Here is a 57,671-nt window from a genome sequence, read left to right as displayed (position 1 = left end):
GTTAGTTTCTGTAAGCAGCCAACACCTTGTAGTTGGCCTTATGATACTGAATTAATAGTTTCATGATTTATTGAATTAAACCAACTGACTAATGAATCCCAAATATCTCATCAAGCTTGCAATGGTACTTTTTGTGACTTTGACTGCTTCAATATCACTCAAGGCGCAAGTAGGACAGGCGTTTCCTAATATTAGTGTAACTGACCTGAACGATAAAAACCTTACACTGCCATCTGCGGCAAGGGGAAAGGTTACATTGATTGGAGTGGCTTATTCTAAGCAGTCCGATGATAAGCTCAACACATGGGTACAGCCATTTTACAATACATTTTTGTCAGCGCCCAGTTCAGGAACCATGTTTGTTCCAGAGCAGACTTATGATGTAAACCTTTACTTCTTGGGAATGATTAATGGTGTGGCACGTACAGCAGGGGAGAATGTTAGAAGCCGAATGAAGAAGAACATCATGAAAGACCTGCATGATAACACGGTGACATACAAAGGGAATATCAAGACTTACAAAGAAAAACTGAGCTTAGGTAAGAAAGACGATCCTTATTTGTATGTGTTGGATAGTAGAGGAAAAGTGGTCTATATGACTTATGGCGCATATTCTTCTTCAAAGATGAGAGAGATCGAAAATGCGGTTGAAAAGCATTCAAAGTAATTATACATATAGGAACAATGCTTGAGGCAGGTGATATACTACGATGTATCACCTGTTTTTTTATGTCCTTATACGGTATATTTCTTAGAGTGTAGTGTTGAAATGGTGTGTTGTATAAGGTGTTATATCATGTTTTGAATGAAAAAATTGTAACCAACTAATTTTATTGGTGTTTGGTTTTAAAAAAGGAGAATTTTTTTTGAATAAATTAATTGTAAAAATTACATTGAACCTGAAATGTAGCTAGCTGATTTCATCTGAAGTAGTTATGCTGTATCTAATGGACTGTGATTTATTTTTACTCATCAACTTTACCTCATTCTTGTTTAGTGCTTATATGTTTTTTATTCCGTAGCCATATTATATAAATACACAAATAATCAAGAATGATTATCTATATGACCTACCAATTCTGATAGTGTTGTATACATTTCAGTATCAAATAGAATAAATTATATATATATCAGAGTAATACGGAAAGTTAAACCTTATTATGATCGTATAACATTGTAAAAAATACTTTATTTGTATATTTGAGTCACAATAGTTTAAAGCAATATCAATACCTAAGCTATTGATTTTTCCAGAATATGAATTAACTGTAACTGTCTATATATAATCACTTTAGTTATTGCATTAGTAGCTAAATGATTTACACAAATATCACTACAATCTGTATTTAAGACTAAAAATAAGTATATGATGAACTTATACTTCCCATCCTGAAAATCCTTCATCCCTAAATCCTAGTAGCTAAAAGCATATGCTTCGGTAGTCGAATGCCTGTTTATTAAGGCTTTTGACTAATTGAATGGTAATGCTTGTGCCAGATCATGAAAGTCGTAAATCATATAATCTGGCGTCATGGGATTCCTATGTCAATTTTAAATTGAAAATCAACAACTAAGGATCTTTAAGACTTTATTAAAAGATCGAATATAACAAAGTGTAGTGTGTTTTAGTGAGGTTTGATTTTAGTTGAAAAGCTTCTTGGTAGTTGTTAGATCTTATAGTCTTTTTATAAAAAACTTCTCTTTTCACAGAACCCTGTGAAAACTTTGAATAACGACATGTTCCTTTCAACATAAAAGCAATGGCTTTTGGAAGATTTTACATCAAAAAGAATGTACTGTCACCAAATGTCAATTTCCAATCTGTAATCCTAACCTAAAAATCATCAAATGATGAAACGTTTAAATTTTCTACTATTCTTTTTCTCATTGCTGCTCTGTGCGCAGTGGGAAACGGCCAAGGCAAATAGCCCTGGAGATGAAAGTATCGACCCTTCGGCCTGTATCGGTGAAGTATTAGCTTCGGCTCCTAATTTCAGGCCTGGAATTGAGTCAATTTGGTTAACATTTACGCAAGAGTACAAAGTTAATGCTCCAAATGGATATCACTGGTACCTAAATGGTAAGTATGTGGATAAAACGGAATATCCTAAGTTGGAGATTTGGGAACCAGGTGCTTACACGGTAAAAATACCTTCAGATTACTGTGGTGATGGAGATGTAGGTGGTGTTGAAGTGGGAGTGGATGAGATCTTAGTAAAAATCGATAATGCGATCAATAGTCCATTTGTACTGACTTGTGAGAATCCAGTAGTTGATATCGATTGTATAGTAAAAATTAATGGAGAGGTTGCAGACCAAACTGGACTTCATACCATTGTTTGGCAAAGAGCCAATAATGAAAATGGTAACTATCAGGATATCACTAACTATTACGATCCTACACTTCCTGCAAAAGAAGAAGGTTGGTACAGATGCTGTTATTATGAAACACTTGACTCTGAGCCAATTTATTCAGACCCTGTACAAGTTGAAGATGGAAAGGTATTCCCAGGAGAGTTTAAGCTAAAGGCTTATCCTTATACAAAAGATATCTACTGTCGCTATAACAAAGTATATCTAAAGTATTTTGAGTACCATATTCCTCTTCTAGATGAAATCTCAGACGTTGCTTTCAATGGTTTCAAAGGGTATTCGCATGACTTCTCGGGTCTTTCGTTCCAGTGGTACAAAGATGACAAGAAAATCAAAGGTGCGATTTATCCTGAATATGCAGCAGAAGAAGAAGGTCTGTTCAAGCTAATTGTTACTTATGATGAATCAGGCTGTACTGAAGAGTATACTTGCTATGTAGCTGATAAGCGCTACCTGAAAGAAGTAGGAATTACACCAAATGGTGACAATGCGACTTTGACTTGTGCAGATACGAAGAAAGAGTTCTGCTTGACTTTGGATGGTTACTTGTTTAGTAAATATGACCGCAAAGAAGATATCAAGAAAATAGTTTGGCTGATTGATGGCGTTGAAGTAGATGAGCACCACTACAAGAGATACTATGAAAAATGGGGTAAGTGGCCAGATGACTGCATCAAGATTGATGAAGATATGTTTGCTGAAGGTAAAAGCTCAGCTGAGTTGACAGTACAGGTAACTTATGGCGATAGATACAGCTACAAAGATGGTTATTCTTACGATGACAAAAACGGATGTAAGGATATGTATACCATGACTATCTACAGAGATGTAAATAAGCCAGCTGTTAAGATTACTTCTGAGTTAGGGGAGACATTGACTTGTAAGTACCCTGAATTGGAGCTTTGTGCTAATATCCATGATTATGCAGAAGATCCTCATTACTACTATAAGTGGTTCAAACTGATCAAGTACAAATACAATGGTGGTGATAGCCGTTGGAAAGAAGATAATGAGGACCACGAATGGGCAAAAGACTGGAGAAACAGCGGTCATTACCTGTATCAGTTGAATGGTGAAGTAGAAGAGTGTCTGACTGTCAGTGATGAAGGTGTTTACCTGCTTTATGTATACAATAAGATGACTGGTTGCTATGGCATTGACTACATCAAGATCGATGACGAACAGGAAGAGCCTAAGTTCTACTTGCACAAGGATTACGATGAACTGACTTGTGAGAATGAAGGTAAAGTAACATTGGAATTGAAGCTGAAAGATGGTTATCACGCTGACTTGTCAGATTATGTAGTGAAGTGGTTCTTGAATGGTACTGAAATAGCTGACCGTAAGAATATGCCAGTTCTGTATGCTACTGAAGAAGGTACTTATAAGGTTACCGTGAAGAACAAAGAAACTGGTTGCCAGAATGTACACACGTTCTATATCTATGATAAGCAGACAGAGGACTTGGGTATCACATTGACTCCTAATGATGATTATGATAACCAAGTGATCTGTGATGACTACAAGATCAAGATCACAGCACTGAAAAACGGTCTTCCTTTCATGGATGATAAAGGCAGAGAAAACTGGTCGAAAGAGCAATGGGGTGGCGATTGGAAGAAAAGAAGAAACAACTACAAGTTCTACTGGTACTTCAAGGATGCCAACAATGGCTTTGAGTTGCTGACAGAATATCATGATGATGATTACAAAGAGTCTTATATCTATGCGTACAAGCCTGGTACTTACAGAATTCAGGTTGTAAACAAAGAGACTAAGTGTTATGATATTGCTGAGGTGACTATCTCAGAAGACAAGAACAAGCCTGCGGTAATGATTGTACTTGGTGATCAAGGTAAAGTACTTTCTTGCAAAACGCCTAAACTGAAACTTTACACTTCAGTAATGGATTACAGTGAGAACCCTCATTACTACTACCAGTGGTATAAGGTTGTGAAGAAAAGATATGTATATGAAGTTTCTACTGGTAAAGGTTACGGTAAGGATGAAATCGAAATCCTGAGAGGTGAGAATGGTTATTACGACAGAGACAATAAAGATTACGGATGGGCTAAAGGCTACTATGACAAAGGCTACTACTTGTACAAACTGAATGGTAAAGTAAATGAATGTCTTGAAGGTGTAGATATGGAAGGTATCTATGTAGTGAAAGTAACTAACAAGAACACAGGTTGTGAAGGTTATGACTACGTAGAAATCGAAGAAAACTACAAAGAGCCTTATGCAGTGCTTAACCCTACTCACTACAAGTTGAGCTGTGAGCACCCTCACGTAAAACTGATCGCAGAAGCATCAGGATATGCAAGCAGTACTGATTACGACTATGTTTGGTACAAAGGTACTACACAGTTGGATGAAGACACTAGAATCTTGAAAGTAACTGAAGCTGGTCTTTACAAAGTGAAAGTGATCAACAGAGAAAGTGGTTGTTATAAGGAGCTGGAGTCATACATTGATGACGAAAGAAAAGATTTCAACCTGTCGATCTGGCCAATGCATTTTGAGCTGTGTGATGGTGATGTATTGCTAAGTGTAAAAGTAAATGAGCAAATCAAGACAGACGGTTACTCTTACCGTTGGTACAAGAATGATGAGCTGATCGAAGGTGTTGATACACCAACTTACACAGCTACAATGGTAGGTAAGTATACTGTACTCGTAACAAACGATCACACAGGATGTACAGGAACGGTATACTCTCATGTGAAAGAGTGTGACGAAGGAGAAGAGCCAGGTGAAGAAGAACCATGCGAACGTCTAAGTGCGAAACCGGTTTATGCTAACAATGGCGCTCTTAAGGTTGAGATCATGAATGGTGTAGCTCCTTACACATATGAAGTGAAAGAATCTGATGGTTCATCATTCGGAGGAACAACAGAGACTAAGTACATTGAGGAGTCTGGCCTGAGAGAAGGTAGAACAGTTGTGATCGTGTATGACAAGAAGGGTTGCCGTGGATACTTCACATACAACATTGATGGCAGAACTACTGAAGAGCCTAGAGAGGAAACTCCAAGAGAGGAAGAGCCAAGAGAAGAAACTCCAAGAGAGGAAACTCCTACTACAGATTGTGCATACCTGACTGCAAAAGTGCTGGCTTCAGGAGATGGCAGACTGAAAGTGGAAATCACAAATGGAGAAGCTGGCTACTCTTATACTCTGAAAAAGCCTGATGGCTCAACTGTAGAAGGTAGCACTGACACTAGTATCATCGATATCAATGGTACAGGAGATGGCAAGCATGTACTGATTGTACATGATGTAAATGGATGCCGAGGATACTTCACTTACTACTTGGGCGACAACAATGCACGTCTAGGTGGAGTTACATCGGTAATCGATGCAGGAAACGTAGAATTCTATCCTAACCCAACTACTGGTTTGATTAACGTGATAATCCCTGATGCGACTTACGGAACGAAGGTAGGTATCTTCGATGCAAGTGGTAAAGTGGTATTGGAAGCGGTAATTGAAGCAGGAATACAGGAGAAACAGATTGATTTGAGTGGTAATGCACCTGGTCTATACCTGATGAGAACTATCTCTAATGGTCAGACTGCTACTCAAAGGATTATCCTGAAGTAACGTACAGACAGAGCGGACCAATAATAGGTTCAGGCGGCCGGAGTTCTCTCCGGTCGCTTTTTTTAAACCAAAAAAAAGCATGGCAGGGTAAGGTACCCATGCCATGCTTCGGTTTATAGGAGAAAACGCAAATTTTAATTATTTATCCCACCATACCCTTGAGGTATAACTGTCTCCACCATTAATTCTGCTGGCAGCAGCTTCGACATTGGTAGAGTTTGAGGCATATTCACTTGAGCCATATGCTCTTCTTCTTGGAATGGAAGAAATAACAGCATTAGGACTAGGTGAGAGGTTAGGGTAGTCTAACCTTCTCCATTCAGACCAAGCTTCAGTACCTTGCATAAATAAGGCAACCCATTTTTGTTCACCAATTTGTTGCCTCCACATATTTTGGTCAAACTGAACTTCAGGTTGAGCTAGGTAATCGTCAATCATTTCTGAATCTACGCCAACCTGTTCCATTGAGAGTCTGATCGCATTGTTGTAAGCTTCAGAAGCTGTAGCAGTACCTCCAGATATATATCCTCTGGCAGCTGCCTCAGCTCTAATGAACTCAACCTCTGCAGCAGTCATAATAACTGATGGCGCTTCTTGTGCAAGGAAGTAAGACCCAATTTGTGAGTAAGAAGAAGCTGAATAAGAATCTACTTCGCTTTCTGATAATCCATACGGAAATCCGAAGTATCCTCCGTCATCTGTTTTAGAAGCAGTAGTGTCTGCGTATACCAATAGTCTCGGGTCGTTGGTACTTTTCAGTAAATCCACCATGCCTTCAGAAATCATAAACTCATCACCACCATTTGCCGTGATGTTGGTGTAGTATAATGGGTTTGATTCTGCCTCTGATTCCAAATGGAAAAGTTGTACGATATCATCGGATGAAGACAATACATCTGCGAATGAATTGTCGTTGATCAATTCATTGGCTTTACTGTCGTTCACTTCTGATAACCTTAATGCGATCCTTAGTTTCAGTGAGTTGGCAAACTTTTTCCACATAGAAATATCCCCATTAAAGAACATGTCTCCTTGTAACCTTGGTTGAGCGCTAGCATCTAATGCATTGGACGCTTCATCAAGTTCTTTAAGCAGATCATTGTAAATAACTTCCTGTGTGTCATAAGAAGGAAGGAATAACCCATTTTCACCTTGCAATGCTTGTGAGTAGGGAACATCTCCCCAAATATCTGTGATATTTTGGTAAGCCCAAGCTTTCATGATTCTGGCAACGGCCAATTGATTCTGAACGTTTCCGTATTTAGCCAGACTCTCGGTCATCTCAGCATCAGAGCAGAGTTTGATCATCTCATCCAAGTTGATAAGGGGACCAGCATAAAGCCCACCAAAACTTGAAGCTCCAGATTCATCATAATTAGAGAATCCAGGGTATTCTACTTGCGAAATTTGTTGGGTGTATTGTGAGCCTACAAAACCAAAACCACCAGTGGCGAAAGATCCTGCAATACTAGCTTGCGCTGAAGACAGTAAACCAGGAGTGGCAACTTCAGATGGTAAGTTTGGACTTACGTTCATTTCCTCAAAATGATCACAAGAGGAGAGCGAAAGGAAAGCTACAATGGTTGCAGCATTGATATATCTGAACATTTTCATGTTGATTTCTTATTAAAGTTTGATGTTTAATTTGAATCCAATTGAGCGAGTAGAAGGGAACTGACCAGATTCATATCCAATAGCATTGGATGTTGTAGTGTTGATTTCAGGGTCAAAGCCATCTGTATTGGAGTGTAGTAAAGCAAGGTTTCTACCTGTTAGGGAAATTGATGCAGTAGGAATACCAATTTGAGAAGTCCATTTTTTAGGAAGTATATAGGATATACTCAATTCTCTAAATTTGACATAACTTGCGTCATATACGAATGCTTCGGGCAATTCTGTTAAGTCACGGAAGAATGTAAACGCAGATGCGTAAGTTTCGTTCGTTTCATATTGACCTGTTGTCTCGTTGATTACAACACCAGCAGCTTTGTATCCACCGCCTTCTTCAATAGGGTCACGGTAGTTCATACCATTGTCATTGGTACCAACAGTCATTGCAGATGTACCAGCTCTAGCACCCCACAGGTTGATATTGGAGTAAATCATGCCACCTCTTACAAAGTCCAGCTGAGCACTTAGAGAGACACTTTTATACCTGAATGAAGTCAATACGCCACCGTTAAAATCTGGCAATACCGAACCAACATTGACAGGTTCATCAGATTTAGCATAAAGACCATTGCTTTGAACTATTCTATTGCCATTGTCATCATATTTATAGCCATTTCTGACATATAAGTCTCCCCATGAGCTACCTACTTCTGCTTTTACCCATGCTCTTGACGCTCCTTGAGAAATGGTATACTCATCCATGCCTTCAAACAGTTCGATAATTTTGCTGTTGTATTTGGCAATATTGAATGATAGGTTCCAGTCAAAATCTTTTGTTTCGATTGGTTTTACATTGAATAGCAATTCAACACCACTGTTTTGTATTTCACCAGCATTGACAATTGTACTCGTAAATCCTGATACGGCAGGGATATTTACATCTAGGATTTGATTCTTTGATCGTTTGTCAAAGTATGTAGCGCTTAAGCCGACTCTACCATTAAAGAATTGTGTTTCCAAGCCAAACTCTATTTCTGAAGAAAGCTCATTAACCAAGTCTGAATTCGGTAACTGGTTTGGAAGGTTGAATGTGTAGTAATCTCCGTAATTTCCAGTAGTGTAAGTCTTATAGAGTTGGTAAGCGTCTGTATCTTTACCTGCCTGACCATAACCAGCTCTAAGTTTACCGAATGATAGGATATCTTGATTACTTAATAACTCTGAGAATACGAAGCTACCACTTACAGCCGAGTACCCGTACCTGTTGTTTTCAACTGGCAGGGTAGAAGACCAGTCTATACGGTGGCTGGCATCTAAAAAGAGCATGTCTTTATAACCAACAGATCCGCTTGCAAAGATTGAGTTGATTTGGCTTTCGTAAATAGAAGAAGCAAAACCAAGCTCTTTGTTGGCTGCGTTTCTGACATTGAAAAAGTTGTCAAGGATAATACCATCACTACCTGTATTTACACCTGTAATACGGGCATTGACCTGTCGGATATTACCTCCAAGAATAGCATTGACAGATATGTTGTCATTAAACCTTTTATTGTAATTGACGATAGCTTCGTAGTTATTTTCTGTTGATGTTCTGATGTACTCGCTATAGTAAGCATCTTCTGTTCCTAATACGCCTCCAACACCTACCTGCTCATTTACTTCCATTGAGTAGTGGTCTGTCCTTGCAGTTGTAGTAATTGAAAGCGCATCATTCAGTTTGAACTTTAAACCTGCATTACCATAAATACGGTTTTTCTTGTCTTTAGCAAAGATGTTTTCCATTGACCAGAAAGGGTTATTGGACCACCTTGTGTACAATCTACCATCTCCAATGTCACGCATATTCCAACCAACTTCTTGAACCAAACTTGGGGAGTAGGTGTATTTGCGGAGCATGTCAGGATCCAGTTGTCTTTGTGACCAAGTACGTAAAGAAGAGGTATTAGAGCCACTCTCTGTGTAACCTGTTAAAGGTCTTCGTGTCTTTTGGTTAACATAGTTGACTGCTGCAAAGGCATTGATAAACCTATTGACATCAGAAGATGCCTTCAAGGACAAGGTTGTTTTATCTAACTTAGTAAATGGAACAATACCTTTCTGGTTGATGTTTGTAATTCCCATTCGGAATTGTGAAGTCTCATTACCTCCTGTAAAGGCAATGCTATTGGTTGTCGTGATACCCGTATCAAACATCTTTTTGTAGTTGTCTGATTGTGGGTTAAGTGGTACCAATTGGTTGTATGTTTCACTTTCAGGAACAAAGGAATGCCACATTAATACGGGTGTACCATCCATTTTTGGTCCCCAACTCTCATCACGTCCTGTTTCAATAGCAGGAGCGCCATCAAACTTCTCCCATTCTGGCCCATGAACACTCGGGTTATATTCGAATGTATCCATTGATCTACCACCAGCGTATTCGTTTTGTAGGTTTGGTGTGATATATATATTGTCAAATGTTATACCTGTGTTGATTTCAATACCTAAACCCTTTCTGGATTTACCACTTTTTGTAGTGATGATAACGACACCGTTGGCTGCTCTACTACCATATAATGCGGTTGCAGCGGCTCCTTTCAATACTGATACACTTGCAACATCTTCAGGGTTGATGTCTTGTGCGCCATTTCCAAGGTCATATCCACTTGTTGGTGCGCCAAGATTGTAATTGTTTATTGGCGTTCCATCTACAATAAATAGAGGCTGGTTTGACCCTGATAGGGAGGAATAGCCACGAATTACCATACTTGAACTACCACCTACAGCACCAGAGGCAGACTTGATCTGTACCCCTGCTACTTTTCCTTGAAGAGAGTTAATAACTGATGTTGGATCTTTGGTTGCTAAGTCTTTTGAATCGACTTGTTGTACTGCATAACCAATAGAACGTTCCTCTCTTGTAACACCTAGTGCCGTTACCACAACTTCCCCAAGTTGTTGTACATCTTCAACCAGTTTTATAGAAAATGAAGTTTGATTGCCAATCTCTACCGTTTGCTCCATATAGCCAACAGATCTAAAGGTAAGTAGCTTAGCGTCTTTGTCTAGTGAGAGTTTAAAGTTACCATTGAAGTCAGTAGTGGTTCCTGCTGAAAATTCTTTTACAAGTACGAATACTCCTGGCAATGGAGCTCCATTGGTATCAGTGACACTTCCTGAGACCACCCGTTCTTGTGCATTGGCTATTCCGCATGTGAATAGCATAGCAATAAGTAGCAATAATAGTTTTTGCATGTTCTGTAAGATTATTATAGTATTTGAAGTATGTCAGGTACTGTTTGTTGAAAATCAACCTTCAGTGAAATAATAGTTTGTTCTTGTAGCTAAGACTCAACTTTACATTTGTAAAACTGTGTGTACCCGAAATAATATTTCTTCAAAGGTTGGTTGTGAGACTTGTATTAACATCACTGAAAACTATGATTTACAGGGTTTTGATTCTTGAGTAAAATTATCAAGTGGTATTTATTAAAAAGGTAGGAGACAGGTGATGGTACTTTGCTTAATAATAACTTTGAAGTAGTTTCTATTTTAAAGTTCAGAAAATGAATGATTTAATATTTTATTAACTTTCATTATCTCCAGAATGCAATTCTAGGTCTTGCACAGCAATAACTTTTTCCTACCTTTGCACTCCGCAAAACGGGAAACACCCGCAGCGGCCAGCCACTCCAACGGGAGCGGTGATAATGCTTCCTGACAGCGACAATGGATAAGTGAAAATTAATTCACAATGTTGCTTGCAAATAACGGGAAAAAGGTTTTACCTTTGCATCCGCTTCTTTCGGGAAGGTTTTCGGGTTAACGGCTCGAAAATAAAAAATAAAGAAAAGTCTTGGAGTTTTGCTAAAGGTTTTCTTACCTTTGCAGCCGCTTCAAGCGAAAAGGTTCCGGAAGGATCCACGGAAAAGTCCAAGAAGTTGGGCTTTGAAAAGTTCTTTGAGAGGATTTAGGACAGTGGTAAGGGATAAGGCTTTAGGGTTTTGTCTCGATCACGCAAAACAAGTACGACAAGACAAGCACAAGCGTCAATTCCAACAATTGAAAAGCAGGAGACAGGTCAGAAAACACGACGACAATTGGCGCTGTCCCTTTCAGGGGGCAGCCCAAGTCAACAATCTCTTACAATGGAGAGTTTGATCCTGGCTCAGGATGAACGCTAGCGGCAGGCCTAATACATGCAAGTCGCGGGGTAGGGTTTCCTTCGGGGAGCCTGAGACCGGCGCACGGGTGCGTAACGCGTATGCAACCTGCCCGCTGCAGGGGAATAGCCCGGAGAAATCCGGATTAATGCCCCGTAGCACTGTTTGCCTGCATGGGTGAACAGTTAAAGGAGTGATCCGGCAGCGGATGGGCATGCGTCTGATTAGCTAGTTGGCGGGGTAACGGCCCACCAAGGCCACGATCAGTAGGGGTTCTGAGAGGATGATCCCCCACACTGGTACTGAGACACGGACCAGACTCCTACGGGAGGCAGCAGTAGGGAATATTGGGCAATGGGCGCAAGCCTGACCCAGCCATGCCGCGTGAGCGAAGAAGGCCCTCGGGTCGTAAAGCTCTTTTATAGGGGAAGAACAAGTGGGGTGCGCCCTGCTCTGACGGTACCCTATGAATAAGCACCGGCTAACTCCGTGCCAGCAGCCGCGGTAATACGGAGGGTGCAAGCGTTGTCCGGAATTATTGGGTTTAAAGGGTACGCAGGCGGTCTGTTAAGTCAGTGGTGAAAGTTCACAGCTCAACTGTGAAAGTGCCATTGATACTGGCAGACTTGAGTACCGGAGAGGTAGGCGGAATTCCCCATGTAGCGGTGAAATGCACAGATATGGGGAGGAACACCGAAAGCGAAGGCAGCCTACTGGCCGGTAACTGACGCTCAGGTACGAAAGCGCGGGGAGCGAACAGGATTAGATACCCTGGTAGTCCGCGCCGTAAACGATGAAGACTAGGTGTCTGCCCTTCGGGGTGGGTGCCCAAGCGAAAGTGATAAGTCTTCCACCTGGGGAGTACGCTGGCAACAGTGAAACTCAAAGGAATTGACGGGGGTCCGCACAAGCGGTGGAGCATGTGGTTTAATTCGATGATACGCGAGGAACCTTACCTGGGCTCGAATCCCATTCGACAGGTCTAGAGATAGATCTTTCTTCGGACGGATGGGAAGGTGCTGCATGGCCGTCGTCAGCTCGTGCCGTGAGGTGTTGGGTTAAGTCCCGCAACGAGCGCAACCCCTACCTTCAGTTACCATCGGGTAAAGCCGGGGACTCTGGAGGAACTGCCTGCGCAAGCAGAGAGGAAGGCGGGGACGACGTCAGGTCATCATGGCCCTTACGCCCAGGGCTACACACGTGCTACAATGGTAGGGACAGAGGGCAGCGACATGGCGACATGAAGCGAATCCCAAAAACCCTATCTCAGTTCGGATCGCAGCCTGCAACTCGGCTGCGTGAAGCTGGAATCGCTAGTAATCGCGTATCAGCAATGACGCGGTGAATACGTTCCCGGACCTTGTACACACCGCCCGTCAAGCCATGGGAGTTGGGTGGGCCTGAAGAGGGTGGCCGTAACAGGAGCTCTCAAGGGCAAAACCAGCGACTGGGGCTAAGTCGTAACAAGGTAGCCGTACCGGAAGGTGCGGCTGGAACACCTCCTTTCTGGAGACCGTCCCTGTAGTTGTAGGGGAAGGCGCCTGTGCCGTTGGTTGTACGGCGTGAACACTGTCCAAGTCACTCAAAACAATCCTTGAGATTAGATGACCGGGGGATTAGCTCAGCTGGCTAGAGCGCCTGCTTTGCACGCAGGAGGTCATCGGTTCGACTCCGATATCCTCCACCTCATTTTCCGGGTATTCCCTTCAAGTTTCAGACGAGAAACAGGACAAGGGAGACCGCAAGACGGAAAAGAAAGGTTCTTTGACATACTGCCAAATTAAAAAGCAACGAGGCCTGCCTGCCGCAGTTGATGCTGATTGTTCGGTATTGACGGCAGGCGGCAAGAAGAAAAGCAAGAGAAAGTAATAAAGGGCGTACAGTGGATGCCTGGGCTTCCAGAGGCTATGAAGGACGCGACAAGCTGCGAAAAACTTCGGGGAGGTGCACATGACCCTTGATCCGAAGGTATCCGAATGGGACAACCCACCATGCTGAAGGCATGGTTTTAGAGCCAACGCGGGGAACTGAAACATCTAAGTACCCGCAGGAAGAGAAAACAAGAGTGATTCCGCAAGTAGTGGCGAGCGAACGCGGAGAAGCCCAAACCGTCGGTGTTACGGCACTGTCGGGGTTGTAGGGCTTGCATAATGTGAAGACACGGAACTGGAAGGCGCTGGAAAGCGCCGCCGCAGAGGGTGAGAGTCCCGTACAGGCAATGTGTTGATCAGGCAAGTACCCTGAGTAGGGGGGAGCCGGTGAAACTCCCTCTGAAGCAGGCAGCACCATCTGCCAAGGCTAAATACTCCTGGAAGACCGATAGCGAACAAGTACCGTGAGGGAAAGGTGAAAAGCACCGTGAATAACGGGGTGAAATAGATCCTGAAACTGTACGCCTACAAGCGGTCGGAGCCCATCAGTTGGGTGACGGCGTGCCTTTTGCATAATGAGCCTACGAGTTGCACCTCACCAGCAAGGTTAAGTTCTTCAAGGGACGGAGCCGCAGCGAAAGCGAGTCTGAATAGGGCGCCATAGTTGGTGGGGGCAGACGCGAAACCGTGTGATCTACCCATGGCCAGGGTGAAGACGGGGTAACACCCGTTGGAGGCCCGAACCAGTTGACGTTGAAAAGTCTTTGGATGAGCTGTGGGTAGGGGTGAAAGGCCAATCAAACTCGGAAATAGCTCGTACTCCCCGAAATGCCTTTAGGGGCAGCGTGGGGTGTTTTCTTGCGGAGGTAGAGCTACCGATTGGACTAGGGGGCTTCACCGCCTACCGAATCCAGACGAACTCCGAATGCCGCAAGATTAAGCCCTGCAGTGAGGGCTGGGGTGCTAAGGTCCCAGTCCGAGAGGGAAAGAACCCAGACCGCCGGCTAAGGTCCCCAAATCTGTGTTAAGTTGAACAAAGGAAGTGCAGTCGCGGAGACAGCCAGGATGTTGGCTTGGAAGCAGCCATTCATTTAAAGAGTGCGTAACAGCTCACTGGTCGAGTGACAGCGCATCGATAATAATCGGGCATTAAACACAGTACCGAAGCCGCGGACTAGTAATAGTGGTAGGGGAGCATTCTACGGGCATCGAAGCCGCATGGTGATGTGTGGTGGAGCGCGTAGAAAAGCAAATGTAGGCATAAGTAACGATAAAGAGGGTGGGAACCCCTCTCGCCGAAAGACCAAGGTTTCCCGGGCAACGCTAATCGGCCCGGGGTCAGTCGGGACCTAAGGCTAAGCCGAAGGGCGATGCCGATGGCAAGCGGGCAAATATTCCCGCACCCGCATGGCAACGAAAGTGACGGAGTGTGTGACTCCTCGCGCAGTGACGGAATACTGCGTTGAAGGACTCGTCCGACAGTACTGCAAACCCTCGGGGGCGCAGATAGCAGGGGGAGCACGCTTCCAAGAAAAGCAAGCCATGCGGCCCGTACCGCAAACCGACACAGGTGGTTGGGTTGAGCATACTAAGGCGCTCGAGTGATTCATGGCTAAGGAACTAGGCAAAATGGTCCTGTAACTTCGGGAGAAAGGACGCCTCCTCCTTCGGGAGAGGCCGCAGTGAAAAGGCCCAGGCGACTGTTTAACAAAAACACATGGCTTTGCGAAGTTGAAAGACGATGTATAAGGCCTGACACCTGCCCGGTGCCGGAAGGTTAAGGGGGGACGTTAGCGTAAGCGAAGCGTTGAACCGAAGCCCCGGTAAACGGCGGCCGTAACTATAACGGTCCTAAGGTAGCGAAATTCCTTGTCGGGTAAGTTCCGACCTGCACGAATGGTGTAACGATCTGGGCACTGTCTCGGCCATGAGCTCGGTGAAATTGTAGTCGCGGTGAAGATGCCGCGTACCCGCAACGGGACGAAAAGACCCCATGAACCTTTACTGCAGCTTAGCATTGGCTCTGGGTAAGTGATGTGTAGGATAGGCGGGAGACTGTGAACCGGGTTCGCCAGGATCCGGGGAGTCGCCCTTGAAATACCGCCCTTTGCTTGCCTGGTGTCTAACCCTTAACGGGGGACATTGCTTGGCGGGTAGTTTGACTGGGGTGGTCGCCTCCAAAAGAGTAACGGAGGCTTTCAAAGGTCCCCTCCGTACGGTCGGCAACCGTGCAGAGAGCGCAATGGCACAAGGGGGCTTGACTGTGAGGCTGACAAGCCGAGCAGGTAGGAAACTAGGACATAGTGATCCGGTGGTTCCGCATGGAAGGGCCATCGCTCAAAGGATAAAAGGTACTCTGGGGATAACAGGCTGATCTCCCCCAAGAGCTCACATCGACGGGGAGGTTTGGCACCTCGATGTCGGCTCGTCACGTCCTGGGGCTGGAGAAGGTCCCAAGGGTTGGGCTGTTCGCCCATTAAAGTGGCACGCGAGCTGGGTTCAGAACGTCGTGAGACAGTTCGGTCTCTATCTGTTGTGGGCGTAGGAAGCCTGAGGAGTTCTGACTTTAGTACGAGAGGACCGAGTTGGACGAACCTCTGGTGCACCGGTTGTTCCGCCAGGAGCATTGCCGGGTAGCTATGTTCGGATGGGATAAGCGCTGAAAGCATCTAAGCGCGAAACCCGCTCCGAGATGAGGCTTCCCTTAAAGGGGTGTTGTAGATGACAACGTCGATAGGCTGCAGGTGAAAGGGTTGAGAGACCCGGGCCGAGCAGTACTAATCCCCCGTGACTTTCCTTCGCTTTTCTTCTGCCCGCAAGGCGGGCAGGCCTCCAGGCAGTATGGTACTATAAAAATCAAAGAAACAGAAAGCCTTTCAAAAGCCTTCATGGCGGTGAGAGCGCGGGTGAACACCTCTTCCCATTCCGAACAGAGCAGTTAAGCCCCGCAGCGCCGATGGTACTGGGATAACACCCGGGAGAGTAGGTCACTGCCAGTCTTATACAAGCACAAAGCCTTGCACATATCAATATGTCGCAAGGCTTTTTTATTTTACCATTATTCTGTTAAATTCTAGTTAACAAAAGACTTATTTAAGTCGTTAGCCAAAAGTTAGAATATTCTAATAATAGAACGGACTTTAAGTGAAAAGTCCTTGTTTAAAGGGTATTTGAGACGAATTCTATTGAATTTTAGAAAGAAAAAATAAGATTTATTTGTTTTGCTACACTACTATTTTTTATAATTGTAAACTGAGGTTAACAACTGTTAATCATTCATCTTTTTTACTACTAAACTAAATAGTATGAAAGCTAGATTAGTATTTCCATATGCCATTTGTTTGTTCTTGACAGTAAGTTTATATCAATGCAGCAAACTGAGAGATAAGGAAGAGTCGATGCAGCCTAAAGAACAGATGAAAGAAGCAGCGGTTACCAAGACCATGAATACATCATATCAGCTGAACGATAGTTTGTCAGCAAAAGGTGATGTACAATAACCTTGATGTTAAGTTATCAAGTGTATTGTGTGATTGAAATTTTTGAAATACCTGTGAGGTAAGCATTGAAAAATTCAGTGCTTTTTTTATGCATTACGTTGAGTTGTAATGTCTCAGGTAGGGATATAGATATTAAACTAACGAACAAGATTAAATATGAATCGCTTTTTTGTGAGGAACTCATTGTTTGCATTACTATTAATGACATGTACAATTGGTATTGCAAGTGCGCAGAATGAGCCAGTGAAACAGGATACAACAACGAATACAAAGGTTGTACAGGAGCCTTATAAAGCACACAATACATATTTGCCTTATGCAGTCTATGCTCCAGAAACAAGTGTTGAATTTGGTATGTTCGTTTTGAGACAGTTCAAACCAAAGGGAGCAGGTGATGAAACTAGGCCTTCTAATGTTCAATTATCGGGTGCTTATACGTTAGAAAAGCAATATAAAATAACAGTTGATTATTCATTTCTTTCACCTGAGGAGAAATGGATGTCAAATGGGTATATAACCTATAGAAGGTTTCCTGAAAAATATTATGGCATTGGTTCTGATGCCAAAGCTGAAAATGAGCAATCAATTGACTGGAAGAGTATAATCGTAGAGGTTCAAGGGTTGAGAAAGGTTAAGCCTAGCATGTTTGTAGGTGCACAATTGCGATATGTAAACATGATGGATGTGACTTTTGAAGAATGCGAGGATTGCATTGACGAGCCTGTATTACCTTTGGGAGCTGAAGGAGGCGTTAGTGCTGGTATTGGTGCTGTGTACATCTGGGATACGAGAGACGCTATCTTGACACCAACAAAAGGACATTATATAGAGCTTTCTGCGACAACATATGGCAGTGGAACAGGAAGTGACTTCAGTTTTACATCCATTAAATTCGATGCTCGTAAATACTTTGACTTCTCGGAGAATACTGATGGGAAAAGCATCTTAGCTTTGCAAACTAATATACAGCAGACTTATGGTGATGCCCCTTTCAGAGAAGTTGCACTGCTTGGTGGTGGTGAGATGATGAGAGGTTATTATCAAGGTAGGTATCGAGACAATCATTTAGTAGCGGTACAGGCTGAGTACCGTAAGTACTTGTTCTGGAGGATTGGAGCGACGGTATTCGGATCAGCAGGAAATGTGGCATCCGACTGGAATACATTTGAGTTTAGTAACTTAAAGGCTGCAATGGGAGCTGGTCTTAGACTAAACCTGAATAAAAATGATACAGCAAACCTTCGTTTGGACTATGGTATAGGTAATGGTACAAGTGGGTTATATATGACATTTGGTGAGGCATTCTAACCCCCAAATGATTTATAAAAGAACAATTGTGAAGCGTGAATTTCTTTAATAAAGAAGTTCACGCTTTTTCATTCAGTCATTTTTACTAAATATGTTACATTTGTATTGCGCTTAACGGCGCATTTTGTGTTAAAGAGAGCATTTAGATAACAAATTAACTGTCGGTTGTGCGGAGAGCCAACCTTGTTTTATAAATACTGAACGCATGTCAGAGTACAATCACAAGGAATTTGAGCCGAAATGGCAACAGTATTGGAAAGAGAATAATGTATATAAGGTAGACATTGATGTCAGTAAGCCAAAGTACTACGTATTGGATATGTTCCCTTACCCATCGGGAGCAGGTCTTCACGTAGGGCACCCGCTTGGGTATATTGCATCGGATATTGTCAGCCGATATAAAAGACTGAAAGGTTTCAATGTGCTGCACCCAATGGGTTTTGATTCATTCGGATTGCCGGCTGAGCAATATGCAATTGAAACAGGGCAGCATCCTGCGATTACTACTGAGCAGAACATTGATACATTCAAAGGACAATTGGATAAAATCGGTTTCAGTTATGATTGGAGTCGTGAACTGCGTACTTCATCTCCTGACTTTTACCGTTGGACACAGTGGATATTTGAGCAACTGTTCGGTGCATGGTACGATAAGTATGCCGGCAAAGCAATGCCTATCAGTGACCTGATTGCTAAGTTTGAAGCAAATGGTACTGAAGGGATTAATGCAGAGAAGGCTGAAGCTACTCCATCATTTACAGCTGAAGAGTGGAAATCATACTCTAAGCAGAGACAAGAAGAGTTGTTACTGGATTACCGTCTGACATATCTGGATGAAGCAGTGGTGAACTGGTGTCCTGCTTTGGGTACTGTTTTGGCAAATGATGAAGTGAAAGATGGACTTTCTGAGCGTGGAGGACATCCAGTAGAGCGTCGAATGATGAAGCAGTGGATGATGCGTATCACAGCATATGCTGACCGACTGCTAGAAAACTTGAATGATCTTGATTGGTCTGATGCTGTAAAAGAGATGCAGCGTAACTGGATTGGTAAGTCACGTGGTTGTGAGTTGGATTTTAAAGTAAAAGACAAGGATATCACGCTGACAGCATTCACTACACGCCCTGATACCATTTATGGTGTTACTTACGTAGTACTTGCTCCTGAGCATGAGTTGGTGGCAGAGTTGACTACTCCTGAGCAGAAAGAGGCAGTTGAAGCATATGTAGAGGTGGCGAAAAACCGCTCTGAGCGTGAGCGTCAGGCGGATGTGAAACATGTCACAGGTGTATTTACAGGTTCATATGTGATTAATCCAATTAGTGGAGAGGAAGTGCCATTGTGGACAGCTGATTATGTACTGGCAGGATATGGTACAGGTGTCGTAATGGCAGTACCTTCATCTGATGACCGTGACTTCCGTTTTGCTAAGCATTTCGATCTTCCTATCAGATGTGTTATTGAAGGCACTGAGGAAATGGAAGATCCTACAGAAGTGAAGAAAGGTAAAATGATCAATTCAGATTTCATCAATGGTTTGGAGTCTGATGAAGCCATGAAGGTGATCATTGATAAAGCAGTAGAACAAGGTGCTGGAGAAGCTAAAATCAATTACAGAATTCGTGATGCAGTATTTAGCCGTCAGCGTTATTGGGGAGAGCCTGTTCCTGTTTACTATACAGAAGAAGGGATTCCTCATGTTATAGAAGCGGACAAGTTGCCATTGGAGTTGCCTGCAGTGGATGAGTATTTGCCAACTGAGGATGGAGATCCACCACTAGGTCGTGCCACTGACTGGAAACACGATGGAAAGTACGATTATGAACTGACAACCATGCCAGGTTGGGCTGGTTCAAGTTGGTATTTTTTGCGCTATATGGATCCTCAAAACAACGAGCGTTTTGCGAGTGATGAAGCAGTGAAATACTGGAATGAGGTAGACTTCTACTTGGGGGGTACTGAGCACGCAACAGGACACTTGTTGTATTCTCGTTTCTGGAACATGTTCCTGTACGATATGGGTTACATTTACCATGAGGAGCCATTCAGAAAACTGGTGAACCAAGGTATGATTCAAGGTAGATCAAGTTTGGTTTACAAGATCAAGGATACGAACAAGTTTGTTTCTGAGGGATTGAAGGATCAGCATGAGGTTCAGGTATTGCATGTAGACATCAAACTGGTTAACAGCAATGATGAACTGGACATTGAAGGTTTCAAAGCTTGGAGAGCAGACTATGCTGATGCAGAGTTTATCTTGGAAGACGGTGTTTACAAGTGTGGACACATGGTGGAAAAGATGTCCAAGTCTAAATATAATGTGGTTAACCCTGATGAGATCGTAGAGCGCTATGGTGCTGATACACTCAGAATGTATGAAATGTTCCTAGGTCCATTGGAGCAGTCAAAGCCTTGGAGTGTACAGGGTATTGATGGGGTAGCCAAATTCTTGAAAAAGCTTTGGAAACTGTATATCAATGAGCAAGGTGATGTATTGGTGACAGACGAAAAAGCGAATGATAAGGAGCTGAAAGTTCTTCATAAGACAATAAAGAAGGCAGGTGAAGATGTTGAAAACCTATCTTTCAATACTTCGGTGCCGGCATTTATGGTTTGTGTGAATGAGCTGACTACCCTGAAATGTCATAAAAGAGAGGTGTTGGAACCTTTGTTGGTAATTCTCTCTCCATTTGCTCCACATATTGCTGAAGAACTGTGGCATACAGCTTTGGGGAATGATACAACAATTGTAGATACTGTTTTCCCTGAGCATGAAGAGAAATACTTGGTTGAATCGTCACATGAATATCCGGTGTCTATCAACGGTAAGATGAGAACCAAGATCAGCTATCCGCTTGACAAGCCTAAAGGCGAAATCGAGAAGGAAGTATTGGAAAATGAGATTGTTCAGAAATGGGTAGATGGTAAGCCTCTTAAGAAGATTATCGTCGTACCTGGCAGAATTATCAATATCGTTGTCTGATAGAAGACTTCAAGTACAGTAAATTAAAAAAGGCGGGATCCAAAAGATCCCGCCTTTCTGTTTCTGATTAGACTATGATTCTGGTAAACTATTCTCTCGAACTATATTCGGCAGACAAAGGCTACCAAAAAGTATAAGTCGAAGCATAATGTTCACAAAAAAAGAGTATCCAAAAAAAGTCTTTTTTGCTTTATGACTTTATGACAACCTGATAATGAGGGTGGACAAGAAATAATGATGATTATTAACACTTATTGGGAAAAGGAGCGGGTAGTGTAAAATGGTAAGCTTTTTTTGGTACCCAAATGATAATTGAAGATGGATTCAGCGGCTTTCAAACAATTAGTTGGATTATAGTAATAGAGGCATTAACAAACGTTTTTTAGAGGTTGATAATGTTTTTCTGGGCTTAGGAAGGGGACAGAACGAATTTCTTAGAGACTAGGTTATTGATTCGAACCGGTCAAACAATTTACCACTATTTACTTTACACAATTTGCCATTGAGCGCTTGTGAGAAGCATACACTAACAGAGCCGGTTTAAGTAATCAAACAACTTATACCAAATCGATTATTCACCATACCTGTAGCATTAACCCACCTCGTAACACATCTGGCCCTGTTCTTTAGGGCGTGTCTTCGGCTCATTGTGAAAAACCTCAAGTTGTAAGCTGTCAACCTGATTGATAGAGGCTGATATATTCAGTGCTCAATCTTCAATGTTTTCCGAACTGTGTTTACGTGGCATACAGCTATCTAGGTAAACAGTTATCAGCCATGAAAAACGCTACTCGCATGATTGACTTTATCAAAGACTTTGTTGCTTGGCATGAGAAGGTGTTCTTTCGCAGTTTTGAGGAGGTCTATGATCTATATTTTGTAGTGAAGTATCCTTTTATTCAAAATAAACGAGGGCGCTTTATCTGTGTAAAAGAAAATGGAAGGCCTCACAATACATATTATGTGAATTTCTCAGAAATAGAGGATACGCTAATGCTGCCCTCTGACGGTGCCAGACTGTTATTTTTGGCATTTTTGAGAGAACAGCATTGTGATGAAGGCTTTGACATGGAAATGCAACGAAGCTATTTCAGAGAAAGGATGGAACTGCAAAGGTATCTTACTTGCAGAGACTAAGCACATCCGAAAAATCCTGAGGCAGTTCGCTGTCAAAGACTAATTCTTTACCGGTAAAAGGCTCAACAAAACCGAGGGTTTTGGCATGGAGTGCATGTCTTGTCATAACTTTCAATATGTCTTGTCTTTTTTCCACTCCCTTCATAAAGTACCTTTCGTCACCTACCAATGGGTGTCCCAAATGTTTCATGTGAAGTCGAATTTGATGTGTCCGACCTGTTTCAAGGCGGCAACTCACCAAGGTAATATCTCCTAACCGTTTTAAAACCTTGTAGTGAGTCACGGCTTCTTTGCCAAAACTTTTGTCGTCAGAAACCTCAATGGACATCAGGTTCTGAGGATTTCTACCCATGTAATTTCTTAAAGTGCCTTCATCGTTTACTGGGTTACCCCAAACGATGGCTTGGTATTCACGTAAGGTCGACTTTGTACTGAACTGGGCATCAAGAGCCTCGTATGCCTCTTTGTGTTTGGGTATGGCAACAATACCTGTTGTATTCTTGTCAATCCGTTGGACGAGACAATCCTTTACCAAGTTTTCCGGTTCCCCTTTTTCTTCATAATAATGCTGTAAGGCATTCAGTAGGGTATTGCCATAGTTGCCAAGCCCTGGGTGCATAGGCATGCCTGCAGGTTTGTTGATGACAATGATATCCGCCGTTTCATAAAAGATATTGAGCTGTACTGCCAAAGGCACGATTTCATCGTGTTTGCGAAAAGACTCCATCCATAAGATTTCATCTTCACCTTTTACGATGTAGCTGCTTTTGGATTTTTTCCCATTTACAGTGACTTTTCCTGCTTTGATATGGGCTTGAACCATGCTTCTACTTTTATTTTTCAGATTGTCTGAAAGGTAATGGTCCAAGCGTGTTGGTTTGGTGGTGAACCCTGCAATTATTTTTTCGTGCTCGTACAGCATTTCACTCAATTACTTACTGCTTTCCTTAAATAGTGATTTACGCCCGTGAATACTGCAAATAGGACATTTTTCAGGCTTGTGGTTTCGGGCTGGACAATACTCCCTTCCAAAGTAAATGATTTGGAGGTGTAAATCATTCCACAGTTCCTCAGGGAATAACCTTTTGGCATCTTTTTCAGTTTGCTGAACATTTTTACCTGTTGTCAGTCCCCAACGGTACATAAGTCTGTGTATATGTGTATCAACAGGGAATGCCGGTACGCCAAATGCTTGAGACATCACTACGGATGCTGTTTTGTGTCCAACAGCTGGCAAAGCTTCTAAAGCCTCAAAAGACTGAGGTACCTCACCATTGTATTTTTCAATCAAAATTTCGGATAGCCCGTGTATACCTTTCGACTTCATTGGAGAAAGGCCGCAAGGCTTGATAATCTCTTTAATCTCCTCAACAGACATCTTAACCATATCATAAGGATTGTCAGCTTGCTGAAAAAGAAGTGGTGTAATTTGGTTGACACGTTCATCAGTACATTGAGCTGAAAGCAATACAGCAATCAGTAATGTATAAGGGTCTTTATGTCTAAGTGGAATAGGAGGTTCTGGGTATAAGTTTTGCAGAACCTCAATAATATTTTCGACTTTTTCCTTTTTGGTCATCTTATCCTGATTAAAAAGCAAATGGCAGATGATTTGAAAATGTATTTAAATTGTGAAGAATTTTCTGCCAAATTGTATATTTCAATTATATTTTAGGTCGCAAAGATATTGAAGTAAAGGTTGTGGTGAAAAAAATTACCTCCTTACTTTAAGGATTAAATATCAAAATTGGCAAGTAAAACAGTTCTGTAGTGTGTAAATATAGGATTGGTAATTGTCATACTCTAGATAGAAGCAAGTCACTTTTTCATAAATCAGTTTGAAATTGGAACAAAGTAAATACGATACGATCGAAGAGGCGGTACTGATAGACGATATCAAAGCCGGAAACCAAGAAGCATGGGAGTATATTACTCGTAAACTGTATAACCCTATCCTTAACTTTATTACAGGTATGGTGAAGGACCGGGAAACAGGAGAGGAACTTACGCAAGATGTATTTGTCAACTTTTGGGCAAAAAGGGAAAGGCTTAATATCAATATTTCATTGAAGGCATACTTATATCGTGCAGCGAGAAACCATACGCTGAACTTTATCAAGAGAAGAAACTTTGAGCAAGACTATCAGAGAGGGTTAGCTCACACGCTGGAGTATTCGAAAAACGATACAGAGGATGCATATCATTTCAGTGAGCTTGAGAAAAAACTGTACGATGCAATTGATTCGCTTCCTGAAAACAGGAAAGAGATCTTTATGTTGAGTCGTTTTGAGGATATGACCTATAAGGAAATTGCGCAGACGTTGGATGTACCTGTCCGTACTGTGCATTATCAAATTGGCTTGGCTCTAAAAGATCTACGTGAAAAATTAAAAGGTTATGCAGATCCTAATTTGATGGGGTTGACGGGGATTTTGTTCTTTTTTACGCTTTTGAAGGATTTTATCTAAGAATTTTTGTCCATATACAATGTTGGTTTGTCAGTATTGTAGCTTGGATATGTCTTTCGCTCAAAAAGCAAAGACCTACTAACATCAAATTGAGTTTAAAATAACAGGACAACATAGCTTTTTTACAAGCCTTATATAGTGCTCAAAACACCAATGAGTATGAATGATAAAATTAATTGGACCCTTATTAGTCAGTACCTTGGAAAAGATGGCAGTGATGAGGAAATCCGTTTGGTAGAACAAATGGTTAAAGAAGATGCCTCTTTTGCTAGGTTATTGAAAGAGATTACCTCTATCTGGGAGGAAAGTGCTGCATTGGGTAAGAAAACCCGACTAACACTTTCTGAAGCGGAGATTCAAGAACGAATCCTGCAAGTCAAGCAAAAGTTAAGTGAAACCGAAGCTGAAGAATCTAAAATTGCAAGAATTTTAGGTGATGCATCTGACGAGTCTGTTTCAGATGGTGAGTTCTTACAGTCTTCCCAACAAATATGGAAGGCTGCAGGAAGTATTGCTTCTAAAAGAGCAGTGAAACTATCGGATAATGATTTGGATAGTGCAATGGCTAAAATGAAGTCTCGCATCAGCCAGATGGAAACTGGAGCGACAAACACTCCTTTGCAAACGACGGTAACAAAGTCTGAAAAACCTGCAGCAGCAACTTCTAATGTTGTACAGATGAAGACTTCTAGTACAGCTTGGATGAAGTATGTAGGAGCTGCAGCAGTGGTATTGCTGGTATTGGGTGCCGGTTTCTTTATATTGAAGAACGAGGTGCTGAAGCCAGAAATGTCAATTGCAATCGCAAAGGAGGAAGCTAAGCGAATACAACTTGCCGACGGTTCAGAAGTATGGCTTAGTGAAGGCAGTGAGTTGTCATATCCAGTAGCATTTCAAGGAAACAGCCGAAATGTTAGTCTAAAAGGACAGGCATTCTTTGAAGTGACTAAGAATCCAAAGAAACCATTTGTGATTGAAACAGAAAATAGCCATACACGTGTTCTTGGAACTTCGTTCAGATTGACTGATCAAGCAGGTCAGATTGAGATGGAAGTTGTGACAGGTAAGGTGGAGTTTTCTTCTACCAAGTTACATGATGAAAAGGTGCTGTTAGTAGGAACAGAAAAAGCATCCTTAATTGATGGCAAGATGGTCAAAGGTGCTACCGATATGGACCATGCTGCTTCCTTGATGAGATCAGAGTTGGAGTTCAAGGCAAATACAATGACTGAGGTTGTCAATACATTGAATAAGGCTTATGGCAAGAACATTACTATCGAAAGTGATGAGCTGAAAGAACGTAAGTTTACAGGTGTACTGAAGAACAAGTCGTTTGATAAAGCAATAGAGCAAGTAGTAACTGTAATTGGCGCTGAGGCCAATTATATGGAGGATGGATCTATTGTTCTGAAATGATCAGACTTACTTAAAGATAAACTAGAGGCAGCTTCTTAATGGAGCTGCCTTTTTTGTTTTATGTCTTCAAGTATTGAATTGGAATAGAGCTTTTTTGTAAGAGAAAATAATGCCGAAGGGATTGAACAAAAGTAGTCATGTTTTTTTGCCTGTGGTATAAGTAAATCACATTGATCCTGAATCTAGCTATTCAAATAAAGAGTGTTCATAAACTAGTGAAGAGTGTAAAACTTCCGGTTTCAATTATACCTATGCGATGCTCAAATAGAAGAATAAAGAGATTAACCTAGCTAGGGAGAAATACTAGTGGAATATGCAATAGGTTGTGGAACTTTGTTTTATTCAATTATCAGAATAATAAAAGCCATCTTTATATCTCATAAAGATGGCTTTTCAATTAATTATAATCGTATCCTAGCTTAACTCAGCTTAAATCCTACTACCAGTAGGTCATCTATCTGACTTTGAGGTTTTGAGCCACTGTGACTCCATTTTTTGACAAAATCAGCAAGTACTTTTTCCTGCTCATCCATTGGCTTTGAATGGATCACATAAAGAAGCTCTAGGAATCGTTTATTCATCAGTTTTCGTCCTTCTGGACCTCCAAACTGATCGGCATAACCATCTGAGAAAATATAGAAAGTAGTTGGCGTATCAACCTTTATACGGTGTTTGCTGTATTGGAAACCTACCTCAGCATTACCAATTGAGAACTTATCTCCTTTGATGCGGAATACCTTTTGGTTTTTGATATAAATCAGTGGATTCTTGGCTCCAGCAAATTCCAATATCTTTTTCTCCTTATCCCAAACACAAATGGCAATATCCATTCCGTCTCGTGAAAGGGAGCCATCTTTGTGGAGTTGTTCCTGAACACTTTTGTTTAGTAAGTCTAAGATCTTCTCAGGAGAAGTTTCTTTTTTGATGGTGACAGCTTGTCTTAAGAAGCTATCTCCTAGCATAGACATCAATGCGCCTGGAACACCATGACCTGTACAGTCTACAGCAGCAACAATTAATTTGTCACCTGTGTCTTCTAACCAATAGAAGTCTCCACTGACGATATCTTTTGGCTTGTAGAAGATAAATGATTGAGGAAGCATTTCCTGTACAGCCTCTGTAGAAGGAAGAATAGCTTTCTGAATCTTGTGAGCATAGTTGATGCTAGCAGTAATCTTTTTATTCTTCTCTTCAATAAGTTTTCCATTTTCCTCAACCACGTCACGCTGTGCGGCGATCTCCTCATTTTGCTGTTCCAGTTCAAGATTCATTTCCTGCATGTCGAGGTTGATCTGGCGAAGCTTTTCGGATTGGGAGAGTATCTCCTCATTTCTTTGAGCCAGCTCTTCTGTACGTTCTTGTACTTTTGCTTCTAAAGTTTCCTTAGCTTCTTTTTCAACCCTTATACGTTCCTGTATTGCATGCTTATGCTCTTCACGATAGATTCTGTATCGATCACCTAGAGCCATGGAAAGGAAGGCAACCTGAATGATATTACCGATGGTCATGGCATTTTCCGTCCAGAAATTAGCAGGAACAACGTTGGTGATTTTTACTACATAGATACCAATACCAATTAGGTAAAAGAACCAAGCCATTGTAAAGAATCTGGCATATCGATGTCCTTTCGCCCATGCCGTAAAGCCAGTGAACAAAATTGAGAATCCAGCAGGCATTGCCGTTACACGGGCAATCATGGTTGCCGTTGCATATCCAAAAATTGGTTCAGAAATGATATTTAGGATACCTAAGCCATACATCGAATATAGAAGTATAGCTGTAGCAGGGGCATACTTTTTCGGATTGAGAAATTTGAATGTAAACCAAGTGGAACCAATTACCCAAATTCCGATAACCATCAGAGTTACCCTATTGGCAATAGCAGGGTAATCATACAGGATATATTGGAACACATGCCCTTCAAGCGAATGGTAAAAGAGCGTACTCATGATTACAGGCAATGCGTACACAAGGTAGCTGTTATCACGAATCGAGAAATACAGGAATATGTTGTAAAGACACAAGAGCATCATCATTCCGAAGAAGATACCATTACCTAGCTCTTTCTTTGTGCTGACCTCAACGAATTTGTTTTCTCGGTAGATCTTAAGCGGTAATGTGATGGGGCCTTCTGTCTGTACTCTCAGGAAGAGTGAATATTTACCTTCTTTCCTCAAATCCAAGGGGTATAGAAAGTGCCTGTGCTTGAGTGGCCGCTTACTGAAATTATAGCGGTCACCTGTTTGGTAACTGCTGATGTTTCCATCTGGGTCTTTCAGGTAAATGTCCAAATAATCAAGTGACGGATAACCAATCTCCAGCAGCCAATCATTGATGGAAGTGTGATCTTGGTTGATGATGTCGGTTTTGAACCAAAAGATATTGGTCGAAAAACCTAAATCTAAGATGCCTGTATCTGTGTTTGGAATAAAACCATCAAAACTGTCTGTAGCAATGTCTTCAATGGTTTTCTCATTCTCTGGGTCAATGTAAATGGATATGTTGGGTGTTGGGTCAATTACATCAAAATTTTGATCCAAAGTTAGTTCTGAGTTGCTTTGTCCGTTGGCAAGTAGGCTTGTTAGTAGTATCACTATCAAGGACAAGGCCCTGACGCTAGGATAGTTCATATAATGAATAAAAGGTTATATGTACAATATTTTATTAGTTTAGTAATATAAGTCAATTATTAGAAAAATATTATCTGTAGAATAATAAAATCATATAATTTTCGATTAAATACATGGATTTGTGGAGCAGCTTCGGTATTTTAATCTAGTTAGTGCTGAAAAAGGAATTCAGCAACCTAATCATTAATGCCAATAAACACTTTATGTTAGATCTAGTCGAAAGAGCCAAAAGGTACAGCCCACGTACCGCATTGTGCGACAAAGAAGGTAGTTTTACATACCAACAATTACTACAGGATTCATCAAAAGTCGCAGCCTCTCTTCTTGCAGGAAGTCAGGATTTATCCGAAAAAACGATTGCTTTCTTGGCTCCCTCATCATATGCATATGTAGTAATGCAATGGGGAATATGGAGAGCTGGAGGAATAGCAGTTCCACTATGTGTATCACATCCTAAGCCAGAGATGCAATATGTATTGGAAGATGCTAAAGCTGAGTTACTTCTATTTCATGAATCATTTCAAGATAGGGTAGGTGAACTAGCCAATGAGACTGGGGTTGAGACGCTTTCATATTATCAGGCTAAGGAAAGTAAAGTATGCCAATTGCCAGATGTTGACCTTTATCGAAGGGCAATGATGATTTATACAAGTGGTACCACTGGTAAACCGAAAGGAGTCGTAACAACGCATGCTAATATTATGGCTCAGGTACAGGCATTAACTGATGCTTGGGAATGGGGAGCTGATGACTATATTCTGAATGTGCTTCCGCTCCATCATGTTCATGGTGTGGTCAATGTGTTGACATGTGCCATGTGGTCAGGGGCAAAGTGTATGATGTTACCAAGGTTTGATGCGAAAGAAGTTTGGCAATTGTTCGGTCAAGAACCGTTTACCGTATTTATGGCTGTACCAACTATTTACAGCAAATTGATACAATACTTTGACCAGGCTAGTGAGGAGGAACAGCGTGAGTTGAAAATGGCTTGTTCAAAGATGAGACTGATGGTTTCCGGATCTGCGGCATTGCCAGTGAGTGTCATGAAGAAGTGGGAGGAAATCAGTGGGCATTTCCTGCTAGAAAGATATGGAATGACTGAAATAGGAATGGCACTTTCGAATCCTTATCATGAAACGCGTCAAGCAGGGTGTGTAGGTAAGCCATTGCCTGGTGTGAAAGTTAGGGTGTTGAATGAAGCTGGAGCTGCAGTAGGTACTAATGAAGTCGGCGAGTTATATGTAAAGAGTGATACGGTGTTTCTTGAATATTGGAATCGGGTTGAAGAAACCCAGAAGGCTTTTCTGGAAGGAGGTTGGTTCAGGACTGGAGATATGGTAGAATTTAATGAGGAGGGAGTTTTCAAGATTGTAGGTAGAAAGTCTGTAGATATTATCAAGACGGGAGGCTATAAGGTTTCTGCATTGGAGATAGAGGAAGTTTTAAGACAAAACGAGCAAGTAGCAGAATGTGCTGTTGTTGGAATTCCTGATGAAGAATGGGGACAGGTTATAGCAGCAGCGATTGTGCCCAAGGAAGAAAAAGTAGATACAAAAGTCCTTGAGGATTGGCTGAAAGGTCAATTGGCTAGTTATAAGGTGCCTAAAAAATATTTATTGGTAGATGACTTACCCCGAAATGCAATGGGGAAAGTCATGAAACCAAAAGTAGTTACCTTGTTTAAATAATTAGATCCAACTTCAGAAGTTTGAACGGATACTCTCTTCCAAAAGGTCTTGGAGAGAATTGATATTTTGATACTTCCAACCCATCTGGCGTGCAACTAGTTGATAGATTGCTGACGGATGGGTTTGTTGTTTGATGTCCCGAATAGAAGTAGCTCCTTCTGATTTGGATAGTTTGACTCCATTGTCAGTAATAAGCGGGTGGTGATAAAAACTGGCATTAGTAAAAGCTTCATAGTTGGAAGATTTTGCCAGATAAAGTTGAGCTGCTGTTGAGGAAAGCAAATCTTCACCTCTTACGATAAAATCAATTTCGTAGGCTAGATCATCCGCAAGAGACGCAACTTGATATGCAATGATCTCATCCTTTCTCCTAACAATAAAATCCCTCATTTCTTCATAAAGGTTTACAGAGATTAGCCCTTGTTTTAAATCAGGTACAAGAATTTTTTCAGGTACCGTTTTAATGCGCCAAGCTACATTTTCACTGGAAAGGTCTTTATGAAGGTTACGACAGGTCAAAGGGTAATGCCCATCGTTAGAAAATTTTTTTATCTGTGATCTGGTACACTTACAGGCATATACCAAGTTGTTGTCAATCAGCTTAGAAAGCAATTTTTCATATTGGTCAGTCCTGAGCGTCTGAGAATAGTGCTGAAGAAAATTCTCAACCCCAGATGGTCCTTCATCGTAATCTAATTGTAACCATTCAAGAGTCTGAAAGATATCATCTAAAAACTCTGGACGGGAGCGAGAAGCGTCAATGTCATCTATTCGAAGCAGAATAGAGCCATTCCTCGATTTGGCTAATAACCAAGTAAGTATAAATGAAAAGGCATTTCCAATATGAAGATATCCGCTAGGAGTAGGGGCAAATCTGGTTCTCATGACTAAAAGTGCGCTTTCAAATAATGGTAGAATACAATTTTCGAATAAGGATCGAGTTTTAAAAACAGGATGCAATCTACTATATTATTTTTTTAATATAGAATAGCACTGCACCATAAAGGAAGAAAACGTCAGGGAAATCGGAAGACAGAATCGCTAACCTTTTTAGGCATCTGTCCAAGAATTGCTATATTTCGACATAATGGTACAATTGCTAAAAATGTATGGTAATTAAAGAACTTTATTCTAAGAAGGGTTAAGTACCATTTACTAGAGTAGTAAGAAATAACACTAAAGTATACTGATATGCCATTTGGTTTTTTTAAGAAAAACAAAAAAGAGGAAGAGCCTCATTATGACCCGACCAATATCAAAGTGACAGACATTCGGAAAGGGTTTGTACTTGACTATGACCTGAAAACTTGGGAAGTGCAGGACGAGTATGAGTATGATTGGGGAGACAATAACTTTAGTTATGAGTTTAAACTTGTCTCTGCGGATGATGTTGTTTTCTTGAGTGTAGAAGAAGATGACTTTGTTGAGTGTACTGTAACTCGCAAACTTAACTTCAATAAGTTGGATGAAGAGATCGAGGAAGCGATCCTTAGTAAAGGAAAACCTCCAAGACAGATCATTTACAACGGCACTGTATTTTATCGAGATGGAGAGCACGCTGGATATTTCAGAAATATCAAGGATACCTCTTTCCAGCCATTTGTTTCTTGGGAATATTATGATGACTCAGAGAAGCAGGTATTGGTGATAGAGCAATGGGGAGATGAGGATTTTGAGGCTTCAATTGGAAAAGTGGAAAGTGAGAGTGACTTTAGTAATATCTTGCCAATTGAGATGTAGTATCAGCTTATTCAAACTATAATTATCCATAAATTTTTTTAGTTGATTTAAATTCAAAAATGAAAAGAATAATCACTTTTATCGTATTAGCACTTGCCGTAACAGCTTGTTCATCAAGTGATCGCAGGTTTCAGAAGACTCCTGTCGATGAGCTAATCAAGACGATGGACAAGAAAGATAATTTTACCATTGTACTGTACGACATGGATTTGGAGGAGCATACATTTTCTTCAGATATCTACAGACATAAATATAAGGTAGTGACTTTGGAGGAGAACGCTGCTGACTCAACAGTTACACCAAAGTCAATCGAAACAGAGTGGTATGAAGTACCGGAGTGGTATTTTGATGACCATGTCAATGATATGGGAATGGAAATCGCTGCTAAGCAAGATGGTAAAGTAACAAAACAGGTAGCTCCAGCAGGATATTCTCAGTATGTAGGCAATTCAAAATACGGTCGTTGGGAAACAAACAGTAGTGGTGAAAGCTTCTGGTCGTTTTATGGTAAGTATGCCATGATGCGTTCCCTGTTCGGTATGACATTCTACCAGCCAGTGTACAGAAGCTACTATACGGACTACTCACGTTACAGAACAGCAGGACGTCCTTATTATGGTACTACTACAGTAGGGGTAACAAAAACGTCACGCTATGGCACATTTTCAGCTGCATCAAAGTCATCATCAATGGCTAATAGATCATTTACAAGTAAGTTGAGTTCTAATAGCTCATTCAGAAATAAAGTAAACAGAAGTGTATCAAGAAGTCCATCTTCTGTGGCAGCAGGTACACGTTCTAAAACCTCTCGTTCTTCATCAAGATACGGAAGCTCTTCTTCGTCTTCTTCAAGAAGTCGTTCTTCAGGAAGAGGAGGTAAGTAATCGGATTACTTTACAGCATTGAAAAGGAGTGGAAGCTAGGCTTCCACTCCTTTTTTATTTTATATTAAAAATAGTCTGAAACCAATAGAATTATCATTAATCCAACTTTTATTTTACTATGAAATGTGTACACACCTTTCTAATTCTTGTCATAGCCTTTTGCTCCTGTACTCCTGAAGATGCCCCTCTTGAAAAGTTTATCAAGAGTATTGAAACAAAAGAAAACCTGATCGTCACATTATATGATGTAGACTTTACTGTTAAGGGAAAAAATAAGAACGGAGTTGATAAGGACTTTAAACATAAGTATAAGGCAGTAGCTGTCAATTATAATGAGAAGGATGGTTCCATTAAGCCAAAGGTTTATTACTCTAATTGGCTACCAGTCTCTTCTTATACATTTAAAGGGTACTGGAATTATATCGGGATGAAAGTAGGCACCAGAGAAAATGGCAAAATCAGGACTGATGGAGGGTATCATGCTCATGGGGTTCCGGCTGGTTTTAAATATGTTGATGATGTAAGGTTGGGAAATTGGGTAGTGAATGATAGGGGAGTGGAAGTTTGGCAGTTTAATCCTAAATATGCAGAGATAGCAAGCTTGTTTGACATGACCTTTTATCGTCCTGTTAGTAAGGGCTTGTTTGGCAAGTATAAAGCTGCAACATCTCAAAGACAAAGGGAAGAGGTTGCATTGAGGTTTGGATCTGTCTCAACTACAGCATTGGCAATGAAGGATGAGTTGAGTTCAAGGAAATTTTATAGTAAGTACAATCCTGAAGATATAAGCGACTTTCTTTTTATGAGAGGAGGAATAGGAGGTAATGTTTTTGACAATTACAGGTTGCTTTATACAGATTTTTACCCAGTGATGAGGCTGATGAAAGCGCATCAAGGTGATTGTAGCATTATACTGGAAGATATGAATATAGAAGAGGACTCTGTAGGTGGGAAGCATATCTATAAGCATAAGTACAAAGTGGTTCAAATGGAGCAGCGTGCTAAAGATTCTACTTCAATTCCTGAAGTGTATGTGTCAGATTGGTATGAGATCCAGAAGTGGCTTTTTGATGAACATGTCAATGACATGGGGATGGAACTTGTCTCAAGGCAGGATAATCTCCTTTCGTTTCAGGTAACTCCAGAAGGATTTTCTCAGTATGTAGGTAACCCTGAATATGGAGAGTGGAAAACAGATCGCAACAATGAGAGCTATTGGTCATTTTATGGCAGGTATGCCATGCTTAGAACTATATTTGGTTCAACATTTCACCAACCTGTTTACCGGAAACACTATCATACACATCTAAAAAACAGACAAGTCAGTAAGTCATATTATGGTGCTTCGGTATCAGGTAAACCAAAATATGGGACTTTTTCAACCTCATCCTTAACCTCTACCGCAGGCAAAAGTACATTTACACAAAAGTTTGCCAGAAATGACCGTTTTAAGGAGATGGTCAAGACAAGTGTAGCAAGCAGCTCTGCTTCTGTTCAGGCAGGAACAAGGTCCAAGCCAAGCACGACAACTACTTCAAAGACTAGTCACTCTTCTTTGAGATATGGAAGCTCAAGTAGCTCCTCCTCCAGTAGCAGCTCAAGTTCATCATCTTACCGTAAAAGGTCATCAAGCAGAGGAGGAAAATAAATGTACTTGTTCAGAAAAGTCCCCGGCAGATAAATAGTCTGTCGGGGATTTTTTTTTACAAGATGATGTTAGAAAAATATCATGTAAGAAACGAATACGACAACCAACCCACCAATAACAAGCTGTTGTACACTCTTACCCTGAATCCCTTTTTCCATTACAGATTGTTTGGGGTCTTCCGGATTGTAATAAATATCGATGATGTCGCCACGGTTTACGGATTCAGCTGTTCCAAGGTCTAAAACAAAGTTGCCATGTTCGAACTTATGACCGGTTTTGTATTTGTAAGAGATCTTTACCTTTCCTCCGGGGGCAAGCTCAATTTTAGCGTTGGTTGCCTTAAGTGATTTCTCCTGACTTACTTTGGTGACGATTCCTTCAGTTGTAGCCCACTTGCTGCTAGCAAGTCCCTTTAAAATACCGCTGATGCCATTGGCAAGCATGATCACTCCAAATACCATAATGGCAAATAGGAGTAAATTGATAAATAATGAGGTCATAGTGATGTGTTGTTTTTGGGTTTAGCATTATTTCCTAGAAAAATCTAATTAATACTTTGTTAATGTACAAGTGATGATGGATTAATTTGATTGAATTTTAGTGAGTTATGTTCATTGTTGTTGTTTGATTTATCATAAAAACATCCTGTTTCACTAAAAAAGTTAAACAACGAATCTCTAAACCTAATTCTTCTTAAAATCCATTGATAATAGAAGTTTGGCATCAATTTGACTTATAGACCTATTACTAGCTATGACAATAAATTATAATGGAAATGTACTATGATAAGTAAAAGCAATTTTCTACTGATAATCTTAAGCTTGCTAGCAGCCTTGTTAAGTTGTAACCGAAAAACTGGTGACCAAGAGACAATGTCGACAAGGGGAGGTAGACTGCTGCCTGCTTATCAGGATTATTTGGGAGATTACATAACCGAGGGGTACAGTGAAGGGTATTTCCAAAAAATCTATGTTTCAGACCTTGGGAATGATCAGGTTAAGGTGAAGTTTACCGCTTCTAATTTGAAAGGTAGGGCAGGTTGCTCCTTTCAAGGTACTGGTGAATGGAAAGCCAATAGGTTTGAAATTCCATTCTTGTGGGGAAACAAGACGATAATAATGACACTTACTCCTGAGGATAACACAGTATCTGTATCAACGACAAAAGAAGAGGATTTAATGGGCTTGATGTACGCTTGTAGAGGTGGAGGAAGCTTGGCAGGTAAATATGAGAAAATAAAGACGCAGAAATATGTTGGCGCATTTTCCTATATGGCTGATGCACCGATGTTTTATACGTGTGATCAGGAACAAGCTTTTCCTGTTAAGATGACGCCGGCTTATGAGTTACTGGAACACCAATATATGGAGCTGACAACAAAGAAAGCAGGAGAGAAAGTCTATGTTGAAGTAATGGCTTATGTAGAAGAGCAGCCTGCTATGGAAGGTGATGGTACGGAGCAAGCACTTGTGATAACAGATGTAATCAAACTAGATCCTGAAAAAGAATGTAAATAGAATTTTTACATAATTAATAAGAGAAGTAAGCTTCTGACTGTTTGGTGTGTACTGACAGTAAGAAGCTTTTTTTTGTCATTTTTTTAATTGACAGGTAAGGGTAAGCATCGTTTGGATAATCATGAAAGTGGAAAAGGGAAAATACTTGACATAATATAATTGTCATGCCCATTATAAATTACTTTCAAAAACTGAATGAAAACGATCATGAAGACCAATTGGACTGTTAGCCTTCTAGTGTTTTTAATATTTACTTCTACTTATCTGAATGCTCAGCAACCTTTGCAGACAATCAGGGGAACAGTCACTGATGCAGATACTAGGCAGCCTTTACCTGGATGTACTGTTTTGGTGACAGGAGTGCAATTAGGTGCTACAACCAACTATGATGGCAAGTTTATCATTAAAGATGTGCCGTTAGGAAGACAAACCGTTAAAATATCTTTTGTGGGATATGAGGAGCAGGTTGTATCAAACCTGATTGTAACAGCGGCAAAAGAAACAATTCTTGAGGTCAGGTTGACAGAATATGCAGAAACCTTGGATGAGGTAACTGTGGAAGCAGGAGATGACCCTGCTTCTGCTGGAAATGAACTGTCAATGGTATCATCTCGTCCTTTTACGGTAGAAGAAACCAAACGTTTTGCCGGGAGCTTCAATGACCCTGCAAGAATGGCAGTGTCTTTTGCTGGAGTTACAGGAGACCCTAGTGGAAATAATGATATTGTGATTAGGGGTAATTCCCCAAAAGGGATGTTATGGAAACTTGAGGGAGTTGAGATTCCAAACCCTAATCACTTTGGGGATGAGGGAGGTTCTGGAGGCGGTATTTCCATGCTTAACAGCAGTGTATTGGATAACTCGGATTTTCTTACTGGTGCTTTTACTGCTGAGTATGGCAATGCAATGTCTGGGGTGTTTGATATCAGTCTCAGAAACGGTAATGCCTACAAGCGTGAATATGCTTTAGAGTTTGGTTTACTAGGGACTGATTTTACAGCTGAAGGTCCATTCCGTAAGGAAGGAGCTGGATCATATCTTTTAAACTACAGGTATTCAACCCTAAAGCTACTGAACTTAATAGGCGTGGATATTACAGGAGATAATGTGCCAAACTTCCAAGACCTATCTTTTAAAGTGAACCTGCCAACGAAAAAAGCGGGAACATTTACCCTGTTTGGTTTGGGAGGCTACAATTATATCAATGAGGAAGAGTTTGAAGAGACTCAGGGAGATGCTTTGGCATACAGAGGGAAATATTCAGGCATTACAGGAAATGCGGGCATCCGACATAAAATATCGACAGGAAAGAATGGTTTTCTGGAATCAACGGTACTGTACTCCATTACGCAGAAAAGGAGTGAAGCCGACCGAGTTTTTGATTGGGATACCCCAATATTAGAATACTGGGGCAAAAGCAAGTTTGACAATACTGCTTTAAGACTACAAACAGCTTGGTCTCATAAATTCAATTCTAAAAATAAACTAAAAGTAGGAGTGACAGGAAGCTTGTTGGGCTTCAATATGTATGACAACTGGTATGATACAGACGAGGAAGTGTGGGATTATACATTGGATGCTTCCGGCAGTGCTTGGCTTTGGCAGGGATTTGCCAATTGGCAACACCGATTCAGTAACAGTCTGACAGCCAATATTGGGATGCACTCCATGTACTTTCAATTGAATGGCAATCACGTGGTAGAACCAAGGCTAGCATTGAAATGGCACTTGAACCCACAACATGCCATAACAGTAGGAGTAGGGCAGCATAGCCGTATAGAACCTCTTTCGGTATATTATGTTCGTGAAGAAGGTGATGGACAGGTGAGTTTTCCAAATAAGGATTTAGACTTTTCAAAAGCACTTCATTACGTATTGGGTTACCAGTATTTTATGACTGAAAACCTGAACCTTAAAGCTGAGGTATACTATCAGGATTTATATAATGTACCTGTCAAGTATAGTCTGGAAGAGCCTTTTTCATCCTTGAATTATACAGCTGCATATGCGACAGTGCCCATGGTCAATGAAGGGAGTGGTACCAATTATGGTTTGGAGGTAACAGTAGAGCGGTTTTTTGCGGATAGCTATTACCTGTTGGTGACAGGTTCCTTGTACAACTCAACATATAAGGCATTGGATGGAGTTGAACGGAATACAAGGTTCAATGGAAATACAGCATTCAATGTTTTGGGAGGAAAAGAGTTTGAGTGGATAAATAAAAAAGGGAAGAAAAGGACATTTATGGTCAGTACCAAAGGAACTTATGCAGGAGGGCAACGCTATACGCCATTAGATGAGGGCCAGTCCTTGAAAGAAGGGAAAGGTGTTTATGACTATGAGCAGATGTATGGCAAGCAAGGAGATGACTTTTTCAGATGGGATCTTCAGTTAAGCTTGAGAACAGATAAGGCAAAATCGACCCGAACATGGAAATTGGACATTCAGAATGTAACCAACTATCAGGGGATTACATCTTATTACTACAGTACCTTCTCGGATGAGATAAAAGAGAATACACAGTTGGGAATGCTACCAGTGCTCAGCTACAGAATTTCATTTTAAGTATATAAAAACAAAAAATCCGGTTCATTTGAACCGGATTTTTTGTTTGTTAGTAGTTTATTAAAGTGAATGTTAATTCATGAGTAATAACCGTAATTTCATGAAGAAACACAATTTAATTTTAGTTAAATACCATTAATTTCTATAAGTCAAAAATAGAATATGCCCATTTGTAAAGTTGAGCAGCACGAAAACCCGAAAGGGATTGTAATTCTCTTGCATGGTTTGAATAATAAGCCAACAGTTATGGCTGAGTTGGGAAAGAAGTTCTATCAGGCTCAGTACCATACATTATTGGTAGGACTGAATGGTCATGGATGTGGGAATTTGCCATTGAAAAATATAAGCGAAAAGGATTGGCTTCAGGACATTGAGGAAGCTATTGCAAAGGCAGCTGAATTAAAAAGCAACAGCCAACTGCCTGTTTATTTTGTGGGTTTTTCATTAGGAGCCCTTACTTTCCTTACCTATTGTAGCATTCTTCCGGAACAGAGTATAGTTGATAAAGTAATCTTGTTGGCACCTGCCTCATTTACCCATTTTGATACACCTCTGCTCAGAAAGCTGGCTGTATGGGGACGTAGCTGGAAAGTACCTGGCTTTACACCTGCCGAGTTTCAGCAACTGAGATTCTTGCCCATAAACTTTTACCAAAATCTATTGACACTCAAGCGTACACTTGAAAGGAACCAATTCAGAAATACAAATTTGCCCACTTTGGTAATCATGGATACCAAGGATGAAATGGTCAGTTACAAAAAATTGAAAAGGGGTTTGGCACAATATCACCTTACAAATTGGAAAGTGAAGGAAATCGTCGTGACGAGACGTTTAAATGGAAGAAAATGGCATCATTTGATCATCGCAGAAAAAAGTTTGGGGAAAATTGAAAATGAAAAATTGTGGCAGTCAGTGGCGCATTTTTTGGGAGAATAGCTCGAAATGTATCGAATTAACAATGTTGGGAGTTTTGGTAAGAATTATTATGATTTTTTTAACACGATAAAACAGATGAACATACGTTATTCGCAAGCTGTGGCAAGATCTTAGCGAGTTTTAGAGCATCGTCAAGACGGCGAAAAAACCTTATAATCTGACAACCTAACTCTTAACCGATCACCATACGGCTTCTGGCTCAGGAAGCTTTTTGACTAATTTTCATGAAAGAAAAACTACAGCATTTATTGCACGAGGTCTCTTACTACATCCATGTATTTTACAGAATTTCAAAACGTTTCGCAGCAGTCTATTATGACAAGCTGGTAGCCTTTTATCGGGAGGACCCCAAAAAGCGAACTCTCCAAACAGCATTGGCATTATTTGCAGCAGGTGTATTAAGTGTACTGCTGTTGATTGGTGGCGTATATGTCGGATTGTTCGGTAAGCTTCCAAATAAAACAGACCTACTTAATATTGATAACCATCTGGCCTCTGAAATTTATGCCAGTGATGGTGTGAGGTTGGGTAAATACTACATTCAGGAGAGGTCAGATGTATCTTTTGAAGAAATAAATCCTGTAATGATCAATGCCCTTGTGGCGACAGAGGACAGCCGCTTTTTTGAACACAATGGTGTGGACTGGAGAAGTTATGGCAGGGTAATTCTGAAAACACTTCTATTAGGAAATGAGAGTTCAGGTGGTGGAAGTACCTTGAGCCAGCAGCTGCTGAAAAACCTTTATCCAAGAGAAAATTTTGGTTTGCTTTCATTGCCAGTCAGCAAAATCAAGGAAGCTATTGTAGCACAAAGACTCGAAGAAGTCTATTCGAAAGAGCAAATTCTGACGCTTTATTTGAATACCGTTTCTTTTGGTGAAAATGCTTTTGGTATCAGAACTGCCTCGGAGCGTTTTTTCAATACAACACCAGGAAAGCTTGAAGTAGAACAGGCAGCTACATTGGTGGGGATGTTGAAAGCAACATACAGTTTTAACCCACGACTTTTCCCTGAAAGGGCTAAACAAAGGAGAAATGTCGTATTGAGTCAAATGCATAAGAACGGCTACTTGACAGCTGAGGAGCTAGAGAGCCTGTCCGATAAGCCAATGGTTTTGGAGTATAAGTCAGAAAGTCATGATGAGGGGTTGGCGACATATTTCAGGGAGTATCTTCGCAAGAAAGTGGAAGGTATTTGTAGTGGGATCGAGAAGGAGAATGGAGAACCTTATAATATATATACTGATGGCTTGAAAATTTTCACAACAGTTGATAGCAAGATGCAACAGTATGCAGAAAGTGCCGCTAAGTCTCATATGGCATCGTTGCAGAAGTTATTCAATAGTCATTGGAAAGGAAGAGAACCTTGGGCGAAAACACCTGAGGTAGTGCTACAGGAGGTAAGAAAGTCAGACAGGTATAAACGGTTGAAGGCAGGAGGAAAGAATGAGAAGGAAATACTCAAGGAGTTTGATAAGCCTGTTCAGATGGAAGTCTTTACTTGGGGTGGTGAAAAAGAAATGAAGATGAGTCCTCTAGATTCTGTTAAGCATTACCTGATGTTTTTGGACTGTGGTTTTATGGCAATGGATTCAGAAACAGGAGAAGTCAAAGCATGGGTAGGGGGTATCAACTATCAGTACTTTAAGTATGACCATGTCAATATCAATGCAAAAAGACAAGTAGGGTCAACATTTAAACCATTCCTATATACAACAGCCTTAGAGGAAGGATTTACTCCTTGTGATTACTTCTCCAATGAGCAAGTGACATATGAGGAGTATGATGACTGGTCGCCAGGAAATGCAGGTGGTGACCATGAAGGGTATTATACACTGAAAGGAGCTTTGACTAACTCTGTCAATACAGTATCTGTAAAAGTAATGATGGATGTTGGACCTGATAAAGTTGCGGATAAGGCTAGGGAATTGGGTATCCAAAGCGAATTGGATGAAGTGCCTGCATTGGCATTGGGAGCGGCTGATATCTCTCTATATGAAATGGTTGGGGCATATGGGGCATTCTCAAATGGAGGGTACCGTGTCGAACCAACAGTCATTACTAAAATTACCGATGGAAACGGTAAAGTGATTTGGCAAAATAAGGCATTGAAAAAGCAAGAGCCAGTCATTGCTCAAGACAATTGGGAGGCGATAGTTGAGATGCTCAGAGGAGTTGTCAATAGGGGAACGGCGGCAAGTTTACGTTCGACCTATAACCTGCCGAATGATTTTGGTGGAAAAACAGGTACGACTCAATCTCAGGCAGATGGTTGGTTTATTGGATTTACACCTCGACTTGTAACTGGTGCATGGGTTGGGTCAGCATATCCATCCATTCACTTCAGAACGATCAAGTATGGTCAGGGGGCCAGAATGGCATTGCCGATAGCGGCAAAATTCTATCAGCAACTTAATAAGGATCGACGTTACAAAATGTACACAAGACCTGAGTTTCCATTGTTGTCAAGGTCAGTTAGAAGAGAAATGGACTGTGAAGACTTCAGTATGGAGCCAATTAACGAAAGACCAGAATTGTTTGATTTCTTTAATGGACTTTTCTCAAAGGATAAAGAAAATGAGCATAATGAGGAATACGGTAACCCTAATGACGAGTCTGCTGTTGATCCTATAACAGGAGCCCCTGTTCATAAGCAACAAAATGGAGAAAGAAGAAGGCAGGAGGTCAGAAGGAAATCGCCTCAAAGAAAAAATAACCAGAACTTCTTCGAGCGAATTTTTAAAAAGAAGAAAAGAAGAAACAGATAAATCAAAACAGGACAAGGATTACCAAATTCTTGTCCTGCTTTTTTTAGGACATGGCCTTAGCCAAGTCAGCGCCTAAACGAGCATTGTTCAAGACCAGAGCTATATTGGTTTCAAGGCTTTTTCCTTCAGTAATAGATTTGATTTTACTTAACAGGAAAGGGGTAATTTCTTTGCCCGAAACCTGTTGAGTGTTTGCTTCTTTCAAGGCATCCTCAATGGCTTTGTTGATGGTATCTTCATCCATTTCATGGTCAATAGGAACTGGATTTCCAATTACAACTCCTCCATTTAAGCCCAGTTCCCACTTTGTCTTTATCACTTTAGCCAGCACTTCTGGTGAGTCTATTTTTCGATCAACACCAAAACCGCTGTTTCTGAGGTAAAAGGCAGGGAAATTAGAGGTCTGATATCCCAGAACAGGAACCCCATGTGTTTCAAGGTATTCAAGAGTCAATCCAATATCGAGTACTGATTTAACGCCTGCACAGATTACCGCTACATTTGTTCTGGCAAGTTCCATTAGGTCTGCTGAAATGTCCATGGTTTTGTCAGCTCCTCGGTGTACACCACCTATTCCACCTGTTACAAATACCTTGATGCCTGCGAGTGCGGCAATAATCATGGTAGAAGCAACTGTTGTGGCTCCGTCGCCCTGTTGTGCGATGATAAACGGTAGGTCCCGTCTGCTTACTTTTATAACACTTTCGGATTTACCGATGTAGGTGAGGTCATCTAACTCAAGTCCAACTTTAATCCGACCTTTAATAATCGCTATTGTGGCAGGCATGGCACCTCTGTCACGAATGGTCTGTGAGAGTTTTTTGGCAGTGGAAACATTCTCAGGGTAGGGCATTCCTTGTGCAATAATAGTTGACTCCAGTGCAACTACCGGTTTGCCAGATAGCAATGCTTCCCTTACTTCTGGGAGAATGTCTAGATAATTATTAATCATGGCGAGTTGTATGTTATTGGGTTTCTCATTTTAATGTCCTAAATACCTGATAATTAAAATTAAGCTTATTCTAATATTAAAGGAGAATAATTACCCTCATTTGAGTTGAAATAGCTAAAGCGTTTTAGGGTTAAAGATTAATAACAAATTTGAATGAGGGGGATTGGGGGAGTGAATTGTATTATTAGTGTAGTATATAGCAGGTTATATGCTACACGGGACTAGATAAATGCGCAAAGGCATCAGTACATACTACTGATGCTTTGTGCTTTTATAGGCATTTTAGTAATCCGTATGCTGAAGAATATACCTTACTACCTCACATTCGGTATGGAATGGTATATTTCGATCGCTTATGAGTGATTATAGAAAGAATAAGATTTTTTAATGACAGTGTATCACCAATACACGATCTCTTACATAGAATGAAGTAAAGCAAGCCTAATTTACTTGTATATATAACATTGTGAAAAAAAACCTTATGTGAGAAATGAACAATGTTGTTATTAATATTAGGGACATTAAAGTGGTATGAAAAATTAACTCAAAACTTACTACACAATGTCAGTGAAAAAAGTAATACAAAGGCTTAGAGCAGAAAAAGCTAAGCTTACAGCGTCGTCATTTTGTCAGAATATGAGGACAAACCAACACATTTCTCCTGAACTAAAACTCCAATTCATTCCTTCCATGTATTTTTTTGTAATGGGTTTTAGAGACTCTTTAAAGTATTTGGAAGATACTAGCTCTAACAATGAGTTGCAGAGGATGATCAATGAACATTGTAAGGAAGATTCTGAACATTGGAGGTGGTATTTGCAAGACCTTCAATGGCTGCAAGAGCATAAGGTGATCAGTGATGAAGACCTTAAGGTTAATCAGAATAAAGTATGGAGTGACGAATGGTTCTTAGTAAGAAACACTACATATGACATTATTCACTCGATTAAGTCCAATCCTTCTATTCTGAATAGGATGGCAGTATTGCAGGTGCTGGAGTCAACATTTGATGCATTCAATAGTTCGGTAAGCCCTTGTATTCAACAAATGGACAAGTGGGAAGATTTGTATTATTTTGGAAAAATGCATGTAGATTCTGAAGAAGGGCACAGTTCTCATGAGTGGGATTATGATGATTTGGAGAAAGTAGCCTCTTTATATCATGGATTTGGAGAAGAGGAATGTGAAGCTGTTGAGGAAAACGTCGTAAGACTGTTTAATCGGTTTAATGAAATGTTTGAAGTGTGGAACAAGTGTAATGTCAGTTTTATAATGAACTGATATCCATATTATCTGCTCCTAAAAAGTGACTTTTAGGTCAAAATAAGCTGAAAGATCGAAAAAGGTCATTCAGCTTATTTTTTTCTTAGAATTTAGATCACTATTTTAATAGAAAGAGATAACAAGCCTCTAAACCTGTGGGTTACAATCGTTTCACCATTTCATTTTTTTGATCCATTAAATGGAGTGTACAGCCCACAACCCAATAACCAATGGACAACCTAGACAGATTTAGCAGTATCCTGCTGGGAGCTAGCTAAACCATTCAACTTAACCAAATATTTGCGGTATGAAGAAGACCATTACTAAATCATTGCAACTGGAAATTGTTCAGACAGAAGACTACAAATGCCAACTAATAGTCACGAAGAAAGGCATGTCAGGTAACAAGGAATACAATAGGCAGAAGATCCTTGTTTTTGAAGATGATGTGGAAGCATTCGAAAAAGTATTACAAAGGGCAATATCCATGTTCCAAAGGGAGCAACGAGAAGGCAGACCTGAGATTGATCAAGGGCTTCTGGTAACATTAAAGGCACATAACTAATTTTTCGTAATATTGTTTTGAAGGAGTGGTTTTTATAACCAAAATTAATATTTTTGTTAAAAGCAATTAGCCCCTCATTTGTTGCTGAGGGGCTTTGTTATTTGAAATAACTCTTATCCTGCCAGTATTTCTCTACTTTTTTTAGGCACAAAACAGCAGACCAAGACACTTATATACATACAAAACTCCTTAACAACACACACTAACCTTGTAACAATACAATACCTACTTAAACTATAACCAAAATTATGAAAAAGTTATACTTGATACTTGCCCTATCAGCCTTTGTGTTTGCTGGGTGTAATGACGATAGTGAGGATACCAACACAAACGACACCAACTTGGATAATGACTTGGTAGAGGTTTTACAAACAGCTTCAGGAAAATCAGATGCATCTGCTGCTTTGGAGTATTTTACAATGCCTGAAAGTGCTGAATTATCAAAGATTCCTGCTGACCCGAACAACCCTCTAACTGCCGAAAAAGTGACCTTAGGGAAGTTTCTATTTCATGAAACAGCGATGGCGATTAACCCTAAAATAACATCCAACAAACATACCTTCTCTTGTGCAAGCTGTCATCATGTTGCCGCAGATTTTCAGGCAGGCGCTAGGCAGGGAATTGGTGAAGGAGGTGTAGGTTTTGGGAGCCATGGCGAAACTAGAGTTCCTGACAGTGAAATGGATAAAGCAATGGTTGATGTACAGCCAGAACGTTCACCTACTGCCTTAAACGTGGCTTATCAAAAAGAAATGTTGTGGAATGGTCAGTTTGGAGCACTTGGTCAAAATATTGGTACAGATGCACAGTGGACTGTAGGCACACCAAAAGAGAAAAATGTTTTGGGCTTTGATGGTGTAGAGACACAGGCAATTGCTGCTCAGGATGTACATAGACTTGGTGTAGATGAAGAGCTGTTGACAATGGGATATAAAGAGCTTTTTGAAGCGGCTTATCCTGATAAAACAGAGTTTACCAAGATAGAGGCAGGGTTGGCAATGGCTGCTTATGAGCGTACACTGCTTGCAAATAAATCACCATTCCAGCAATGGTTAAAAGGGGATAAGGGAGCTATGACACCTGCTCAAAAGGAAGGTGCTATCCTGTTTTTTGGAGAAGCGGGTTGTTCAGGCTGTCATACAGGACCTGCTTTAAGCTCTAATAGTAGTTTGGAAGTGACGGAATCTTTTTACGCCTTGGGAATGGGAGATTTGAGAGGAGAAGGAGTATTGGAAAATGCAGTTGACTTTACAAAAGAAGATGCAGGAAGAGGCGGGTTTACTGGAAAGGAAGAGGATAATTATAAGTTTAAGGTTCCTCAGTTATATAACTTAAAGCATATGGAATTCTTTGGGCATGGAGGTACTTTACATACACTAGATGAAGTAGTGAAATATAAGAATGAAGGAGTTCCTCAAATGCAGGATCTTCCGTCAGAAAAACTTTCAGATAAATTTGTCCCACTGGGATTGTCAGCGGATGAAGTAGCTGCCATTGTCATTTTCTTGGAGGAGGCATTGTATGATGATAACCTTCAGCGATATGTGCCAACAACACTACCGTCAGGTTATGCTTTCCCTAATAATGATGAGCAGAGTAGAAAAGATCTAGGCATGGAGCAATAGGGAAATTTGCGGCTTAAAAAAGAAGAGGCTGTCTTAATCGATAGGACAGCCTCTTTTATGTTTAGGCTTCTCCAACAAGTTTGACTACTTGTGCCTTGTTTCCGGCAACTCGGTGGATTTTATAAACGTGGTTGTAGATCAGTGGATCATTTTCATTTGGTGAACCAAAGATCAGCCTGATGTTTTTGTCATTAGTAAACTGAATCAAGTCACTCAGGTAACTGTCAGATAGTTTACCTACCTCATCAATCATACAGTGTAGCAGGTAATTATCGGCATTTTTGAATGCATTTTGCTTAAAGACATTCAATAGTGTGATGTAAATCATGGACTTGACCAGAATGTCAGTACCTTCCGAACCAACACTCGAAAGTTTTTCTACCCAGTTGGTGTCGTTGTTATTTTCCCTTACACGGAAAAGCAAATCGAAATTGTCCTGAATAGAAATAGTCTTACGGTTGTCATCATCAATAGCCTTGATCAGTTCGTTCAATAGCTTTTTGGAATCCTTATTGACGTCCATTGTACTTTGTGGCCTGAAAATTTCAGACTGATCGCCAAATACATTCTGTCCTTCCAACTCTTTGACTCTTTTCAGTAATCGGATAATAGGAGAGTCATTCTTCCTAAAATCGAGCTGTATGGACTTGACAACACCTACAAAGTTGGAGTTTTCAAAATCGCCATTGATCTGCTTGATGGTTTCCGAAATTTTGGACGAAGCAGAGGATAAGTCCTGAATTTCGTTGGCAATATTTCGAATAATACCTCCATGCTGCCTCTCAATTTGTTCTCGGACCTGAATGAATCTTTCCTCTTTTACAAATGGGATCAACAAGGAGCTGATAAAAGCTCGTTGTTCACTATCATCCACTGAACTGAACTTAGTCGGGAAATTCAGGATATTGTTTTCAGGGAATTTCTCTGTGAATTTTTTGGTCTTATCCCGAAGCTTGCCCGAAACTAGGTTTTTCTCCTTGAATGAGGTATTGATTTTATTCACCAAACCTTTCAAGTTGAATGTGTCAGGAGCTTCATCCATTTCTTTTGGCTCATCAATCAAATGGGCATAAAGGAAATATGGACTGGTATGGTCTTGCTTGAAGAATGCAAAATCTTCGTAAAGCTCACGCTCACCATCCCTGATGGCAGTTAAGACTTGCTGAAGCTCTTCCCTTAGTGACTTTGTTTCGCTGATATGCCTTGCCTTATCCTGTTCAAACTTGGACTTCAGCATTTGAAGACGTTCTTCCAGCTCTTCTAGCATTTGGCTGTAATGTGCCTCTTTGGACAGCTGAGGCTCATGTACCTTATACTGTGTAGCCCAATTTTTACACTCTTCTATTAACTCTAAAGTAGCTTTCAGTGCTGAAATTTGACGTTGTGTCGCAGTTACTTTATCAGTGTCCACACCTGAACTGTGCAATTGTTCATTCCTGTTCGCTTCCAGCTCATCAAGGTTTTTCTTGAATTCAGCTTCGTATTTTTCTAGGTTTTCAGCAGCTTTTGCTTGTTGCTGTTCCAACGAAAGCTTCAGCTTGTCAATAGCCTCTTCTTTCAGCTTGTCAAATGTCTCTTGCTGTTGAGTGAGCTTGTCCCTGTACTGTTGTAGTACTTCACGGGAAGCTTCCAAGTCAGTAAAGGCTGTTTGCAGGTCACCCTCTATGCGTTGAATGACTGTGTCCTTGCTTGATTGGTGAGAATCCTTCAATTCTTCCATCTCAAGGTGAAGTCTTTTGACCTTATTTTCAGAGCTAGCCAGTTGCGCATAGACTTGCTGTACCTCTTCGTCCAGTTGGCGTACTTGCTGGCGGGAAGTGTCTGTCAGTTGCCTGAGTTGTAGTTCACGGTCCTGTTGGAAACTATCCAGTTTCTTATGCCAGTTAGTGAGTTTTTTCTCCAGTTTCTCTAACTCAGATCTAAAATCATCAGCTTGTTGTGGTTTGATATCGATGGTGCTCAGGTCTAGCTTGATCCCAAAGATGTTATTGCTGTCATCAGAAATTTCTGGCATAAGCCCTTTCGATAACAATACCTCTTCACGGCAGACTTTTCCGATCGTGTTTTCCCAGCCCTCGACATTCAGGTTCAGGAAGTCTTGAAGTGATCCTTCAAATTCTTCCAATCTTTTTTGTTGAAGGTTGATCTTATCTTCAATGTTACTACGCTCTTGTAGCAGTACTTTTTCTTCTGTATTCAGCTTTTGTTCAAGGCTTTCTTTCTTGCTTTCAAAAAGCACCCTCTGGTTTTTGAGTGCTGCCTTTTTTAGCTCATGCTCGCCTTTCAGGGCTGTTAGCTTTTGCGCTTCTTCACTGATTTTCTTCTGATGAATTTCTATTGCGCTATTTCCTTCAGAACCAATCTTAGCCCTTTCTTTGTCCAGCTGTAATTCATTGACTTTTAACCTGCGGATGTCTACATCCTGTTCAGCCGCAGCAAGGTCTTTTTGTAACTGTACAGTAGATTGCTTCTGCTTTTCAGCATTTTCTATGCGGATAGCCTCTGCTTTCTCATGGAACTCAGTCTTTGCATTGTTTAACTCTCGCTCTGTAGTTAGCTTGAAGTTTTCAAAGTTACCCTTCAATTGAGCTTCCTGAGCAGTGTACAATTGCTGAACTTCTTCAGCTTTGGCAGTCAGTGTTCTGAGTGTGGCCTCAAGGTTGGTGATTTTATCCTTGATCGCTATTTCTTCAGCTACTTTATCCAGTATTTCTTCTATCGAATATTTTTCACCATTAATCGAGATAGAAGCATATTGTTTCTTGAGCTGTTCGATCTGTTTGAGAGCACTTTTAGGTTCACCAATCTGTTGGTTAAGTTCTCGAACCTCCTCTTCATTTTCTTGAGCCTTTACCTCAAATGCCTGCTCAATATCGTGCAGTGTGATCTCAAGTTGATCTCTCTTGTTTTTGTCAAGCTTAAGTTGCTTTTCGGTGGCTTTTGCAGCCAAACCAAGTAGGTTTGCCACCTTGTCAAGCTCTTTTTCTTTACCAATTAGCTCATAATATAGCTCAATCAGTTCATCCGCAGTTTCCCTTTGTCTTTCAAAAGTCTCCAAAGCATTCAGCTCTTCCCTGAATTTTTTCAGATGTCGCTCAATGACTGTTAGGTCAATAGGTTTTTGCTCTTCCTCTACGACAGCGTCAATAATTGATTTCTTGATATAGTCAGAGTTGAGGGAAGAAGTCTTGAAGATGTTGGCAATGGCTTTAGGGATACTGGTGGTACGTTTGGCCACCTGTCCAGACCTAGCCTGAAGAAGTCCATAGTTGCGGTAACGACGCAACAGGGTAGAACCATAGATGATATTTCTTAGGTCACCATACTTGATGATTGGTTCTTCAGAATGACGGATTTCACGATTGTTACATGTTTCCCATACAGTTTCAGGTAAAAGAACCTGTCTTTCTTCAGTGATGAAAATGCTTGGGTCATAACCACTGTCCAGAATACGGAATTGCAGTCTGCCTCCGTGCTTATAGCAAACGATACAGTAATCTCCCTCTTCACGGGCTACTTCGTAGATGATATAAGAGTTAAGCTGTTCAAAGTAGTAATCAGAGAATGATCGTTGATTTTCTCGAATACCTAAGTCAGCCTTGTTGCTGGTCGGATTATAAAAGAAGAGGATCGCACGCAATACGGTTGTTTTACCAAAACCATTGGATCCTACAAAGTGAATATTGCCTTCAACTTCAACCTCCGAATAAGGAAGAGAAGCACTGTTGATGAATATCAGTTTTTTGAGATATCTATCTTGGTTTGTCATGTCTGTCAGTTAGTATGTTTAGACGTTAGGTTGAGGGATAGTGAGTTATGTGTGCCTGAGATTGAAACTTGAAAGTCTTTTTCAAAAACTTCTGGCAGGCTTATTTATCACTTCTCGACCTGGTCTACATCCAGCATTTCTATAATCTCTTCAAAATAGTTGTAAGAGGAGAGTACCTTGTAGCTCTCAGTTTCTGGATTTTCACATTCAAAGAAGGAGTCTCTTGTCATCTGCTCGATGATTTTGGTGATCCGTTCACGTATGGTGTCCTTGTCGAAATTCATTCTATTCAGAATCTCTAGCAGGTCGGTGTTAGTCTTGCAGCGTTGCTCGATATCACTTAACGTAAAGCGTGTACCTTCTGAAAACATGTTGTCATAAGTACGGAAAAATGCGAGGTAGTCAATATACTTGTAAAATCGCTCTACCTTTTGTTCCACCATTTGGCGAGGTTGTTCACGGGAAAAACAGAAGTAGTTTGTTCCTCTTTCCAAGACAAAATTAAGTGGTTGGAAGTATTGGTAGAAGTCTTCAAAGTACTGTTCGATCACCTCGTAAAGTTTGCGGACTTCGGCTTTGGAACTGTTGGCACTGACAAAGTGGCCAGCACTCATTACTTCAAAAGCCTTGTTGATATATTTCTTGATATGATCCATTTTAATAGATGCTAGAGTCTAGACATAAGATATTGAACAAAAGGAATCAGAAACCTATAACTGGACGGTTAATTAACGTCACTGTCCATGACTAGCTCTGTTGCTTTACTTTTGCTTTTATTCCCTTTTTTAGGCGTTACTTTAGCAAACTCTTTTCCGTTTAGCTGTAGCCTGTCTTCTTTTTCGGCAGAAAACTCCATCTCACTTTCATAGAGCAGGGCAATCTTACAGAAAACCTTGGTTCGCTCTTCAAATGGTGTTTCAACCTTAAATGGGAAGTCCATTATAAATGAGAAAAGGTCTTTATCTGAAGAGATAAACTTATCCTTGATGCTACCATAGTTAATTCGCTGTTCTATTACTGGCTTGGTATTGATCATGTCAAGATCCAATACCTCACCTGCTTTTATCAGTTTCTGGGAGCGGTGTTGTTGTTTGCCTGCCAATTTCAGGATCATGTCATACCCCTCGTCACTTCTTAAGTGGTCAAGTGACGGACGAGTCCTGAACTGTGGACGAGTGTCCATGAAAAGTGTTCTGTCCTGAGCGAGAACTTCCTCGATATTGGTGTATTTTTCCAACTCATAGTGATCTCTCAGCCGCTTGATTTTCATCAGCTTCTTGAATATGCGCTGATGGTAAACAATGCGGTTAATGAACGCTACAATTTCCTGACTGAGTTCGAGCAGGTTTGTTCGGGCAGGTTTCAGATAATCATGCCTAAGGTGATTGGCAAGACGGTTGAGTTGTTCATCCTGTACAGCCGTAAAGAAGTAATCATCCTTAAGGATGCCTTCCAGTGCCTCAATCAGTTCAATCAGCTTATCGGCCTTTTCATTGTGGTTCTGAATCTTAAGCTTACGGACTTCAGGATTGTCAGCAGTCTTATAATCCTGCATGACCAGCCTGCTCAGGTCAATCACGTTACGTCTGATGACCTTTCCGAGTCGTTTCAGTTCATCTTTGATCTTGTCAACATACTTGTCTTTTTCAGAGATGTCATCTTCAAGGAAGTAGAGCCTGATTCTTCTTTTGATTCCCTTGATTCGGGCATCGATCTCAAAGTTTTGGATATCATCGCGGATTTCCATGAATCCCTCAAGAAACGACATCAGTTGCTCATCCAACTGAACCTTATCTTCATCTTCGGAAACCAGTACTCCTTTGGCAATCAAACTGCGGATAAACTTCTCATCTCCATCCAGCATGTCCACCATCAGGTCAAATGAAACTTCCCGATGTTTGAACAGCATATCAATGATTCTTCGGACCTTGTTGTTGCCAAGTTCCAAGAGTAGTTGATCGACTGATTGAAATGCAGGCATAAGTTTATTGTTAGTGATTATCGAACTGGCATTTAGCCATTGAAATAGCCACGCAAGCTAGTGACTGACAAGTGAAAAAACAATATGTCAGTGGACCGTACGGCTTACGGGGCTGCTAATTTAGCAAATTTTATAGCCTATACACATTTGGTAGTAAAGCATAAAAAAAAGCCGGACTCAAGGACCCCGGCTTTTCTGCGTGTGTGTTTATTCTATCTGTGCGTGTGTTTTTATTGATTAAGGCTATTAATCAATTATTCTTAAGAGGCCAGGGTGTGTGTCTCCAGCCTCTTATTATATTATACGTATCAAATACGTTTATTGATTCGGTAAAGTAACGTTTGTACTTTCAAAAATCTTGTCTGCTGAGCCAGCAATAAATCCGTCGAACAGTTCCCCGTCCTTGTCTTCATAGCGCTTGGCGAACTCATAGTAGCAGGCAGGGATTTCGTAAGTACCCTCTACAAAGTCAACAGCTAATCTGTCAGCAAGAATACTCGACTGTTCGAGCATTTGCTCTGGCGTACCTTTTATTTCGCCTCCTGAGCCATTCATCTTGAAACCATTGTCTTTCAACAGTTGGTTTACACTTTCAAGGGATGTTTCCTTGTCCAGTTTATTCACAAATACAGTGAAGTGGTTAGGGCAGAAGCCGTACACATACATCCATGCAGCATATTCAGATTCCTCTCTTAAACGCTCGTAAATCTGATGAGAAGGTTTACCCCAAAGTCTTCCTTGGAATACTAACTCCAGAGGGTCAATCAGGTGCAGATCGCTGATTGCCAATAGGCAGTCAACAATTTCCTGAACGTACTCACTGCAAAGCTCTAGCCTAAGTTCACTGATAAAAATCTTTGGCGCATCCTTATCAGTCTTATGCTCATAGTGCTTTGCCAGAAGCTTCTTGGCAGTAAATTCATACTGTCCCTTCTCTTCATAACCACAAGCGGTGAATACCTTTGACATGGCTTCAATGTTCACGCGCGGATCATTGAAAGTACGGAAAGCAATGTGGTCATTTTTTACGTTGCCATATTGCTCGTCAAAGATGTTGTGAATCTTATGCGCAGATGGCGCAAGTGTCACATACTGATCCCAAAGCTTTTGCAGCAGTTGATCTTTGTTCATTGGTTGTGTTTGTTGTCAATATTTCATTATTATGAAGCAAATGTAATCAAAATAACTCTATACAATCGATTGAAAGATTTCAATTTTTATTTTTTGCTTAATTTTATGTCAAATTAATTTTTTTGTATTTTAGTAATTGTTAAAATAACACTTTTAAGACTATTTTACTATCAATGGAGTACCATATAGATTATACAGACCGACAGATTATTGCCGAACTTCACCGAAATGCGAGGAAGTCTTACCTTCAAATAGCAAAGGACCTGAAGATTTCGAACTCTTTGGTTCATCAACGGATCAATAAGCTTCGAGAAGCAGGGGTTATTTCAGATCCAAGCATACGTTTGGATCCCAAGAAACTAGGCATGGAGTGTTGTGCTTTTGTGAATATTACAGTGGAGAGTGGGAGAAAGGTAAATGATGTAGTGAAGAAGCTAAAGGCGATAGACGAGGTGGTGGAGTGCCATTTTATGAGTGGACAATTCACCTTGCTCGTGAAAATCTTTGCCAAGGACAGCGACAACCTAAGTGACATACTCTTGGATCAGATCAGTATTATAGAAGGAGTGGCAGCTACTGAAACAAATATTGCGTTCAGGACTGCTATAGATAGAGGTGTGGCAATAGGGGAATGATAACTCCGTGATATATTGAAACAATTAAGCCGTTCCGGATAAGAGAACGGCTTTACTTATTCTTTCAGTCTTTCCCGATGACGGGTAGAGAACAGAATTTCTTCAATCACTTGTTGGGTGATTTTCACTTGCCGATGAAAGCTGAGTAAGGTGGTGAGGTAATTTAACACCAACATCATTAAGCAAATGGAGGCATAAACTATATTAGGCTTCACGAAAACGAATAATACCAATAAGGTTAAACAAATCAGTGTTCCGAGGTACAGGTAGAGTTTGGTGCTTTCAAACATTCTGAAATGAACAAATACCAACGAGCCAGGGTTGCTGCATTCGATTTCACCCGTTACAACAGGGAGAAAGTTTTGGGCTGTTCTGATCCTTCTGGAAAAAGTAAAGGTGTCTTTCTTTATTATTCCATTAAACTGAAAGAAGTTCTCAAAGCCATGCTCAGGTTTATACCCAGGAGGAAGTGTGGCTTCTTCCAACCTGCTTTTAGCTTCTGCTGCTGAGAATGGGAGTACAAGCGTTATGTCGTCTTTTGGTAGAAAATTCATTTTATAATACGGTCAATCTTATCATGGAATAGTATTATTTTTATATTGAATATATAAGTCTGATTTGAAAGTGTGTAAAGAAAAGCCTTGCACACAATTAGAGCGCCTTGATTATTAAAAAACATTCGCAAACCAGCCTTTAACTTTATAACCCTTTTTTGGGGTGTTGAGTTGTGAATTTTTACTTTTTACTGCAAGAATCTATATATGAAAAAGCTGAAACTAATTCTGACAATACTGGTCGTAATATTACTCGCTGGAGCAAGCGGAATCTATGTTTTTCTGTCCAGTTCACTACCTCAGTATAATGGAGAGGTGACTCTGAAAGGTTTGAATGGTGATGTAGAAGTCCTTTACGATGAATATGGCGTACCACATATCTATGCAAAGAGTGAGGAAGATGCCTATTTCGCTTTGGGTTATGTACATGCCCAAGACAGGCTTTTTCAGATGGAAATGATGAGGCGGTTAGCTGCGGGTAAGTTGGCTGAAGTACTGGGGAGTGATTTGCTTCCAATTGATAAGTACTTCAGGACAATTGGATTAAATAAAGCAGCAGAAAAGATTGTCGCTGATATGGAGGTAGATAAAGGAGAGCCTTATTACAATGCTTGTAAAGCATATTTGTCAGGTGTAAATCAGTTTATTGAGTTGGGTACTACACCTCCTGAATTTACATTATTAGGAATCCCCAAGCAGCCATTTGACCTAAAAGATACCGGCCTGATTGCTGGTTATATGTCATTCAGCTTTGGCTACGGTGTGCGAATTGACCCTTATTTGGAGCAAATAGCTCAGCAATATGGTGATGCTTACCTGAAAGATCTTTCGATTGATTACACTCCTAATACCCAAAAAATTCCGGTTCATCCTTCGACAACAGATGTCTTGGCAGGTATGGGTAAAACTATGGCAATGGTAGATAAGTTGTCTCCAGTTCCTTTACTGATAGGGAGTAACAGTTGGATTATAAGTGCAGAGAAGTCAACAACAGGTTTCCCGATTTTTGCCAATGATACGCATATGGGACATACCCAACCCGCAGTATGGTATGAGGCACATTTGGAAGCTCCTGGCTTAAGTGTGTATGGTAAACATTTGGCTGGTGCACCGATGGTTGTTGTTGGTCATAATAGGTTTGCGGTATGGGGAATGACCATGTTTGAGAATGACGATATGGACTTTTTCGCCGAAAAGGTAAATCCGAACAATCCTGACGAAGTGCTGTATGAGGGAGGCTACGAGGCAATTCAATTACGCAAGGAAGAAATTTATGTCAAAGGACAGGAAGAGCCTGTTACCATTGAAGTCAAAGAGACACGTCACGGACCTATTATGAATGATGCCCTGATGTATGACGTAGGCGTAGCGGATTCGTATCCGATGTCCCTTTACTGGACATATCTGCACGCTCCAGGTAAACTTATTAAAGCGGTATATAGCTTGGCCCATACAGAACATATTGATGATGCACGTAAAGCGGCTTCCATGATTCATGCTCCAGGCTTGAATATTATGTATGCCGATCGAGATGGTAATATTGCTTGGTGGGCAGCTGCAAAAATCCTCCACAGAAATGACAGTGTTCATTCTAAAAGAATATTGGATGGAAGCATAAAAGCAGATGACTATTTAGGTTTCCATAAGTTCAGTCAGAATCCGCAGTCTGAAAATCCTCCTTCAGGTTATATTTATTCTGCAAATAACCAACCTGATTCTGTAGATGGTGTTTTGTATCCGGGCTATTATGCCCCCGAAAACCGTGCAGACAGGATTGTATCACTGCTTGAAGAAAATGAGAAATGGTCTCCTGAAATGGTACAAGAAATGGTCAGTGATGTGAAATCTGCTCAATTGAAAACCTTAGCCAACGAGATGGTAGCGGTACTTGAAAGTGAAGCGGTGGCTACTGATCCGTTTTCTGCAAAAGTGTTGGAAGTACTAAAAAATTGGGATGGAGGACATAAGACACCACAAGTAGGACCTGTGGTTTTTTACAAGATGTTGGCTAGGACATTATCAAATGCGATGATGGATGAAATGGGAGAGGAGATGTACGGTAACCTGCATCACACACATTTGATGTACCGTACACTGAATACATTGATGTTTAAAGAGAATTCTGTATGGTGGGATGACCTTTCTACAGATGGTGTAACAGAAACAAGGACGGCTATTTTTGTCAAATCATTCAATCAAAGTGTAATTGATTTGCAACAGGAATTGGGAAGTGATATTTCAGCTTGGCAATGGGGCAATGTTCATACATTGGAGCATCAACACCCCCTAGGAAAAGTAAAGCCACTGGACAAACTGCTGAATGTAGGTCCGATGAAAGTAAGAGGCGGATGGGAAGTGATAGACAACTCTTATTTTAAGCTGCCACTGGATGGGCAGTATCACAA

General features: G+C 40.8%; 34 protein-coding genes, 1 tRNA gene and 3 rRNA genes (1 of these 38 cut by a window edge). 25 read left to right on the top strand and 13 right to left on the bottom strand.

The genetic code is table 11. From position 1 onward, the window contains the following. The first annotated feature begins 91 nt into the window (after positions 1-91). Together V6R21_RS19540 and V6R21_RS19535 are read left to right on the top strand one after the other, a co-directional pair. Complete coding sequence (locus V6R21_RS19540; protein WP_334245239.1) at positions 92-667, top strand: hypothetical protein; 576 nt, start codon at positions 92-94, stop codon at positions 665-667. A 1,181-nt stretch (positions 668-1,848) separates the two neighbouring features. Further along, on the top strand, positions 1,849-5,979 hold the full coding sequence (locus tag V6R21_RS19535) for a T9SS type A sorting domain-containing protein (protein ID WP_334245238.1): 4,131 nt from the start codon (positions 1,849-1,851) through the stop codon (positions 5,977-5,979). A 138-nt stretch (positions 5,980-6,117) separates the two neighbouring features. Here V6R21_RS19535 and V6R21_RS19530 read toward each other — a convergent pair whose 3' ends face one another. Together V6R21_RS19530 and V6R21_RS19525 are read right to left on the bottom strand one after the other, a co-directional pair. Further along, a complete protein-coding gene (locus V6R21_RS19530) occupies positions 6,118-7,593 on the bottom strand; it encodes a SusD/RagB family nutrient-binding outer membrane lipoprotein (protein WP_334245237.1) in 1,476 nt (491 codons plus the stop codon). A 12-nt stretch (positions 7,594-7,605) separates the two neighbouring features. Further along, the gene (locus V6R21_RS19525; protein WP_334245236.1) at positions 7,606-10,824 is read right to left on the bottom strand and encodes a SusC/RagA family TonB-linked outer membrane protein; all 3,219 of its coding nucleotides are present in this window, start codon (positions 10,822-10,824) and stop codon (positions 7,606-7,608) included. 890 nt (positions 10,825-11,714) lie between these two features. On the opposite strand from V6R21_RS19525, the gene V6R21_RS19520 reads away from it, so the two are divergent. The 8 genes from V6R21_RS19520 (at position 11,715) to V6R21_RS19485 (ending at position 22,531) form a co-directional block, all read left to right on the top strand. Continuing rightward, a 16S ribosomal RNA gene (locus V6R21_RS19520) occupies positions 11,715-13,238 on the top strand. 104 nt (positions 13,239-13,342) lie between these two features. Beyond that, a tRNA-Ala gene (locus V6R21_RS19515) sits at positions 13,343-13,416 on the top strand. A gap of 175 nt (positions 13,417-13,591) precedes the next feature. After that, positions 13,592-16,403 (top strand): 23S ribosomal RNA (locus tag V6R21_RS19510). An 87-nt stretch (positions 16,404-16,490) separates the two neighbouring features. Further along, positions 16,491-16,602, top strand: a 5S ribosomal RNA gene (rrf, locus tag V6R21_RS19505). Together the 16S, 23S and 5S rRNA genes with 1 tRNA gene alongside form the textbook arrangement of a ribosomal RNA operon. Before the next feature lie 306 nt (positions 16,603-16,908). After that, positions 16,909-17,103 carry a hypothetical protein gene (locus tag V6R21_RS19500; protein ID WP_334245235.1) on the top strand — a complete coding sequence of 65 codons (195 nt, stop codon included), beginning with the start codon at positions 16,909-16,911 and terminating at the stop codon, positions 17,101-17,103. 201 nt (positions 17,104-17,304) lie between these two features. Then, positions 17,305-18,411, top strand: coding sequence for a BamA/TamA family outer membrane protein (locus V6R21_RS19495; RefSeq protein ID WP_334245234.1), 1,107 nt, complete (start codon positions 17,305-17,307; stop codon positions 18,409-18,411). A gap of 205 nt (positions 18,412-18,616) precedes the next feature. Continuing rightward, positions 18,617-21,394, top strand: coding sequence for a leucine--tRNA ligase (gene leuS, locus V6R21_RS19490; RefSeq protein WP_334245233.1), 2,778 nt, complete (start codon positions 18,617-18,619; stop codon positions 21,392-21,394). A gap of 777 nt (positions 21,395-22,171) precedes the next feature. After that, positions 22,172-22,531 (top strand): hypothetical protein, encoded by a 360-nt coding sequence (locus V6R21_RS19485; protein WP_334245232.1) that lies wholly within the window; start codon positions 22,172-22,174, stop codon positions 22,529-22,531. Here the strand turns inward: V6R21_RS19485 and V6R21_RS19480 are convergent. Both V6R21_RS19480 and nth read right to left on the bottom strand, forming a co-directional pair. Continuing rightward, complete coding sequence (locus tag V6R21_RS19480; RefSeq protein WP_334245231.1) at positions 22,515-23,453, bottom strand: RluA family pseudouridine synthase; 939 nt, start codon at positions 23,451-23,453, stop codon at positions 22,515-22,517. The genes V6R21_RS19485 and V6R21_RS19480 overlap by 17 nt on opposite strands. Positions 23,454-23,462: 9 nt before the next feature. Then, positions 23,463-24,110 carry an endonuclease III gene (nth, locus tag V6R21_RS19475; RefSeq protein ID WP_334245230.1) on the bottom strand — a complete coding sequence of 216 codons (648 nt, stop codon included), beginning with the start codon at positions 24,108-24,110 and terminating at the stop codon, positions 23,463-23,465. 265 nt (positions 24,111-24,375) lie between these two features. On the opposite strand from nth, the gene V6R21_RS19470 reads away from it, so the two are divergent. Continuing rightward, positions 24,376-24,999, top strand: a complete 624-nt coding sequence (locus V6R21_RS19470) for an RNA polymerase sigma-70 factor (protein WP_334245229.1) — start codon at positions 24,376-24,378, stop codon at positions 24,997-24,999. Between the two features lie 159 nt (positions 25,000-25,158). Beyond that, positions 25,159-26,415: a FecR family protein gene (locus V6R21_RS19465; RefSeq protein ID WP_334245228.1), complete on the top strand. Its 1,257-nt coding sequence runs from the start codon at positions 25,159-25,161 to the stop codon at positions 26,413-26,415. A gap of 419 nt (positions 26,416-26,834) precedes the next feature. On the opposite strand, the gene V6R21_RS19460 is transcribed toward V6R21_RS19465, so the two are convergent. Next, complete coding sequence (locus tag V6R21_RS19460) at positions 26,835-29,045, bottom strand: 7TM diverse intracellular signaling domain-containing protein (RefSeq protein ID WP_334245227.1); 2,211 nt, start codon at positions 29,043-29,045, stop codon at positions 26,835-26,837. Between the two features lie 203 nt (positions 29,046-29,248). Here V6R21_RS19460 and V6R21_RS19455 point away from each other — a divergent pair, with 203 nt between their 5' ends. Then, entirely contained in the window at positions 29,249-30,733 is a 1,485-nt protein-coding gene (locus V6R21_RS19455; RefSeq protein ID WP_334245226.1) for an acyl-CoA synthetase, read from the top strand. A 12-nt stretch (positions 30,734-30,745) separates the two neighbouring features. Here the strand turns inward: V6R21_RS19455 and V6R21_RS19450 are convergent, their stop codons facing one another. Continuing rightward, the gene (locus tag V6R21_RS19450) at positions 30,746-31,618 is read right to left on the bottom strand and encodes a glutamate--tRNA ligase family protein (RefSeq protein WP_334245225.1); all 873 of its coding nucleotides are present in this window, start codon (positions 31,616-31,618) and stop codon (positions 30,746-30,748) included. Between the two features lie 306 nt (positions 31,619-31,924). On the opposite strand from V6R21_RS19450, the gene V6R21_RS19445 reads away from it, so the two are divergent. The 3 genes from V6R21_RS19445 to V6R21_RS19435 all read left to right on the top strand — a co-directional run bounded on the left by V6R21_RS19445 (position 31,925) and on the right by V6R21_RS19435 (position 35,005). Next, a complete protein-coding gene (locus V6R21_RS19445) occupies positions 31,925-32,473 on the top strand; it encodes a DUF4178 domain-containing protein (RefSeq protein ID WP_334245224.1) in 549 nt (182 codons plus the stop codon). A gap of 59 nt (positions 32,474-32,532) precedes the next feature. After that, a complete protein-coding gene (locus tag V6R21_RS19440; protein WP_334245223.1) occupies positions 32,533-33,357 on the top strand; it encodes a membrane lipoprotein lipid attachment site-containing protein in 825 nt (274 codons plus the stop codon). Positions 33,358-33,475: 118 nt separating this feature from the next. Then, complete coding sequence (locus tag V6R21_RS19435) at positions 33,476-35,005, top strand: hypothetical protein (RefSeq protein ID WP_334245222.1); 1,530 nt, start codon at positions 33,476-33,478, stop codon at positions 35,003-35,005. A 68-nt stretch (positions 35,006-35,073) separates the two neighbouring features. Here the strand turns inward: V6R21_RS19435 and V6R21_RS19430 are convergent, their stop codons facing one another. After that, positions 35,074-35,505, bottom strand: coding sequence for a DUF3592 domain-containing protein (locus tag V6R21_RS19430; protein ID WP_334245221.1), 432 nt, complete (start codon positions 35,503-35,505; stop codon positions 35,074-35,076). A gap of 372 nt (positions 35,506-35,877) precedes the next feature. On the opposite strand from V6R21_RS19430, the gene V6R21_RS19425 reads away from it, so the two are divergent. The 4 genes from V6R21_RS19425 to V6R21_RS19410 all read left to right on the top strand — a co-directional run bounded on the left by V6R21_RS19425 (position 35,878) and on the right by V6R21_RS19410 (position 42,791). Beyond that, positions 35,878-36,522, top strand: coding sequence for a hypothetical protein (locus V6R21_RS19425; RefSeq protein ID WP_334245220.1), 645 nt, complete (start codon positions 35,878-35,880; stop codon positions 36,520-36,522). 195 nt (positions 36,523-36,717) lie between these two features. After that, positions 36,718-39,087: a TonB-dependent receptor gene (locus V6R21_RS19420; RefSeq protein WP_334245219.1), complete on the top strand. Its 2,370-nt coding sequence runs from the start codon at positions 36,718-36,720 to the stop codon at positions 39,085-39,087. 162 nt (positions 39,088-39,249) lie between these two features. Continuing rightward, positions 39,250-40,023, top strand: a complete 774-nt coding sequence (locus V6R21_RS19415; RefSeq protein ID WP_334245218.1) for an alpha/beta hydrolase — start codon at positions 39,250-39,252, stop codon at positions 40,021-40,023. 224 nt (positions 40,024-40,247) lie between these two features. Next, on the top strand, positions 40,248-42,791 hold the full coding sequence (locus V6R21_RS19410; protein ID WP_334245217.1) for a penicillin-binding protein 1A: 2,544 nt from the start codon (positions 40,248-40,250) through the stop codon (positions 42,789-42,791). A 43-nt stretch (positions 42,792-42,834) separates the two neighbouring features. Here the strand turns inward: V6R21_RS19410 and V6R21_RS19405 are convergent, their stop codons facing one another. After that, complete coding sequence (locus tag V6R21_RS19405; RefSeq protein WP_334245216.1) at positions 42,835-43,743, bottom strand: pseudouridine-5'-phosphate glycosidase; 909 nt, start codon at positions 43,741-43,743, stop codon at positions 42,835-42,837. 636 nt (positions 43,744-44,379) lie between these two features. Between V6R21_RS19405 and V6R21_RS19400 the strand changes: the two genes are divergently transcribed. From V6R21_RS19400 to V6R21_RS19390, 3 genes are all read left to right on the top strand, one after another. Further along, positions 44,380-45,024, top strand: coding sequence for a hypothetical protein (locus V6R21_RS19400; RefSeq protein ID WP_334245215.1), 645 nt, complete (start codon positions 44,380-44,382; stop codon positions 45,022-45,024). A 289-nt stretch (positions 45,025-45,313) separates the two neighbouring features. Further along, positions 45,314-45,571 (top strand): hypothetical protein, encoded by a 258-nt coding sequence (locus V6R21_RS19395; protein ID WP_334245214.1) that lies wholly within the window; start codon positions 45,314-45,316, stop codon positions 45,569-45,571. 248 nt (positions 45,572-45,819) lie between these two features. Next, positions 45,820-47,196, top strand: a complete 1,377-nt coding sequence (locus V6R21_RS19390) for a cytochrome-c peroxidase (RefSeq protein WP_334245213.1) — start codon at positions 45,820-45,822, stop codon at positions 47,194-47,196. 61 nt (positions 47,197-47,257) lie between these two features. Here V6R21_RS19390 and V6R21_RS19385 read toward each other — a convergent pair whose 3' ends face one another. The 4 genes from V6R21_RS19385 to V6R21_RS19370 form a co-directional block, all read right to left on the bottom strand. Then, positions 47,258-50,965: an ATP-binding protein gene (locus V6R21_RS19385; protein WP_334245212.1), complete on the bottom strand. Its 3,708-nt coding sequence runs from the start codon at positions 50,963-50,965 to the stop codon at positions 47,258-47,260. Positions 50,966-51,072: 107 nt separating this feature from the next. Beyond that, positions 51,073-51,621 carry a condensin complex protein MksE gene (locus tag V6R21_RS19380; RefSeq protein WP_334245211.1) on the bottom strand — a complete coding sequence of 183 codons (549 nt, stop codon included), beginning with the start codon at positions 51,619-51,621 and terminating at the stop codon, positions 51,073-51,075. Between the two features lie 68 nt (positions 51,622-51,689). Next, complete coding sequence (locus tag V6R21_RS19375; RefSeq protein WP_334245210.1) at positions 51,690-52,946, bottom strand: Rossmann-fold NAD(P)-binding domain-containing protein; 1,257 nt, start codon at positions 52,944-52,946, stop codon at positions 51,690-51,692. Between the two features lie 318 nt (positions 52,947-53,264). Beyond that, positions 53,265-54,077, bottom strand: a complete 813-nt coding sequence (locus V6R21_RS19370) for a DUF1338 domain-containing protein (protein ID WP_334245209.1) — start codon at positions 54,075-54,077, stop codon at positions 53,265-53,267. 173 nt (positions 54,078-54,250) lie between these two features. On the opposite strand from V6R21_RS19370, the gene V6R21_RS19365 reads away from it, so the two are divergent. Next, a complete protein-coding gene (locus tag V6R21_RS19365) occupies positions 54,251-54,712 on the top strand; it encodes an Lrp/AsnC family transcriptional regulator (RefSeq protein ID WP_334245208.1) in 462 nt (153 codons plus the stop codon). A gap of 56 nt (positions 54,713-54,768) precedes the next feature. Here V6R21_RS19365 and V6R21_RS19360 read toward each other — a convergent pair whose 3' ends face one another. Continuing rightward, positions 54,769-55,266, bottom strand: a complete 498-nt coding sequence (locus V6R21_RS19360) for a hypothetical protein (RefSeq protein WP_334245207.1) — start codon at positions 55,264-55,266, stop codon at positions 54,769-54,771. 207 nt (positions 55,267-55,473) lie between these two features. Between V6R21_RS19360 and V6R21_RS19355 the strand changes: the two genes are divergently transcribed. Then, positions 55,474-57,671 carry the 5' portion of a penicillin acylase family protein gene (locus V6R21_RS19355; protein WP_334245206.1) on the top strand. 217 nt of this gene lie beyond the right edge of the window, so the window shows 2,198 of its 2,415 coding nt (coding positions 1-2,198); it begins with the start codon at positions 55,474-55,476; its stop codon lies beyond the right edge, outside the window.

Origin of the sequence: Limibacter armeniacum (genome assembly GCF_036880985.1) — a bacterium.
Classification (GTDB): Bacteria; Bacteroidota; Bacteroidia; order Cytophagales; family Flammeovirgaceae; genus Limibacter; species Limibacter armeniacum.
Note: the sequence above shows the minus strand (reverse complement) of the source record. Positions and strands in the feature narration are given on the sequence as shown.

Excerpts from the sequence above, each read along its gene's own strand:
- V6R21_RS19540 (WP_334245239.1), top strand. The coding sequence starts at position 92 with ATGAATCCCAAATATCTCATCAAGCTTGCAATGGTACTTTTTGTGACT.
- V6R21_RS19535 (WP_334245238.1), top strand. The coding sequence starts at position 1,849 with ATGATGAAACGTTTAAATTTTCTACTATTCTTTTTCTCATTGCTGCTC.
- V6R21_RS19530 (WP_334245237.1), bottom strand. The coding sequence starts at position 7,593 with ATGAAAATGTTCAGATATATCAATGCTGCAACCATTGTAGCTTTCCTT.
- V6R21_RS19525 (WP_334245236.1), bottom strand. The coding sequence starts at position 10,824 with ATGCAAAAACTATTATTGCTACTTATTGCTATGCTATTCACATGCGGA.
- V6R21_RS19500 (WP_334245235.1), top strand. The coding sequence starts at position 16,909 with ATGAAAGCTAGATTAGTATTTCCATATGCCATTTGTTTGTTCTTGACA.
- V6R21_RS19495 (WP_334245234.1), top strand. The coding sequence starts at position 17,305 with ATGACATGTACAATTGGTATTGCAAGTGCGCAGAATGAGCCAGTGAAA.
- leuS (WP_334245233.1), top strand. The coding sequence starts at position 18,617 with ATGTCAGAGTACAATCACAAGGAATTTGAGCCGAAATGGCAACAGTAT.
- V6R21_RS19485 (WP_334245232.1), top strand. The coding sequence starts at position 22,172 with ATGAAAAACGCTACTCGCATGATTGACTTTATCAAAGACTTTGTTGCT.
- V6R21_RS19480 (WP_334245231.1), bottom strand. The coding sequence starts at position 23,453 with ATGCTGTACGAGCACGAAAAAATAATTGCAGGGTTCACCACCAAACCA.
- nth (WP_334245230.1), bottom strand. The coding sequence starts at position 24,110 with ATGACCAAAAAGGAAAAAGTCGAAAATATTATTGAGGTTCTGCAAAAC.
- V6R21_RS19465 (WP_334245228.1), top strand. The coding sequence starts at position 25,159 with ATGAATGATAAAATTAATTGGACCCTTATTAGTCAGTACCTTGGAAAA.
- V6R21_RS19460 (WP_334245227.1), bottom strand. The coding sequence starts at position 29,045 with ATGAACTATCCTAGCGTCAGGGCCTTGTCCTTGATAGTGATACTACTA.
- V6R21_RS19455 (WP_334245226.1), top strand. The coding sequence starts at position 29,249 with ATGTTAGATCTAGTCGAAAGAGCCAAAAGGTACAGCCCACGTACCGCA.
- V6R21_RS19450 (WP_334245225.1), bottom strand. The coding sequence starts at position 31,618 with ATGAGAACCAGATTTGCCCCTACTCCTAGCGGATATCTTCATATTGGA.
- V6R21_RS19445 (WP_334245224.1), top strand. The coding sequence starts at position 31,925 with ATGCCATTTGGTTTTTTTAAGAAAAACAAAAAAGAGGAAGAGCCTCAT.
- V6R21_RS19440 (WP_334245223.1), top strand. The coding sequence starts at position 32,533 with ATGAAAAGAATAATCACTTTTATCGTATTAGCACTTGCCGTAACAGCT.
- V6R21_RS19435 (WP_334245222.1), top strand. The coding sequence starts at position 33,476 with ATGAAATGTGTACACACCTTTCTAATTCTTGTCATAGCCTTTTGCTCC.
- V6R21_RS19430 (WP_334245221.1), bottom strand. The coding sequence starts at position 35,505 with ATGACCTCATTATTTATCAATTTACTCCTATTTGCCATTATGGTATTT.
- V6R21_RS19425 (WP_334245220.1), top strand. The coding sequence starts at position 35,878 with ATGTCGACAAGGGGAGGTAGACTGCTGCCTGCTTATCAGGATTATTTG.
- V6R21_RS19420 (WP_334245219.1), top strand. The coding sequence starts at position 36,718 with ATGAAAACGATCATGAAGACCAATTGGACTGTTAGCCTTCTAGTGTTT.
- V6R21_RS19415 (WP_334245218.1), top strand. The coding sequence starts at position 39,250 with ATGCCCATTTGTAAAGTTGAGCAGCACGAAAACCCGAAAGGGATTGTA.
- V6R21_RS19410 (WP_334245217.1), top strand. The coding sequence starts at position 40,248 with ATGAAAGAAAAACTACAGCATTTATTGCACGAGGTCTCTTACTACATC.
- V6R21_RS19405 (WP_334245216.1), bottom strand. The coding sequence starts at position 43,743 with ATGATTAATAATTATCTAGACATTCTCCCAGAAGTAAGGGAAGCATTG.
- V6R21_RS19400 (WP_334245215.1), top strand. The coding sequence starts at position 44,380 with ATGAGGACAAACCAACACATTTCTCCTGAACTAAAACTCCAATTCATT.
- V6R21_RS19395 (WP_334245214.1), top strand. The coding sequence starts at position 45,314 with ATGAAGAAGACCATTACTAAATCATTGCAACTGGAAATTGTTCAGACA.
- V6R21_RS19390 (WP_334245213.1), top strand. The coding sequence starts at position 45,820 with ATGAAAAAGTTATACTTGATACTTGCCCTATCAGCCTTTGTGTTTGCT.
- V6R21_RS19385 (WP_334245212.1), bottom strand. The coding sequence starts at position 50,965 with ATGACAAACCAAGATAGATATCTCAAAAAACTGATATTCATCAACAGT.
- V6R21_RS19380 (WP_334245211.1), bottom strand. The coding sequence starts at position 51,621 with ATGGATCATATCAAGAAATATATCAACAAGGCTTTTGAAGTAATGAGT.
- V6R21_RS19375 (WP_334245210.1), bottom strand. The coding sequence starts at position 52,946 with ATGCCTGCATTTCAATCAGTCGATCAACTACTCTTGGAACTTGGCAAC.
- V6R21_RS19370 (WP_334245209.1), bottom strand. The coding sequence starts at position 54,077 with ATGAACAAAGATCAACTGCTGCAAAAGCTTTGGGATCAGTATGTGACA.
- V6R21_RS19365 (WP_334245208.1), top strand. The coding sequence starts at position 54,251 with ATGGAGTACCATATAGATTATACAGACCGACAGATTATTGCCGAACTT.
- V6R21_RS19360 (WP_334245207.1), bottom strand. The coding sequence starts at position 55,266 with ATGAATTTTCTACCAAAAGACGACATAACGCTTGTACTCCCATTCTCA.